The organism is Peribacillus sp. NPDC097197 (assembly GCF_050278025.1).
GTDB lineage: Bacteria > Bacillota > Bacilli > Bacillales > DSM-1321 > Peribacillus.
In genome coordinates, this window is record NZ_JBNNST010000002.1 from 57,672 (window position 1) to 115,342 (window position 57,671).

Consider the following 57,671-nt stretch of genomic DNA (forward strand, 5'->3'; position numbering starts at 1 on the left):
CCATCGTTCCGATTTTCAGGCGCATATCAACGTCAGCTTCACCTAGTGCACCTGCTGCATTTTCAAGGAATACCCGACCCACTACGTAAAACATTCCGAGTCCAATGAATACAGAAGCTATCCCTTCCGCTTGCCTAAAAGGAGTGAAATTCGCCAGTAAAATCGCGATAATTGCGAGTAGACCACCACCTGTCGCTACCATATCTTCCATAAACACCAGTTTTGTGGCTGGTTTTGCACGCCTTAAACCCGAAAAGCTTTTAACTATAACCGCAACAGCCCCCTTTGCTTCGATATTCACTTCTTTAACCACTTCTTTCATTGCTTTAAACAGGACATAGGATTCAAGGACAACCGCTGCGAATAAAACGGTTAAGTTAATGACAATCCCATTTGATTCAGTAGGATGCAAAATATGATGGAAGCCTTCCTTTATAGTTTCATAAGACATGATCCCAACAATCAATACAGCTCCTAAAAGCACCAGGTTCACCAAACGGCCAAAGCCTTCCGGGAAGCGCTCTGTCGGTGCCTTTTTACTTAAGGCAGAACCAATGAAAACGAAAAACTGATTGGCAGCATCCCCCAAAGAATGGAGTGTTTCGGCGAACATCGCGACATTTCCGGTCATAAAATAGGCAATTCCCTTTAAAATGGCGATGATACTATTAACACAGGCTGCAATAAAAGCTGATTTATTGCCCTGCTTAAGCAATAACATTAATTTTTTCATATCAGGCATACCCTCTTCACTTTTTATGATTTCATAAGTTGTATTATCTCCAAAGCCATTTAAATGAATCATAATAAAAGCAAAACGGGATTGTACTTACAAAGGGCCATCCGACGCCGTATTTCGAACCTTTTGTAACACAAAAAATGGTAGTAGACCAAGGGCCTATTACCACTTTTTTAAAAAATATGATTATAGAATCAAGCTTCCATGCTTTTAACCAGTTTGGATGGGTTGTTCACTTTATAACGAATTTCCTTATTGTATTTCTTCTCTACGACTTTTCCGTCAAATTCTAGAGCGTCGCCTTCTATAAGTTCAGCTTTTTTTAAAGTTTTGCTATAACCACACCATGCATCCCCAATGAGAAGTTCTGGATCCGAGGTAACTTTTACATTTTCTAATAAGATGACTTCATCCTCTTCACCCGTAAAATGATTCATTTTGGCTGTAAACTCTTTGACTGTTGCCGTAAAATGAACTTTTTCAGCAGGTAAGTCCAATTTCGGTTTAGCCGGTTCCTTTTTACTCTTTGACTTTTCCTTTTTTTGTGTAGCTTTCGGCGCTTCAGTGCTGCTCTTTCCAGGGTCCTCTGTTCCCTTACCTTTCGCATCCTGTACAACTTCGGTCAAAGACCCTGGAGCAGCAGGACCGCTCAATAATTCTTTCCCAAAATTCGAACTTTGCATTTCCTTTAAATAAGCGGGATGAATACAGCTAAGCCTGCCATTATCAAATTCGACAACAATAGTATCCAGACCATTTCCATATTGTTCATAACCGGCCAACTTTACTTTTGTTTGAAAGCTTCCACTTTTATATAGTAATTCTTTTTTTACTGATCGAGCAGTGAACAGTTTCCACTCTACCCCTTTTGCAATATAATCCTCTTCATCTGAAAAAGAGATATAATCTCCTTTTGGTTCAATATAGTGAACCAGTTCCTTAGTTTCTGCTGGAGTTTCAGCCACAGTCAACACTCCTATTTTTTCTGTATGCTTATATATTAGCAAAGGAATGGCAAGTTGCAAATGAATGGGCATGATTTACTAAAAACTTCTGTCATTACTCTGTATGCTTTGAGTGGTATTACATAAATTATTTCTGTCTCTCATCGTTTCCCTATTCGTATCGAAAAAAACTGTATAACTATTTTATTATCAAAATATTCTCCTGTATATATGCCCAATTCTGTGGAAAACGCAAACCAATATGCCAATAGGTGGTACCAGCCAGTTCATATGCATCAATCGCTTGATATTTTGCAGTTATTGAGCGAATATCTTCAAACCAAACGATATGTTCTGAGTTTTCTTTTGTATATGAGTAAGTAGGAGAGGCGGCTTTCCTATCAAAGCGAATTTCTGAATTTGTTGCGATTGCTAAGTTTTGGGCATTTTGTGCTGACATCGCGCTCGTCTCATTGCTAGGGACGAGCCAACCATATCCGTACATAGGAATGGCTACCTGTAATTTATTCGCAGGCATCGTAGATATAGCATACTGGATGACCTCAGTCATCCACCAAATAGGGGAAATTGGTTCTGGGGGGCCGGTCGGGTAACCATAATCGATGGTCATTACGGCGACTAAATCGGCAACCTTTCCAATGCCCTTATAATCATGTCCGCCAACAATTCGATTTTCTGGATTATCTTCCGTTTTCGCATGTACATTAACTTGTAAAATCAGTCCGTTCAATTCCGCTTTTAGCTCTTGTAAAAAAGTCACATATTCCTCCCGTTTACCTGGAGGGACGAATTCCAGGTCCATACTCACTCCGCCATACCCTTTTTCCTTCACGAAATTCATCATACTTGTGATGAGATTTCTACGATAAATGGAACTGGTGAGGACATCACCCGCCAAGTCCGCATCAAAATTACCGTTTTGAAAATTACGAATCATCAATAAAGGTGTCACTCCATTTTGTTCACATTTCTCTATAAGGGGTAAATCGTCACCTTCTATATAGGCAAAGCCTGCCTGCGTAAATGAATAGGCTACAATAGCCAGATAGGTTAGCTTATCCCCGTTCTCCTCAAGCATTTCAAACACTGTACCGCTTGAAACTGGAAAAGAAAATCCCATCGTAATCAATCTTTTCTTATAGGGGGAAGGAACGAGTATTCTTTCCCCTATCTTAAGTATGGCTGATAGACCCGGATTAGCTTTTTTAATGGCTGATACGCTCGTCATATATCTCTTTGCAATCCCTGAAAGCGTGTCATTCTGTTTGATTAGATATGTACGGTTTCTAACTCCTGTCTCGGGGATATATAGGGCTAAACCAGGAACCAGTGCTGTCGTTTCCAGACCATTCACTTCCACTATCCTTGCAGAATCAACCTTGTACTTTTGAGCTATGGCCTCTAAAGTATCTCCTCTTTTGACGACCTGGATTGTCATCTCACCCTCCACTCCTCACAAAAGTAAATGTAAAGTTATACTAGTGTCACTACACTTTTCATTTTGACCTTTATCATTAATGTATTCTATTGATATGGCCTAAATGTGTAATTTCATCTAATTAGTTTTAACATGAGGATAGCAGGGATGTAGCTTGTACCCTTAGACGCTGTTATGTAAATAGGAGCTTAGTTTCACACTAGAGGAGAGGCTTTGATTTTTCAACAATTCCATGGATAATCAGGTTCTAAGGAAGGCAAAAGGGACCTTCTATATGGAGGTCCCCTTTTACTAGAGCTTATTTGCTACCTATTCATAAAGATCAAAGTAATTGATTGAGTTCGTAAAACTTCCCATTTTCCAACTTATTGACCTCTAACAATTGCAACAGTTTTTCTGCCACGAGTTCTGGGCTCCTCAACAGCCCCTTTTCCTTATAGTCATGAAATTTAGTTCTGTCTGAAAAGTCCTTTTCATCAGCAGAACGGATGGTTTCTTGCATTCCTGTATCCATCACCCCTGGTGAAAAAGATATGAGCGTCGTCGGATAAGTTTCTTTCTCCTGTTCTAGTCCAGCTACACGGGTGAACATTTCAAGACCCGCTTTTGTACTGCAATAGGCTGCCCAGCCATGATAAGGATTCTTGGCTGCTCCTGATGAAATATTGACCATCACCTTTTTTTGTTTCCATTCCTTTGTACGTTTGATAAATGCATCCGCCAACACAACAGGTGCCATGAAGTTCACACGTAGGCTGAGTTCTATATTTTCTTGTGCTAAATTCCCAACTGTCTTGATTGGATCAATAACACCTGCGTTATTGATAAAATAAACATCACTATCTTCATCCAATTCTGTAAAAATCTTATCGATTAATGGCGCAAGTTGTGAACCGTCGAATAGATCCATATAGATGAAACTAAGCTTCGCTCCGGCCATAACTGCTTTTTCAGCCATTTCAGGATGAGGGGTACGAGAAATTAAGATACAATGATTCCCGTCGCTCAAGCACTGCTCTGCTAGAGCTGCTCCTAGACCTCTTGAAGCCCCTGTAATTATAAAAGTTTTCACCGCAATATCCCGCCTTTTTCTAAATGTATTTTTATCCGATACACCACATTATAAAATCGGTGATACCAGTCTCGCGATGGACTCCTTAAATCGAATCCACTTAGAACGTTTTTCAAATTCTTCTATGGTTAACGGTTTGGAAACCTCTATATCCCTATAAAAAATCTTCGTCAATTTTTCGGCAATTCCTTCGTCATAAATGAAAGCATTCACTTCAAAATTCAGTTTAAAACTTCGGACATCGATGTTTGCCGTCCCGACCGAAGAAACTTCTTCATCCACGACAATCATTTTTGCATGGATAAAGCCCTTATCATAGATATATACTTTAGCCCCTGCCTTTAATAACTCTCCAACATTATAGAGGGTTGCCCAATATACGAAAAGATGGTCAGGTTTATTGGGAATCATGATATTTACATCAATACCCGATAAACTTGCAATTCGGAGCGCATCCAATAAGCTTGCGTCCGGAATGAAGTAAGGAGTTTGAATAAGAATTGAATGTCTCGCTGAAGAAATTAATTTAATATAGCCATTCTTTATTTGTTCCCATTCCGAATCGGGTCCGCTGGTTACAATTTGCAAATCGGTAGTACCTTGATAAACAGGGGTCGGAAAATAATGCGGTTGATAGGTTATGTCATGATGCTTCGATGCTTGATTCCAATCCAGAATGAAACGGGTTTGGATGGCTTTAACTGCAGGGCCCTTGATTCGAAGGTGTGTATCACGCCAATATCCAAATTTGGGATTCAACCCTAAATATTCATCTCCTACATTAAAGCCGCCAACATAACCGACTTCCCCATCAATAATGACGAGTTTACGATGATTTCGAAAATTCAAGCGTAAATTTATGAATTTCAACTTAGATGGAAAGAACGCTTCCACTCGCCCACCTGCTTGTCTAAACTCCTTAAAAAAGCCTTTTGTCAATTTCCTCGATCCCAATTCATCATATAATAAGCGGACCTTCACTCCTTCATTGGCTTTTCTGGTCAAAGCCTCGATGAACCGCTTGCCCAGAACATCTCTTTGGATAATGTAATATTGAATATGTATATGATTTTCAGCCGCTTCAATATCCTTAAAAAGTTGTTCGAACTTTTCTCTTCCGTCCGTAAAAATATCAACCTGATTATCTTCCGTTAATACGGCATCATTATATCGAAGGTGCATATAGATCAAATCACGATAATGGCTCGATGAATTATTACGATATGGAAAATCGTCTGTGCTAAGGTCAATCATTTGTTTTTTTAGGATTTCCTCAATCCCGATCTTCTTTTTGTCCTCCCACTGAAACAAGTGGGCGTGTCTCAAACTCGTCCCGAAAAGGAGATATAAAATAAAACCAACAACGGGAAGGAAATACAAGACTAACAGCCAGGCCCATGTGTTGCTTGCTTCTTTTCTTTCAAAAAATATTACGACCGTGGCAAATAATATATTTAAAATAAGAATGAGACCGAATAATACGGATGTAATTTGCGTTATTTCCATGGCAATTCCCTCACATAATTTTTATCCCTTTAAGAATAACACGCAAATCCTTTTATAACAAAGCGATATCGTGCTCTAACTGGCCAAGATGTAGTTGCATTTCCCGAGATTTCAAATAAAAAATCCAGCTTCCCTATATAAGCGGTGCTGGATCCAATCCATTAATGAAAATTGATGATACCTACGTAATCCTCTACCCATATTATGATTTGCCTCTACCATGTAAAAGTAAGAAGAATCTTTAATCATCAGCGACTTTTCACCAACAAATTAACTGCTTCTTTAACAAGATCATCAGGGTTCTTGTCTCCAGACTCGTTTGCTTCGCGTACACACTCTACAAGATTGGAGCTTACAATTACACCTATCGTCCGATCTATGGCAGATCTTGTAGCAGACAATTGGGTGATTACCTCCCTACAATCCTTATTATCCTCCATCATTTTCAAGATACCCCGTAGTTGACCCTCTATCCGTTTAACACGGTTCTTCATTTGCTTTTCATATTCCATGTGAGGTTTACCTCCTATTTCACTTTACATCCTTTATCTTACCACGTGCTTATTATTATGTTCATCCCTTTTCACAGAGTTTAAACGTATTTTACATCTAATACCCCATGACAGATGTTTTAGCCAATGTACCAAATCACTTTTTTTGCAATTGAAGCCTTTGAGCAATGGTTTCAGCAAATTCAACCGTCATTTGTGGGACATGGGATTTCATTAATGCGTTGATAATAGGGGCCTTTGCTCCTTTTGCTGTAATATCTAAGCACCCAGTCATCTTTGTTCGCTTCATTTCTACACTTTCAGCCAAAAAGTAACCATATCCATCAAACTTCTCGTTTATTCCCTGAAGATTGAACGTGATCTTATTTGGTACTTGCCATTCCATTATCTCAACTGCCAACTTGATTTTCTTTTTCATTAAACCGAGATCACTCTTAAACTCCCAAATAAGGGTGCGTTCATTTAACAGTTCGTGCTTGATATAGCCTGGCACTAGCGGTGCCCATTGTTCAATATCACTGACAAATGCCCAAACTTTCTCAATAGGTATGGATAAGTCAATACTATGTAATCCTTCTGTCACTGGGGGTCCCCCTTACATATTTTACTACATCATCAAACCCTATGCCTTCCATACATTATTAGAACCCCTTTAAATCCAGAATGTCCTTGAAAAAATGAGCCATGCCACCTGAAATGGTTGCCTAATTCGCAAGAAATCTTCTCTATGAAAAAGGACGATATCTATTGATAGATATCGCCATTTGTCAAATTAAGGGTCGAGGGGGAATCAAGGACGTTGTAGTTCAAATAACTCCCCAAGTTTCGTATAAGTTTGTCCAGCCAAACGAGCTACCGGCTTAAGGCCATTCTGGTCGATTCTTCCTTCATGATAGATGCCTTGGTCGATATGATAGCAGACTACTCTACCTATTAATAAATCACAGCCTGGATCGTCCACTGAACCCGCTAAAGGAATAGCTCGTTCCAATTTACATTCAAAACGCACTTTTGCTTCTTTCAAGCCAGGCACTGCCACTTTATCACTAGCAACAGTGGTAAATTTAGTGAGAGTTAATTCACTCTCTTCAGGTCGGAGCTCTGCGGCCGTTTGGTTAACATCTTCAACAATGTCCTCATCTGTGATATGAACGATGAATTCCCCACTTTTAATCGCATTTCGGGCGGTATCCTTTTGGACTCCTTTTTTTCTTTGAACAGAAACAGAAAGCATGGGAGGATTGGAACTGACTATATTGAAAAAACTAAAAGGTGCTGCATTTATTATGCCAGTTTCTGATTGTGTCGTAATAAGAGCAATGGGTCTTGGAATTATACTCCCCGTCAGAAATTTATAATTTTCCCGCTCACTTAAGCTTTTAGGATTTACTGAAATCATTTTTTATCCCCTCTCAATTATCATTAGTGCTCAGATCAAAGAATAGCCATGATCACCTCCACAAAGAGAGTGTGAATGGACCACCTCATTGCCAAACCCTGACTGAATTCCTCTTATATTTTCATACTCTTACTCAGAAATACTTATTTATATGATTCGTCATCTCTTCTTCGCGAAAGAACATCTCCTATGTACTCGGACCATAGCAAAAGTTGCGCCGCAAACTCACCAAATGCCTAGGCGAGCGATTCCGTGTCCTCAATTGTAAACACTCCTCGCTAGGCTTAATGAATCCCAACTACGACCATGAATAACCACGCCGAACCTGCAGAATTCGTTGAAACACCGGGCGGTCTCTATGAGGATCGAGTGAAAGCTATCTATAATTCTATTATATAGAAGAAAAACAAAAAGTCAGCCTGCAATTGCAGAAGAAGACGGATTTTACTCGCTGCTTATACCCCACTTACCTACCCTCACCAATGCCAAAAGTAAACACCATTGGCCTGAATCCATTTATTTCTTAACATATTCCTACCATTACGAGGCACCATAATTATGTAGTAGATTTAATGGAGGTTAGTAATATGAAGAAAGATTTTTGGCAGGCGATTGAAGATAGACGGTCCTATTATGGAATCAGCAAAGAAACGGTTGTCCCAAATAGCAGGATTAAGGAAGTGATCGATCATGCTGTTCAATATTCCCCAACAGCTTACAATTCTCAAAGTGCAAGAGTAGTCGTTCTAACAGGTAAAAGCCATGATCAGTTTTGGGATATCACCAAAGAAACCCTCCGAAAAATCGTTGACGAAAAAGACTTTAAACAAACAGAAGACAAAATGCTTTCCTTTAAAAATGGATATGGAACTGTACTATTTTTTGAAGATCAATCAATAGTGGAACATCTTCAAGAAGCATTTAAATCATATGCGGATAAATTCCCTATATGGTCCAATCAATCCTCAGGCATGTTACAATTTGTGGTTTGGACCGCCTTGGAGGGAGAAGGATTTGGAGCCAGCCTCCAGCATTACAATCCATTAATTGATGAGGAAGTTACAAAAACATGGGATTTGCCGAGGAAGTGGAAACTAATTGCGCAGATGCCATTCGGAAAACCAACTGCTGAGCCAGGGGATAAAGAAATCGTTCCGCTTGATGAGCGAGTGAAATATTTTCCATAAAGAAAGGCTGGTTCATGAGTGAGCCAGCCTCATTTGTTCTAAATTAAAGTTCCCCTGCAAAAAACCTTGAGAATATGACCGATGCAAATCCTAAATATCCTAACACTGACATAACTTTATATTCATTATTTTCCTTTATCATGGTATATAGCCCCCTTCTCCGTACTATTTTACTTTCTTGATGGGTGAAGATCGCGCAGGAAGCCACTCTTTAAGATACTGGGGTAGCTTACCGGCATAGTTGTTGGAAGCATGTCCACTTTGAAGGAGTTTGTAGGTTTTGTCCTTACTTTTTAGAAGCTTCATTATGGGGAAAATCATTTCCTGTGGTACTAAACGGTCGTTTTCACTTGCAACCACTAGAACATTTGCATCAATATTGGTGATTTTTGCTTTTTCACCCTTCACTTTCAAGTGTCCCTTAACCAGACGGTTATTGATAATAAGGTCATCTGTTAGTTGTTTTGCAACTGCACCAGATAAAGGGACATGACCATTCGTCCAAGCGTTGAACCTACGCCAGTTTTGAACATATTGTTCATTATCCGCTTGATTTAGCAAAGATAAATATGGAGAAAAGTAAATAGGTGAAGTGATTAATCGAATGCCATTTTTCACCCCACTGGCCGGTATGACTTTCATGATGTCAAGCACTTCATCAAAATTGGCACTTCCATCCCTCATCGATGCCTGCCATTGATCGAATACTTGCGAATCACTAAAATCGATGGGTGTCACCGAAAGAATCAGGTTTCTAATTGGCTCATTTGCAATAGCAGCATACATCGTAGCTATCGTCCCACCCAAGCAAAAGCCCATTATGGAAATTTCCGATGCACCTGAGTGAAGAAGCGCACGCCGTACCCCACTCCGGATATATTTTATAATATAATCATCTATCGTCGTATCTCCGTCTTCATAGCCTGGACTACCAAAATCAATCAAATACACTTCGAAGCCTTCGTTAACAAAAGCTTCTATCAAACTATTTCCTGGTCCTAGATCAAGAATTACAGGTGTATTAATCAATGAATAGATGAGAAATACTGGTACTTTATATTTTTTTTTGATCGGCGGATAATACCATAATGTTGATTTGTTCTTGTTCCAAACCCGTACCCTCGGTGTAGTGCCCATTTCCGGCATCGGCTGATTTGGAATATCCAAAAAGTGTTTCCATTTAGGCGTCGCCATAGTTTTACGACCTGATTTATTCATTTCCTTCATGTTCATAAACCTTTTACTTGTACCTTGGCGTTGGATAATAAGGAATCAAAAAGAAAGTCACTGATCTTCTTTTTATCACGTACCTGCCCTGTACTTTCCCTTTTTTTATTTCGTGAACTTCTTCTACTGGATCGTTTTTCCCCTTCAGTGAGATGTAAAAGTAGCTCTTCAACCTTGTCTACTTTTTCCTCAAGTTGAATGACTAATTTGGCTACATTAGCAACATCCTGTTTGGTTGGGTAATTCATGATGATGGACATTCTCTCCGAAGCTTCCTGAAACTTATTTATACGCGGAACCTGTTGCTGTGAATTGTTGCTGATGGATTCAATAAAACTCCTATTATTAATGAACTCACGAATTTTATCATTTAACTCTTGTTCTTTTTGAGTGCCCAAGAGTTTTAACCCTTTATAAAAATCTGTTTTTTTTGGCATTTATGCTTCCCCTCTTCTTTGTTTAGATTGTAGCGGCGATGCCTCCATCAACGATCAGAACATGCCCCACTATATAGTCTGAAGCTTTCGACGCTAAAAGTATTGCCGCTCCTTTTAAATCCTCACCATTACCAAATCGATGTGCCGGAGTTTTTCCAAGAATGTCATAATCGGATTCTTCAAGGATTTTCTTTGTAATCTTAGTTGGAAAAAAGCCTGGTGCTATCGCATTCACCTGAATACCATGTCTAGCTAATTTGACACCAAGATCTTTTGTCAAGGTAATGATAGCTCCCTTGCTAGTGTTATAAGGAATGGTCACCATCAACTCAGGGTGAGTGCCTCCAAGCCCTGATACCGATGCGATATTAATAATTTTCCCGGATTTTTGTGACATCATGATTTTTGCTACGGCCTGTGAAAACAAGAATGTACCTGTAACATTAACGTTCATTACCTTTTCCCATTTATCCTCGGGAATATCTTCTAACGGACCAGACCATGAGGTCCCGCTATTATTGACAAGAATGTCAATGCTACCGAAATGATCCATTGTTTCTTTTACAACTGAATCAATATCGCTTTTGTTCGTAATATCACATTCAATGGCCAACGCCTTCGTACCCATTGAATGTAAGTATTTACAAGTTTCTTCACATACAGAAAGTTTCCGTGAAGCAATTACAATATTTGCACCCGCCATAGCCAGTGCCAACGCTATTTGTTTTCCGAGACCTCTCCCGCCTCCTGTTACAATAGCCGTTTTATTCGTCAAGTCGAATAGATCAAATGTAGTCAACTCCCCAGCCCCTTCATTATAAAATCATTTCTTTTACAATCTATATTATTATAGAAAAGCCTATACGATATTGTGCTTAAAATAGTCTCATGCCCCAGCCTGTTTGGAATTATCATTTTCAACAGCTTATGGACGGTGCATACTCTACACGAGCAAAATCCTCCAATAAGGTTTAAACTAAAGAAATGTAAGGGGGAGACTTATGACATTACATCATTTTCATTTACGCGCGAATTGGCCTGGTGGAAGAAATGGCACTGGTACGATACAGGCAGGTAATTTACAAACGGAAATTAGTGTGCCTCCGGAAATGGATGGACCGGGGATTGGAACCAACCCAGATGAAATGCTGCTCGGTGCAGCATCTACTTGCTATATTATTACACTTGCGGCCATGCTTGAAAGAAGCCATATTGAAAAGGCCAGTTTGACGATGGAATCCGAAGCCTTTGTGGATGTTACGAATGGGGTATTCACATACAAGAAAATCATTCATCGACCATCTCTTGTTTTAACTGATGAAGCTACGGATAAGGACTTGGAAAAAGCCCGAAAACTTGTGGATAAATCGGAGGCCTCTTGTATGATATCGCGTGCCATCAAAGGCAACGTGGAAGTAGAGGTAGAACCGGACATTTCCATCGCTCCACGTTAATGTAAAAAGAGTGCCTAACCACGATTCAAGGATAGGCACTCTTTACTTATTGGATGGAGTTCATTTTGTTTTCTACCTGACGGCATACTTCATCAGCCGTTAAACCGTCTGCATCTATAATGGAAGCTTTGATGGAAGTATCGCTGATTCCCATTACGTTCGTTTCCAAACCTGTTACAACACAACAATCCAAGTTCTTCGCATCTGCTTCTTGCTTGATTTCAACTACATCAAAACCTTTATCGCGGAGTGCTTCTTGGATATTCGTTAATGATTCTTCAACACCGATTTTTGACATCTTCACACACCTCCTCTACGTTTAATGATTTCCTTTCCTTGGGCAATTTATGTATGGTCCTTATTTTCCTTAAAGACAGGAAGAGACCTAATATCGGTCTCTCATTCTTCATAAATTTTGTTTAAGGATTTCTTCTTGTATTTGCTCATTTTTTAATGGTTCATCACCATTTGTCCCTGCCTTTGATTTTCCTCCCACAGCTCGCTTCGGTTTCATATCACTAGTCTTTAGATTATTATTGGGAGCTGCCTGTTCATTCCATTCAGTCATCGCATTCACCTCTCTTACGTTTAAAGTTCCCCTTGTTTCGCGAATTCATGAATTCTTTCTTCATAACAAAACCGGCTTCACTAGAAAGCCGGTTGTTTTAAAAATATTTCTTTTTCCAAAATATAAAGGCTGTTGTGCCTGCCAGACTGATAGCAATTAATAAAGTGAAGATAAAAGCATATGGGTTATGCTCAAATGGTAGATTCACATTCATTCCATAGAAACTTGCCACCATAGTCGGGAGCGTTAGTATAATCGTAACCGATGTAAGGAACTTCATGGCATTATTGACGTTATTGGATATAATGGATGCGAATGCATCCATCATCCCGCTCAAAATTGATAGGTACACTTCTGCCATTTCAATCGCCTGGCCATTTTCAATGATTACATCCTCTAATAATTCTTTATCTTCTTCATACATTTTCAAGTAATTAAAACGGAGGATTTTGTCGAGAACAACCTTGTTTGACTTCAAGGATGTCGTGAAGTAAACCAGACTTTTTTCCAATGCCAAGAAGGTGTACAGTTCTTTATTTTTCATGGACTGATGCAGTTCTCGTTCGGCTTCATTAGTCATCTTGTTGATTTGCTTAAGATAACGTAAATAATAGGACGAGATTTCAAATAATATCTGCAGGGCAAATCTTGTTTTCTTATTAGAGTAAAAACCTTTGATTTTATTATTTTTAAAATTGGTTAAAATGGGTGAATCTTTGAGAGATACCGTAATGAAACAATCATTCGTAAAAATCATGCCGATTGGTATCGTTTCAAAAATGGGCAAGTCCGCTTCATCCTTTGTCAAATAAGGGAAATCGACGATAATCAGTAAATGATCATCCTCTTTCTCTATACGAGGCCGTTCCTCATCATCTAATGGATCTTTCATGAAGTTAATCGGTACTTGCAAAGTGGAGCAAATATATTGTATTTCATCTTCTGTCGGTGCCACTATGTTCACCCATGAACCTTTCGTCATTTCATCGGTTACGTTCAGCATGCGGCTTTCATTCGTCTTGTATATCTCAATCATTCAAACGACCTCCTCTTTCTTAGAGAGAGCTCAATTTACCATCTTCGAGTAGATACTCATGGAGAATAACAGTCTCGACGTCTAGCATCATATCGGCTTCCTCTTGCTTACTGGGTTCAGGGTCGTCATAAGAACTGATGCCCACTCGTATCACATCCTTTCAATTCCTTTATCTTAATCCTAAATCTTCTAAAGCACAATAAATAATTCCCCAAGCTCTTTTCACAACATATGAAAATGCTGACTAGTTTCTTAAGCGCTATAATTGGTTAACTTTCTAAAAAATCATTTCATAAAAAAATCGCTTGGGATATTTCCCAAGCGATGGTGTTTCATTTAAGTGTGCTTCACAGTATTATAGTAATTTACGCTATACATAGCGCCTTCATCCACCATTTTATTGTCTTCGTGATCATATGGGTCAGGATGTCCTGCCTTTTCAATTAAGGGATCTACCGATTGTCGTTTATTCCAAAAACTCATTGCCTTCGTTTTTGCACTGGACCATACATTTTTCGCTTTCCCTCGGTTCGTTTTAGATAAAAACGAGACTCCGGCAACTCCGACTCCGAGCAGTACTACATTCTTTGCTAATGCCATCATTACCTTCCTCCTTAACGTTGGATTAATATATATGTACCCTCACCCATTAAATGTAAACATTCATTTAACGTAAGGGGCCTTTTTATAAAAGAAGTTGGGCTTAACGATTTCATTTTGATACGATTTATGAAAAACATGCGTCGTTGCTGGAGAGACAGGTGGAATTAGCCATGTCCAGTCCCCCGTTACATTCCGTTTACATGATGCCTCCCTTTCTTCGAAAAGCTTAAATTGCTTGGCGGCTGTATGATGGTCAACCATACTCACACCAGCTTTTTTAAACGAATATAGAACCGCTTCATTCAGTTCAATCAGTGCCCGATCCTTCCATAATGTGGAATCTCTTCGAATGTCCAATCCCATTCTCTCTCCGATGCTGGGAAGCATATTGTAGCGATCCTCATCCGCAAGGTTTCTAGCCCCAACTTCAGTCCCCATATACCATCCATTAAATGGGGCCGCCGAGTACGAAATACCGCCAATCTCCAGTTTCATTCCGGAAATAATGGGCACAGCATACCACTTGAGACCCAAGTCCTGGAACCAGGAAAACTCAGGATGGCCAATTGGTACTTCTTTAATGATTTCTTTCGGGATTTCATATACTCTTGGAGCTTTTCCGCCTACTTGAATCACGAGTGGTAAGATATCAAACGATCCATACTTCCCCTCCCATCCCAAGGCCTGACACTGTTTGGTGAAAGCTATCGAACTAGAATCCCCAACTATGCCCGTTTCCGTCTCATATCCGGCATATCGTATAAGCTGATGATTCCATATCTCTATCTTATTTTCAATGTCCTGCTGTTTAAAAACGGTGATGATTGGCCTGATATTTCCATCATTCGTTGCCCATTCAATATGCTCAATCAAGGCAGACACAATATCATCCTCACTTTGGAGAGCCCTTTTATCTAGCACCCGCAATGAATCCCAAAACAATCTACCAATACAGCGATTACTATTTCGCCAGGCCAATTTAGCCCCATATTCCAATTCTTCCGGCGTATGTTCATACCTACCCGTATCTTGGATTTCCTTTTTGATTTGACTAATTCTATCCATCGCTTCTTCATCTGTTTTACCCATTTCATCATGATATATCTTGATGAAGGAGATGGCTTCATGTAGTAATTCACTCATCTATCCCACTAATCCTTCCATCTATACTGACCTGAGATACTAATAACGTATCATAGATCTTATCTCTATCTCTAAAAGAATACCTTAAAGAAATAGTATTTCTTTAAAAGATGTGACAATTTCTGGTCAACACGACCCATCAATCTTACTATATGTAAGTAGCTATACTTTTTTATATAACAACCTATACAGTAACTAAATAATATTCAGTAAAGTTGTTACATACGAGGTAAATGCTTTATAATGAATACCAACGGGGTGATATGATGAATAATGTGACACTTTGTCCTCGATTTGAAAAAGGCATGCAAATCTTGAGTAAACGTTGGACAGGATTGATCGTCAATCAATTACTTAATGGACCTCAACGGTTTTGCAATATTGAATCTGCCTTCCCAATCAGTGGCCGAATTCTTTCTGAACGGTTAAAAGACTTGGAATCTGAAGGCATCGTAAAAAGAGATGTTTACCCAGAGACACCTGTCAGGATTGAATATTCTTTAACAGAAAAAGGCGAAGCGCTTGCACCGGTGATTCACGAGATACAGAACTGGGCACGAGAATGGATCAAACCCATAGAGGACCAATAGGATATCCTATAAAAGAGAGGAACCATATATAGAGGTTTCTCTCTTTTTTATGTCTTACCTTTGTTTATTCGTATATGTTCAGTGGTATATTTTTCTCATAAAGGGTAACTCCTAAAAGCAGGCGGTGAATTTATGAAAAAAGTGGACTGCATCATTATTGGAGGAGGCATCGCTGGTTTACAGGCTGCCATCCAACTCGGAAGATACAATCACAATATAGCGGTGATAGACGCTCAGAAAGGCCGTTCATTGATAGCTAAAGACTATCAAAACATTCTAGGTTGGCCTGAAGGAGTGAGCGGAAAACGGTTAAGGAGCCTAGGGAGACAGCATGCAGAAAAGTTCGGAGTCGAGTTCTTCGACGGTACCGTGACCTCACTCGAGAAAAAAGAGGATCTTTTTATAATGTGCACAGATGATGATATCCATTACGAAGCGAAAACGATTTTTCTTGGGACAGGCGTTACCGATAACATTCCAGCTATAAGGTATCTCTATCCTACTCTTGGTATCTCCACTTATATTTGTCCAGACTGTGATGGGTATGAAATTAAGCATAAACAAACAGTGGTCATTGGCGGGGGAAATACGGGGGCTAACATGGCGCTCACCCTTTTATATTGGTCAAAAGCTATCATCTATGTAAACCATTCAAAAACCAAGATCAATGAAACGTTCAGAAAAAAGCTAGAGGAAAACCAAATACCTGTATTCGAAGAAGAAGTAGAGGAAGTTAAAGTCGATGAATCTCAAAATCTTCAAGCTATCCAATTGGTAAATGGGAAAAGGATAGAAGCAGAAAAAGCTTTTGTAGCATTTAAAGGGAACAAAATAAATAATGCACTTGCCAAACAACTTGGTGTTGATGTAAATGAGACAAATCATATTCATGTGAACCCACGTACGAAAGAAACAAATATTCCGGGAGTATGGGCTGGAGGAGATCTTGCCGCCCATTCCGAGCAAGTAACCATTTCAATGGGGGACGGAACTCAGGCTGCCATTTGGATTCATAAACGCCTGATGGGTGAGCTGCCTCCTGATTAGGGGACAGAAAAAAGTATCGGTACCCTCATTCAAGGAAACCGATACTTTTTTTATAAACTGTGTATTACTATTTAGCGCTACGCTCGACGTCTACCTTCGGCGTATACCTTGAAATACTTTTACCAGGATCAATATGACTGCAATGATAAGCAGGATGTGGATAAAACCCGCCGCAATTTTAAATACCAAACCGAGAATCCATAATAAGATGATGGCACCAATTATCGTCCAAAGCATTGTACTCTCTTCCTTCCTTCATTGCAAACACTTACAGATATCCTTCTAAGCCATTGCCGTAAGCGTGTGCAAATTTAATCTTACATATAAAATACCCCAATCTTCCACTAACAAACCTACTCTTCCGCCAACAAAAATATACATAAATCTGTTAATACTGTAAAAGATAATCATGTAAAGTTCTTGATCAGGATAATTTCCAGATTATATTCATGGGTGGTACCCTTATGGTGAAAAAAATTTAAAAGGAGTGTTTTAAATGAAAAAAATAGGTGTAATGGTTGCAATCTTTTCCTTATTACTTTGCATGCCGATCCTTCCTGCTTCAGCTGAGGAAAACCAACAATCCGTTAAGCAGGATAACGTACAATTCACAGAGTCCCAAAAAACAGAATTAGCCACTATCCAAAAAAGGATACTAGCGGACAAAAAGGAGTTACTTGAAAAATATGTGGAATATGGTGCGCTTTCTAAAGAAGAGGGAGACAAAATGTACGCACATTTTGAACGACACTACAAAATGATGGAGCAACATGATTTTCAAATCCCTTCGCACCGCCCACATACAAAACACATGCCAAAGTAATGAAATGACTGATTTTTCTTCTATTCCGGCCTATACATAGGACGGAATTTTTTCATCCTAGGCACTTATTCATTCTCGTGCCTGAAAATTCGCTGTGCACTTGTTTCCAAAGTGTAAAATATTTACTAAAGGATTTGGAATTCCCTATAGCGAATACATAGAGACGAGAAATGAAAGGATGAAGAATATGCATAAAAAAGGAATATCAGCAGAAGACCTATTTCAGATGAAATCTGTAACCGATCCAAAACTTTCACCCGATGGCAGCATGGTCATTTATGTACAAACCACCATCGATGAACGAACGGAAAAATACATCTCCAACTTATATATGTATAGCCTGATCACCGCTGAAACAAAACAATGGACATTCGGGAATCACCGTGATACCTCACCAGGCTGGTCACCAGACGGAAAGTACATTAGCTTCTTATCAGACCGTTCTGGAAAAAAACAAGTTCATATCATTCATTCAATCGGTGGGGAGTGCCGACAGCTGACGCATTTCCTCGATGGAGCAACCAATCCCATCTGGTCCCCTTGTTCGAGAAAACTGCTACTATCCACTATGGTACCTGAAAATAAGGCGGTGTTATCCGAAAAAGAAGAAGAAACCTCATGCAAAGATGTACAGCGTTATGATCAGATAAAATACAAATGGGATGACAGAGGATATTTCAATCATCACTATAGTCAACTCGTCTTGGTAGATATAGTAAATGGTGAATTCATATTACTAACGGAAAATCTGACGAACAGTCACCCAAATGCCTGGTCTCCAGATGGATCTCAAATCGCTTATATTAGCGGTGAACCGGGGAAAAGTGATTTAGACCTATTCACAGATATCTACATTATGGATGTCAAGACGAAAATTTCCCGAAAAGTAACTGCCAGCTCTGGATTTTACCGTGATCCAAAATGGTCCCCTAATGGTGAATTCCTTTCCTACATTGGCCACAACAAAGAATTTGCCGGTGCAACCTCTTCAAAAATCTGGTTGTACTCTGTTTTGGATGAAACCATACAATGTTTGACGGAAGGTTGGGACGTTGAAATAGGAAGCTCCGCCATCGGTGATTTCCAAATGGGTGCAGTTGATCCTGGCATTCTGTGGACGAATGACAGCCAAGGCTTTTACTTCTTAATAAGTGATTATGGAAATACCGGTGTTTATTATGGATCGATTGAAGGGGCCATGTACCCTTCCCTCCTCGAGCCTCAACATGTATATGGGTTAACAATCAACCCGGATAGCCATCATGCCATCGTAGCCATAAGTACACCTGTTCATCCCGGTGATTTATTTGTTTATAACCTCATGACTGGCGATAAAGAACAGATCAGCTTTGTAAACGATGAATACTTACAGGATAAAACTATAGCTATTGCCGAGCCCATTTCCTTCCGTTCAACAGATGATACCCTCATCCACGGCTGGATCATGAAGCCATGTGAATTTGTGGATAATAAAAAGTATCCCCTCATTTTAGAGATTCACGGTGGGCCTCATGCAATGTATGCGAATAACTATGTTCACGAATTTCAGACTTTGGCGAATGAAGGCTATGTTGTATTGTTCATCAATCCACGCGGAAGTGTTGGATATGGACAGGAGTTCGCTAATGCCAACCGTGGTGATTATGGTGGAATGGATTATGAGGACTTAATGGCTGCTGTAGACTATGTTCTAGATTTCTACTCCTTTATTGACGCTGAAAAGTTAGGTGTAACGGGTGGCTCCTATGGAGGGTTCATGACCAATTGGATTATCGGTCATACAAACCGCTTCAAGGCGGCTGTGACCCAGCGTTGCATAAGCAATTGGATAAGTTTCTATGGAGTCAGTGACATCGGATATTATTTCACCGAATGGGAAATTTCAGGAGATGTCATTAACTCACCAGAAAAATTATGGGAACACTCCCCATTAAAGTATGTAGCAAATGTGCAAACTCCTTTGCTATTACTTCACGGGGAAAAAGACTATCGTTGTCCTATTGAACAGAGTGAACAATTTTTTGTAGCATTGAAAAGGCAAAAAAAAGAAGCGGTGCTTGTTTCCTTCCCAAATGAAAACCATGAAGTATCCCGAAGCGGGTCACCCAAAATGCGTCTTCGTCATATAGTGGAAATCAAGGAATGGTTTAATAAGTACCTTTAAAAACAAAAGAACTCTGCTAGCGTTCCCGCTAGCAGAGTTCTTTTGTTTTTAATGTTGAATCTGATCTCGGTTCTCAGAAATAGAATGTAAAGCGATACCCGCTTCGGAAATTGTCTGGTGGTGAACGGCAAGGTCGCCCAAAGCGATAATACCAACCAATTTTTCCTTTTCTACAATCGGCAGTCTTCTTACTTGTTCACTCGCCATCAAATCCTCTGCTTCTTCCACTGACATATCCGGCGAACCCGTAACAAGGTCTGTGGAGATAATATCGGTGATTTTTGTTGAATTTGGTTTTTTCTCTGCGACAGAACGGGTAACAATGTCCCTATCTGTAATAACACCAATTAAACGATTGTTTTCTAAAACGGGAATAACTCCAACATTACCATCCTTCATTTTTAAAGCTGCTTCGTATACATTATCTTCAGCCGTACAAAAATCCACATCGGATGTCATAATATCTCTTATTTTCGTCATATAATTCCTCCATCTAAATGAGATCTTAATTTATTCGAAAAAGTGTTTCTTATTTATTCTACGTATTCCCCGTAATCTGGCCTTGCAATAGAATCAAAGTTCCTTGCTAGGTTTGCTAAACCTTTCGTAAGTTCCTCTCCTTCAATCGGATAACCATGACCCGTTATCGCAAGCCTCGGCTTTAAATCAGCTAGGGTTAATACCGATTGTTTGGCTGCATCCCAATCAGTTGTCAAATAGCGTGGTGGACCAGTCAATTCTTTTTCCTGAGTGATGACTTTATAAAGGGAATCTTGTCTGACGTTAACAAAAGCATCACCCGAAATCAAGCTTCGATCGCCTTCTCTAAAAAGGGAAACATGCCCAGCTGAGTGTCCAGGAGTATGGATCCATTTCCAGTCGGGAAGTCCGGGAACACTATGGTCATCCGGCAGGGGCTGAACTTGCTCAGCCAAATCAATTCCCTCGTTTGGAAACATCCAAGATATCTTCGCGACCAAACCACCTTCCACCGTGGGATCAGGTTCTGGATAATTCTCTTTGCCGGTTAAATAAGGCATTTCATTTAGATGTGCATAGACCGGAACCTTCCACACTTTCAATAAATCTACTAGTGCTCCAATATGGTCGAAGTGTCCATGAGTGAGGATAATGGCCTCTGGAGGATGATTCTCACCATAAATCTCTTCAGCTTCTTTCTTGATCATATCTGCTGAACCGGCCATACCCGCATCAATCAGGACCCACTTCTTTTCATCTGGTGATCCTATGAACACGACATTCACAATTTGAATAGGAAAGCAATATAAATCCTTATTCACAAACTGACCTTTCCCACTGGATACTGATGTCATTGGAATGATTTTTTTGTTCAAATTATTATTATCCATAAGCCCCTCCACTTATTTATTTATTAAACGTTGCTTTCATTTAAAAGGATACCAACCTTTGAATAATAAAAACCGGCCTTGATGCAACAAGCCTGTCCTCGATTAAAAAACATCCTTCCGTGTAAATACCGAAAAAGATACAAGCAGGGCAATCGCCCACCAAGCAAGTAGGGTAATCATAGATGATGATAAGGTCATACCCTCGATAGGAGGTGCTGTCCCACTAACATATGAGGTCAACTTTAAATTCACCATAAAGAAATATTTAGCCGATTCCCAAGAAGAAACCATGTTGCTTAAAATGGCTCCGGATATTAGGGAGGCGAGCATGATACCCATCCCTGCAGGTGTACTTCTAACTAGTACTGACAACATGAATGAAAGGGTTCCTACCACTACGGCCACCAGCCAGACTAGGCCCATATCCATCAAAAGGAATTTCCATTGTTGGACCATTCTTACCTGGCTTATATCCACTTCTCCGCCATTTATGCCAAAACCGGTAATGGTCGGCGCATTCCAGCCATGATACCCAAAAACAATACCTGATAAAAAATAAGCGAGAAAAGCGGTCATCGCCACTATCAAAGAAACAGCCAATAACAAAGTAATATATTTACTCAAAAGTATTTGCCATCGTTTCACAGGCCTAGTGAGCAAGAGTTTAATCGTTCCCTGACTACTTTCCGAGGATACGAGGTCACTGGCTACAATCATGATTAAAAGGGGAATGAATAGGTCTATTGAATTCTCCAAAAACATACGTGTAAAAGTTGCAGCCCCAGGTTCTGAAGGGTTAATGTCGTGGTCTAGATAATATTGCTGCTGTTTTAGGGTGACCTGAAGCTGCTCTCTCCATTCATCCAACATCCTGCTTGAGCTCAATCTGTTCTGAGTATCGATGATTTGCTGTTGAACTGCAGTACGCCAATCATCAGTACCTAACTTCTCTCTTTGCTCCTCCACTTGTTTATATTGTGCGTATGTAAACATCAACACTAGTATACCTACGATAATTCCAATGATGAGCAGCCGTTTCTTTGCCAATAACTTCATCATTTCATTTTGAATCAGGTTACTCAATTCCAGCACCCCCACTTCCGGTTATTTGTAAAAATAACTCCTCCAAGGCTGGAAGTCTACGATTCATTTCAAGTACCTTCACACCCGCAACATTGAGGGCGGCATTCCATTCGGGAGTCCTATGTTCATCAAATTTTGTGACGATATAATCGTGTTCCATCTTTATGTCCGTAAACGCACTAAGGATTTCGCTTCCCTTTTGAAATGGCTCAACACGCCAAATCATCTTTTCCTGAGTCTTTAATAAATGTTCTACCGTATCAGTTTGGATGATTTCACCTTTTGTAATAATGGCCACCCGATCACAAAGAAGTTGTATTTCCCCCAGTAAATGGGAAGATACCAAAACACTCATGCCTTCTTCTTCTGCAAGTTTCCTAATGAACTGGCGCATTTCACGGATTCCTGCGGGATCAAGTCCATTTGTCGGTTCATCCAGGACCAATATTTTAGGTCTGTTTAGCATAGCTTGTGCTATACCAAGCCGCTGCCTCATACCTAACGAGTATGTCTTCACCTTTTCATGAATCCGAGCCTTAAGACCAACTAACTCAATGACTTCATTCATTCTTGATTCATCAACACCCGGTAGCATTCGTGCAAAATGGAGCAGATTGTCCCAACCACTTAAATATGGGTAAAGTTCTGGATTTTCTACTATACAGCCTAAATTCTTCATGGCTTCCGTAAAGTTTTTACGTACATCGTACCCACATATTTCAATGGAACCTGATGTTGGCTTAATTAGGCCAACCAACATTCTGATTGTCGTCGTTTTCCCGGCACCATTCGGACCTAAAAAGCCGAATACTTCACCCTCTCTTAGCTCAAACTCTATTCCCTTTATGATTTCCCGCTTGCCAATCGTTTTTTTTAGATTCTTCACGCTCAATGTCACATTCCTCATTTTGCTTCCCCTTCCCATTGAATTAAAGGAGAGATCCTATCCGCGATCAAACGATACCCTTCCTTATTGGGGTGAAATCTATCCGAATACAAATACTCATTCACTGATAACTGAAATAAATCAAAAGTCGGTACGAATACGGCATTTTCATAGGTCGCAATCACCTCAGCTGTTTCGTTATTCCAATCCCGAACAATTTTATTTGTATCAAAGTCTTCATCCAATTCGATGAAGGGGTTGTACAAACCGACCATGAATATGGTGGCTGAATCATTTAATTTAGTGATTTCCTTTAAAGTCTCATTCAAATTTTTCAAATAGTCCTTTTGCAATTCACTGGTAACCTCAAGATCATAATCAAATAAGGTCTGACCTTGCTGAAAAAGATCATTCCCGCCGATTGTAATCATGATGACATCCGCTGACTGTATTTGGCGACCTATCTCCGATTGTTTCACCTGTTCAGCCAATTCTTTGGATACTTGCCCCTTTACTCCAAGGTTATGAACAAGGGGTTTGCTATTAAAGCGACTTTTCAAGTCTTCGACCACAAGGCCCACATAGCCTTTCCCTGTCTCATCGCCAGTTCCCCGAGTCAGAGAATCTCCTAAGGCCACTAAGGTGAAATCATCTGGAACATTTTTTTCTATTGATTTTGAATTTGCTTCTTTCAATTCCACTTCAGAGGATTTTTCTCCATAGTAATCGTAAAGTGTCCACCCTACACAAAACAGAAAAAACAGTCCGATAAGCGCTGCTATAATAGTTGTTGCAATAACCCTGACTTGGCTCAATCACATTCATCCTTCCGATGGTTTACTTAATTCCATTAAAACACATTATTTCCAATAATAAAAAGATGTCGACCCCGGTAACTAAACTGTCCGTTCTTTTTTTCATAAACGCATGACAACCATGAGCCGATTCCAGTAGGCTTCCACGGTAAAAACAAGATAACCTACCAACTAGCACCGTATTAAACTCAATGGATTAGCAAACAAAAAAAGACTTATTCACAAATGTGAGCAAGTCCTTTAAAAATTATAAATTCTTTACTATATGGGCTGACCTCCCGTCTTTCCCTCCATTATCATAAGCCATACCGTAAGTATGATACCAAGCACCGAAAGACTTCCAAAAAAGAGATAAACCATGTAAATACCTGATGTATCCATGATCATGCCACCGAAAAATGTACTGAACCAATTACCGAACCCGTTCCCTATCGCAGAATAAAGTGTGACTGCCGTAACGGTTATATGAACTGGTACAACCTCTTTAATATATTGCAGACCTGCTGGAATAAATAATCCAAGTGAAAAACCTTGCATGATAGATGAAATATAAACAATGGCTAAACCAGGTTCCATAAAATAGAGAACCCATCGGACCAGCGAGGCACCCCCTGCCAATAACGTGATTGGCAGCAACCCCCATTTATGAATCCAACTTCCTGCGAGACGTAAGAATGGAATTTCGGACAGCACCGCGAGCAGAAATGCAATGCCGATTCCTGTATAGGTTCCACCCCTAGCCTCCACGAATAGGCCATAATAGACGTTATTCGCCAGGTTGGGACCAAAAATCAGGAATGTTACGGCAAGAAAGACGACAAAACGTTTCATAATAAAAAGTTCCTTTATTCCACTGAAAAGCTTTGCTTTTTTTTGCGGTGACTCCTCGGGTAAATGCAGAGCTAGAAAAGCAGCAAAAAGAAGGCTGATAAAAAATACGTAGAAAATAACGGATGGGCCTATGAAAGTTTCCGATAACCTCCCCATCGCAAAAACGGCCACTCCAAAACCAAGCGAACCATATAAACGGATTTTCCCATAATTCGCGTTGATACTCGTCGTATATTGCAAGGTGATGCTATCAGACACAGGGATAAGGGCACTTTGAAAAACTGCCAGTCCCACTGAGATGCATACTAAAAATAGAAAAGGTTCAAATAAAACATATCCTAACCCAAAAATTCCAGCAAATAAGGTAGTCAACGCCAGTATCCTAGTGGGTTTTCCAGTCCAGTCACAAATCAGTCCCCATATAGGTTGAAAAAAAATCATCACCAGTGGTCCAACAGACATGATGAACCCTATTTCAAATCCATTCAGTCCGACCTCATTAGCTAAATAGACACTTAAAAGTGGTGTCAAGCTACCTACCGCAAAAAAAGAAAGAAGATAAAACCCTTTTAATCGTGTTATATGAACCTTTTCAAGTTTATTCACTAAAATATCCCCCATGAAGTCATCTAAATACTATTACAAACACTAGACAGTTAGTCCTAGTTCCCTTTCTTGTCTCTTTCTTTCTTGCAACAACTCCAGAGGGAGGACAATGTTAAATACAGTCCCTTTATCAACTTCACTTTCTACAAACACTCGTCCTTGATGACTTTCAATGATTTTAAAGCTAACCATAAGACCCAGCCCATTCCCGGATTTTTTTGTAGTGAAAAACGGTTCACCCAATTTTCTTAATTGATTGGGAGGGATTCCTACTCCTGTATCTGTTATAGAAATATGAACCTTCCTTTCCCTTAATTCCATAGTGACCCTGATTTCTCCTCCTTGCGGCATCGCTTCCATTCCATTCTTAATGAAATTCAGAAAAACTTGTTTCAAACGATTTTCATCGCACTGAACATGGATTTCTTCTTGGAAACTAGTAAAGAAGAGTATAATATTTTTCTTCTTCGCATCATACTCAGTTAGCGAGATAACATTCTGTAAAATCGGGACGATATTCTTTGTTTTCAGATTCAAGGACTGTGGTTTTGCCAGATCCAAAAATTCTTCAATAATCTCATTTACCCGGTTGATTTCATCTAAAATGATATCCAAATATTCTTGTCGCTCACTATCCGTTTCATCTAATTGTAAGAATTCCGTATACCCTTTAATCGATGTAAGAGGATTTCTTACTTCATGGGCCACTCCTGCAGCCAGTTGTCCGACAGCTGCCAATTTATCCTGGCGATAAAGCATTTCTTCTGTTTGTTTTCGCTCTGTGATATCATAGCGAATCGCGAGAAATTGATAGGGTTTGCCTTCAACTGTATAAAAAGGGACAATCGTGGTATCCACCCAATAATAACTACCATCTTTCGCTCTGTTTCTAATTTCCCCTTTCCATACTTTGCCCTTATGTATGGTCTTCCACATATTCTCGAAAAACTCACTTGAATGATATCCGGAATTCACCATTTTATGCGTTTGTCCAATTAACTCGTTTCTCGTGTACCCAGAAATTTCAGAGAATTTTTCATTAACCTCGACGATGATTCCTTTATCATCAGTTACGGCCACGATAGACGATTGATTAATGGCATAGTACATATCACCCAATTCTTTAATAGAAACCTTTAAATCCTTCTCAGCCTTTTTCCGACTGGAAATATCAGATCGTATGGATATATATTGATATGGTTTTCCTTTCTTCATAAAGGGCACAATCGTGGTATCCACCCAATAGAGCTCCCCGTTCTTTGCCCGATTACATATCTCACCATGCCATGTCTGTCCATTACTGATCGTTTTCCATAGATTGAAAAAAAACTCTTTAGAATGATAACCCGAGTTAATGATTGAATGATTTCTTCCAATCAGTTCATGCTCTTCATATTGGGATATTTCAATGAATTTTTCGTTAACATAGGTTATGATGCCTTTTGCATCCGTAATGGCCACAATCGAGGATTGATCTAAAGCATAACGGATATCACTCACTTGGTTGTCACTCTTCACCAACCGTCTTGCAACAATTGTGCTCGAGCCAATTAAATTCGCTAGTATGAAAAGCGAAACAAAGCATACGAGATAAAGCATAAAGGGTGTTAATTGAGCGAGTCCTTTCATATTCACCATTTCTGGAGTAAGTGGAAGCCCTCTCAAAAAAAGAAAATGTCCTCCAATAATTGCTCCGCTCATAATGATCGTACTGACTGGTTTTAGGAAGGGTTGACTCCCTTTTCCATTATAAAATAATAGTGAAAATCCGCTTACAAACAACAAAAAAATTATAACTAGCGTACTACCTAACAACCATTGATTAAGTTCCAAGGACTTACTCAATGGATACAGGCCAATTAAATAATTTGATAAAAGAGCCATCGTAAACATAAAGCTACAGAAAACCATTTGCAACATGGAAGGGTTATGGGCAATGGCCAAAAGGCCAATCCCTACAAATATGGCTCCTAATATTAATGAAAGCATGATTAAGGAAAAGCTGTAAGCCGTAGTCCTGTCACTCTCATAAGTAAAAACATATACAAAATTCATCGTCCACATAGTCACTCCCATGGAGCAAGTACTTCCCAAATACAAAAGACGTTTATATTTTTCTGCCGAAATATATGTTGTCAGCAAATCCAAGGCGGTATAGCAAGCCATGAATGTCAGGAGTGCTGCAATTATAAATAGGATTGGATTGGATGATACAATTGATTGTTCCATTAACCTTCTCACCTCTATCGTTCTATTATCCTATATTGTAATGTAAATTTCGAATTGCTTAAAGACTTTTATTTCTATTTACCTGTCTTCCTGAGTTATTTAAAGTTATTTTCTGTATATTCAATAAATAAATCTTCGACAACTATGTAAAAAAATAATAGAATGACAAATATTTTTCCTATGTATCGAGTAAAATAAAAAGTGTTTATCAATCGTTCTCCTCCTGAGAACAATGATTACAATTCATGAGTAAGTGCAAAACAAACTACGTTCGGAGAGCTTATTTCTTTTTTTAATCCCTTTTATACGTTTATAATTAAATAGAGAATATATATAAAAAGGAGTGGGGGCATGATAATGTCGGACCTAGCAAGCGCAAATACAGCCGAAATTATACAAAAGAAGACGCAGCATAAAAAACTGACGCGTAGGCAAGTTTTACAAAGAGGTCTACTCATAACGATTGGTGCCGTATTAATGGCTGTCGGCCTTGAGATTTTTCTTGTTCCGAATAACGTTATCGATGGAGGCATTACCGGCATTTCCATTATGTTATCTTATATCACCGGCATGAAACTTGGTATCTTTCTTTTTGTTTTAAACCTTCCTTTCTTTTTTATTGGATATAAACAAATCGGAAAAACCTTCGCTTTATCTACCCTATATGGAATATTAATCCTTTCTTTAACTACCACATTGCTTCATCATGTACCAGCTTTCACTCAGGATATTCTCCTTGCTTCAGCTTTTGGAGGCATGATACTTGGAATTGGGGTTGGAATGGTAATTCGGTATGGTGGTTCATTAGATGGAACTGAAATCCTTGCCATTCTAGCTAGTAAGAAACTTCCTTTCTCTGTTGGTGAGATTGTCATGTTCTTCAATTTATTCATCCTTGGCAGTGCAGGATTTGTTTTTTCCTGGGATCGTGCCATGTATTCGATTCTGGCTTATTTTGTAGCGTATAAAACGATGGATATCGTTATAGCCGGTTTGGATGAATCTAAATTTGTTTGGATTATCAGCGATGAATTTTTGGATATAGGGGATGCAATCATGCATCGCTTAGGACGAGGCGTAACTTATCTAGCTGGAGAAGGCGCCTATTCAGGGGACGATAAAAAAGTTATATTCTGCGTAATAAACCGTCTTGAAGAAGCAAAACTTAAAGATATCGTAAAAAGTTTCGATCCTTCTGCTTTCCTTGCCGTCGGTGATATTGCCGAGGTTCGAGGTGGACGGTTCAAGAAGAAGGATATCCATTAAAAATACCCTTCTTACATTTGCAATATTCAGTTATGATTATGCAGCAAAAAAAAGCTGAAGGGAAGAATCCCTTCAGCTTTTTTGATGGTATTAATAATTTCTCGGATTGTTAATTGCTTGTAGCATTCTTGTACCTTGTTTCATTTTACTACCGCATAATGGGCAAAGGTGCTCATCATTGCTCGTAAAGTTATCCCGAATCCACCCTTTACAATCTTCTGATGTGCATTCCCAAACCTTAGTTTCTTCAGGAATGATTTCTTCCGTATTATTTCTTCTATACATGTATCTCACTCCTTAGATTTAAATTGACTTAGCACAGATTTTTTGTGCCGGTGCCATAAAGATAAAGAAGAATAGCTAGCGATTAATCTAAATAAATGTGAGTATAGCCCATTTACTTATCTAAGATTAGTTACTATACACTCAAGATAAATGAGTGGAAATAACAGGAGATCACAACCAATTTTAAATATCTCATTATACATTATAACATATTTCTTCATAAAATATTTAAGTTAAAGCTTAAGATACCTACAATTCCAAATCCAAGTATTCACAATCCAGCCTTTGACTACCTCAGAGCTTGTAAAGACGGGACTGTATTCAAGAATCATAATCATGATTCTTGCAGCTTGTTCGCTTAGTATAAAGTCGAATCAAGCATGAGAGTAATTTTAGTGCCATAACCTAAAACAATGAAAGCCCTGCCTCTCTCTCATCCATACGGCTCCTAGACCGTGCCTGTGAGAATCAGGTGAAAGCTGATAAGTACATGTTTATTAATTAAACCGTCCGTAATTCCAATTGGGAAAATTAAATCCAAAAGATAAATGGCTACATAGAAGTAAGTTAATGAAGAACAAAATGAATCGAGGAAAATACCTGGTGATTAAAACGTATTTCTTTCTAGTTGTTTTAACTTGTTTCTACTTCATCATAAAAACGATGAAAATTATTTTATTAATAAAAATGTATCTTTTAAATTACCCTCTTAGTGTTTTCTAATAACAACACTGAATTTTAATTATAGCACACGTTTCTTATGATGTAAAGAGTAGTTATTATATCTTGATGAAATCCTAATTACATTCCCAAAATAAAAAGAGGTAAGTACTTACCCCTTTTACTTATACGCATTATATTCATTTTCAATTTTCGGAAGTTCTCTAACTTCTTCAATTAATTGACTTCCACACATTGGACAATCATAGTTTACTGAGGCAAAGTCCTTCCTCATCCAGCCATTACAATCCGCTGATCCGCACGCATATACAATAGTATCTTCCATTATGATTTCTGGTTCCTCTGAATTCTTTTTGCCAAAATACATGAGCAACCTCCTTTTTCAAATTACACACCAAGTTTTAAGCCAATGAACTTTTCGGCTGTTTTACTTCTATAGTATACGTATCAAATCAATTTCTTATTTATCCAGCGCTAAAAAATAACCATTATTTGATGAATTAGTTAGCTAATGTGGCTTTTACCATGATCGCTTTTATCTGAAAGTATGAAAAATGATTGGGAAGGGCCTCTTTAAGAGGTTTTAGCTTTCCGGAATCAAGTTGTTTAGCAGTTTCCAGTACTAAATCGTACTCTTCTTGATTGAAGAAACCCTCCCATTTGATATCCATTTGTTCTTCCGCACACTTTAATAAATGATTTTCGATGGAAATTGTAGACAGGCCTCTTATCGTTGCAATTTCTTTGATTGACTTTCCTTCTTGATATAAACGATAACTTTCGATATGTGAAGGTCCTGTACTGCTTTTCGTCGTTTCTTTTTTATATATTCTATTCGACTCAATGTCAGGATGTGCTTGTAAATAATTCGAAACTACCTCTAAAAATGTCCTACCAAAACGATCGTATTTTTGTGAGCCCACGCCTTTGACCTCAAGGAAATCTTGTTCTGTCACAGGTAACCTTGTTGCCATATCCTTTAAAGTGGCATCCGAAAAAATAATGAATGGCGGCACATTTTCCGCACTTGCGATGTCTTTTCTTACACGTCGTAATTCTTCAAACAAACCATGATCCACATTAATGCTGGTGACTTGTTTCACTTCTTTGCGTAGCACTTGCTTCTGATTTAGCAATACTTCCCTACCAGCATTTGTTACTTTAAGAACAGGAAATTGCCCACCTGTCATTTCGATAAATTGCTTGGCGGTCAAAAAATCTATGAAATCGGCAACATCTTTAGCTGACTGATTATTAATGATTCCATATGTCGAGAGCTTATGGAATCCAAATTGTTCTATCTTTTTGTTTTTTGAACCTGTAAGCACTTGACTGATCATCGTCTTGCCGAACCTTTCCCCCATTCGCAACATGCACGAAAGGACCATTTGCGCCTGAGTTGTCACATCTACGGCATCACGTTTATCCGTACAGTTTTCACAATGACCGCAATCTTCCGGATTCTCTTCACCAAAGTATCGAAGGATAAATGCTTGTAAACACCCTTCTGTAAAACAATAATCCTTCATCCTATTCAGCTTCTTCAGTTCTTGGGCTTGCCATTCTTGAGAGGGATTGGATTGGTCGATTAAGAAACGCTGAATCTGCATGTCTTGAGGTGAATAAAGCAGAATACATTCACTATCCAATCCATCACGTCCTGCACGACCTGCTTCTTGATAATAACTTTCCATATTCTTCGGCGTTTGGTAATGGATGACATAACGAACGTTTGATTTGTCAATGCCCATACCGAAAGCTGAGGTTGCAATCATCAAAGATATATCGTCACGAATGAATAGCTCCTGTTGTTCAGATCGATCATGTTCATTCATTCCAGCATGATAACGTCCTGTTTTAATACCCGCTTTGTTGAGTTTGGCATGTAATGAATCGACTTCTTTTCTTGTTGCAGCATATATAATACCGGACTCATTTTTATTCTTCTCAATATAACGCATTAAATATCGACCGCGGTTCTCTTCCTTGACGACGGAAAAAAATAAATTTTCCCTAGCGAATCCTGTGGATACCGTATGGTTTGCAGTAATTCCCAATGACTGACAGATATCTTCTGTTACATTCGGGGTTGCTGTCGCTGTTAAGGCAAGAATGGTTGGAGCTGTCGGCATTTCTTTCAAAAAGGTTTTGATTTTTAAATAACTTGGTCTAAAATCATGACCCCATTGAGAGATGCAGTGAGCTTCGTCTATCGCGACCATCGATATATCCACACTAGCCAGATCCCTCTGAAAAATATGGTTTTCCAATCGTTCCGGTGCCAGGTATACCAGCTTGTACCTTCCCTGCTTAATATCTCTCATCCTATTGGAAGCTTCCGTACCAGATATGGAGCTGTTGAGAAAAGTGGCATCGATGCCGTTTTGTTCGAGGGCATCAACCTGATCTTTCATCAAGGAGATTAACGGGGATATAACGAGTGTGATGCCTGGTAAAAGTAGGGCTGGAATCTGGTAGCAAATTGACTTTCCTCCTCCAGTCGGCATAATTCCAGCTGTGTTTATTCCATCTAAGACTTGCTCGATAATCTTTTCTTGGCCTGACCTGAATGATTCATACCCAAAATACTGCTGTAAATATTCGCGTGCTTTTTCTATCAAAGTGTGACTCCCCCAATTGACTATTGTTTTAATATCTCTATTGTACTCGTTTTTTTCATACACCAAAAGAATAAAAATAGACACAGATATTATCTGTGTCCATCCCTTCTTTCATATAGAGCAATTGTCAGTTATTAATTAAGGATTTTTAGATTAACGTTTTTGACGCCCCAATTTAGAGCATCTTCTTTATTTGGAATGAAAATATCGACCTTATTTCCTTTAATCGCACTACCTGTATCAGCTGCCGTTGCATAACCGTAGCCTTCTACATATACTTTTGTTCCTAGCGGTATGACAGATGGATCAACGGAAATGACTTTTTCATTTGGATTTGCTTTCAAATCCACCCCTGTCGCTGTGACGCCGCTACATCCTTGGCAATCTGCCGTATAGGCTGTTGCCCTTACAGTCATTTCTTTTGCTACATTGTCTTGATTTGATTCATTTTGCGATACATTATTCTCTTTTTCTGTTTTTTCAGGTTGTGCAGGTGCAGTTTTTTGTACTGGTGCAGTCTCTTGTGCTGGTGCAGCTTGCTCTGCCTTATTATCTGGACCTGTACTTGCTGCCTCCACCTTATTTGCCGCTGGCTTAATAACTAGGGCCTGTTTTGGATGAATTGTATCTGTATTTAAATTATTCCATGATTTAAGGTCCTTAATCGAAACATGATATTTATTCGCTATTTGCGATAATGTGTCTCCAGCCTTTACGGTATATTGCTCTTCTTGAGAAATATGTAAGGAGTCTCCCACATATATATAATCTGACGTTAATTGATTCCATGATTTAATATCTTCTACTGAAACTTTATGTGATTGAGATAATCCCCATAGTGTGTCACCATTTTTGACTGTAACTTCCTCAGCTTGAACCGGTATTGTAAATGCTCCTGATATGGCCACCACGGCCGTTAACGATAAAATTGATTTTTTCATATATCGTACCTCCTTGTGAACTCTTTCAAAAGCTATGTTCTAAATACTATCACAGTTTGTCCCTATACAAAGAACAAACAGATAAAGAATAGATGTCAAACATCACAGAAAGATAACAAGAGGATAACAAGCCCAAAAACACAAAAATGATTCCAAGTAGAATCTGTCCTTCTTTTTGGCCGTTTTTCATTAGGCATATTTTATTTACAACAGCATAATTATTAATGGATGACCTTTTATTGAAAGGAGGAGTTTCCTTGGCAAATGAAAAGACTTTTACCCTGATCAAGTCCTATAAGCCTTTTCATAGCAAATTCGATCCATGTCCACCAATCGGAAGAAAGTATTACCGTACGCCTCCGAATTTGTATATTAATTTTCAGCCGCCTAACCTAGAACAATTTTCTCCAGAAGAAGCTTTGAAGTATGGTACGCTTTGGAAATTTTTCTACGATTATTATGATAATCCATATCGTGAAAGGGAGAAATAGTAATGAATAGGAAACTGGATGATGAATACTACCAGTTACTCGGCCAAATACAAGCTGCCGATTTCGTGTTAGTCGAGCTGACTCTGTATTTGGATACACATCCCCATGATCAGCAAGCTTTACAACAATTTAACCAATTTCAACAATACTCAACCAAATTGAAGGCTGCATTTGAACCTAAATACGGCCCATTGTTTCAATTTGGAAACAGTCCAGATGGTGAAAATAAATGGGAATGGGGCCAAGGACCATGGCCATGGCAGGTTTAAGGAGAGATATCTATGTGGATATATGAGAAAAAGCTACAATATCCAGTAAAGGTTGGTACTTGTAATCCCACACTCGCTAAATATTTAAGGGAACAATATGGAGGCGCTGATGGTGAATTGGCTGCCGCACTACGATACTTAAATCAACGCTATACAATTCCGGAAAAAGTTATCGGATTACTGACCGACATTGGAACGGAAGAATTTGCCCATTTAGAAATGATTGCAACGATGATTTATAAACTTACAAAAGACGCCACACCGGAACAAATGCTAGAGGCCGGTCTTGGTGACCACTATGTTAATCACGACAGCGCCCTCTTCTATGAAAATGCAGCAGGAAATCCATGGACGGCTACGTATATTCAAGCAAAGGGCGATCCCATAGCAGATTTATATGAAGATATTGCAGCAGAAGAAAAGGCCAGAGCAACCTATCAATGGTTGATTGACATTTCGGATGATCCGGACATCAACGATTCATTAAGGTTTTTAAGGGAAAGGGAAATTGTTCATTCCATGAGATTTCGTGAAGCGGTGGAGATTTTAAAAGAAGAAAAGGGGAAAAAGAAAATCTTTTAATAAAAACCATAAAAAAGCAGCGGAGAAGTTCATTCCGCTGCTTTTTTATCATTTACGATCAGAAGAGTATGTCCATCCTTCTTCTTGATAAATCTTTCCTTCTTTCATCAATTTACCAAGAGCACGTTTAAAGGCTCCCTTACTTAAACCGAAATGGAACTGGATATCACTAGGCGGAGTCTTATCACCATATGGCATGGCTCCACCGCGATTCATTAAATAAGTATAGATGATATCAGCATCTTCTTCCATTAGATCTTGCTTGAATGGAAATAGAGAAACGTTAAGTGTGCCATCTTCCTTACTGTCGATTACACGCCCCTCAACAAATTCTCCTAGGCGCGGCTCTTCTTTTCTCTCACTTTCATGAATAAAGCAACGATACCCTTCCTCCGAAACAAAGAAGGAACCGACCATCAGCAATCGATATACATTCCCTTTTACGGTAGTATTGCGGACTCCTTTTAATGGAGCTGGAACAGTGATTTCTTGAATGGTATCTTCCGTTGTAAGTCTGCCGAATAAACGATCATTCCGATCTGTTTTCAGGCAAATATAGAGACGATCCCCCACTTCCGGCCATAAACGATCGATGTTCGGAAGGTCGTCCAAAGATACAAGAATATCTTTAGAAAGCCCAATATTCACAAAGACGCCTAGCTTCTTTTGTACATTGACGACTTCTGCCCAGCCATATTTGTCAATCTGTATTTCCGGAATATTCATGGTAGCCGTTAACCGTGCCTGTTTATCATGATAGATAAATACTGTAACTTCATCACCAATTTCAAGTACAGTACCTTCATTCGCTTCATTATGGTGTAGCAAGACATCTTCCGAACCATCAGTCAAGAACCATCCGAAATCAGCCTTACGTTCTACTTGTAACTCTACAGCCAAACCGGCCTGAATTTTTTGCATGTATAAAAATCCTCCTGTAACTTACCTTTACCTACAATTGTACCCAAATATTTATTTTTCCATCATATTTGAATCTATCATTTTTTTATCTTTCTGTACACCTATTCTAACATTTTTATTTTTCAAAGGCTTCTTTCGGCTTCCCAGGATGGACGTGGGACCATAATCTGGCCTTTTTTTCCATTGCTTAATAACGTATGCATGATCACCTTTGATAATTGACTTGGTTTGTATGGTTTAACCAAGTATTCCTTTGCCCCAAGCGAAAAACCTTTTTCTTTTTCATCAAGCGCAGTCGATACAAAAATGGGGATGTCCTTTAACTCCGGTCTTTCTTTCAACTCTTTCATGATTGACCACCCATCCATTTCCCCCTCTTCAAGGAGAATGTCAAGGACGATGGCATCCGGAGGCGATTGCTTCAATTTCTGAAGCGCCTTCTTTCCGCTTTTGAAATAACTGACTTGAAAACCGCTGTCAACCAGTTCGTATCTTAATAACTCCGCTAAATTGAAATCGTCTTCAATGACCATGATATCATAGCTCAATTTTTTTGAATGTCCATCATTCAGGGTACGTTCTTCCTTAAGGGTTATCTTAGGGAATGAAAGGGTGAATGTACTTCCACGACCGTACTCTGATTTTACGGATATATGCCCACCATGCGATTTGACGATTTCCTCCACGATGGATAACCCTAAACCCGTTCCTCCTATCCGCCTGCGGTCCGAATTGTCCACACGGTAAAATTTCTGGAACAAATGCTTAAGGGATTCCTGTGGGATTCCCAACCCCTCATCCACGATATCGATGGATAACGTTTCTTTCTTGCTGTACACCCGAATAAGAACTTTCCCTCCATCTGGAGAGTATTTAATTGCATTACTCAATAGATTCATTATAGCTTGTTCGATTTTTGCGCGGTCACCTATAATCACGAGATCATCAGTTTCCGCAAGAAGACGAATATCATGGAGTGATGTGCTAATTTCAAGGTTCCCTATGACCTTTTGCAACAACGGTAGAATCTCAACATATTTCTTCTCATATGTTTGTTTACCCGATTCCATTCGTTGCACATCCAGAAAGTCATTGATTAAAGCGGTGAGCCTCTTCGCCTCATTATAAATAGTCTGTAAATACTTTGTTTGTCTTTCCGGTTTTAACGGTTTATTTAACATTAATTCGGTAAAGCCTAGAACACTCGCAAGCGGGGTACGCAATTCATGACTGACGGTACTGACAAACTCGGACTTCATTTGGTCCACTTCATATTCTTTCGTAATATCACGAAAAACCAAAATGGTGCCATAAGCTTCTTCACCATACTTTATAGTTTCAAAGTACACCTTGAGAACCTGGTTGTTTTCTTTCTTGTGAAAAGTGAACGTGCGCTCTTCAGAGTCCGCTTCTTCATCCGCTCTTTTTAATGCTTTTTCCAAGGTATCCAAGAAATCTTCTTGGGCAATCCGGCTATCCATTTCACTACTCCATCTTTCCCATGGAGATCCGATGACATGTACTGGTTCCGACCCCGGTTTGAATAGGTCACAAAATTGTTGATTCACTTGAACAATCTTTCTATCTTGGTCTATTAATTGAATGCCTTCCTGTATCGTGCTCAGGATATCCTGATTTAACCGGCGATTATCTTCCGTTTGCTCGTACAGCTTGATTTTATCAAGTGAAGTTGAAATCTGCTTAGCCAATGTTTCACATTCACTCATTTCTTCTTCTGTATAAGCGGATCCATAACGGCTGAAAACCATGATTGCGTCGACCTCTTGCAAAGCGGATAGAACGGGAAGAAATAAATCATAACTGTAATTCGTATTTTCATGGTATCCCTTTTCACTGACATGTTGCTCTCTTTTAACAGTGAATGGCTTTTTTCCTTCTATTAAGCGTTCATTTAACCCAGTATTGATATTCTTTCGGTATTGCTGTACTCCATATTCCGATATGCCGAAAGAAGAATATGCATCTTCATTAATTAGAGTGATCATACCACGGTCAGCTCCAATCAAACTGCTCATATTACAGACAATACTTTTAAGAACGTCATTTTTATCCAAAGAAGTGGAAATACCATTTATTAGTTCATTTCTTCTAGTCAGTTGTTTCTCATTCTTCGTTATAAGCCCCAACGTTTCTTGTAATTCATTCTGCTGGGCCTGAAGTTCATCTTGCTGAGCAAGCAATTCTTCATTATGAGCCATCAATTCCTGCTCTTTATCCTGAATGCTTGCAATCATCTTTCTAAAGGCAATGGCCAAAACCCCTAATTCATCTCCCCGGCCTTCATCTACTGAAATGATGGCGTCCCTACCAGCTGCAATCTCATTAGCTGCAAATGAAAAATCAGCCAAAGGCTTTCCGATATTCCTAATAATGCTTCTCACGACTTTCTGAAAGACCAATAAGAAAACAAGTACGAATCCGATAAAGGTCCCTTGTAAAATGGACTGTTCTTTTGCCAATGCATTCACATTCTCATCAAGCTTTTCTGAAAGCGCAGACGAATACGACCTTACACTGTCGCGAAAATCCGCAACTTGGGCAGTGATCTCATTTTCTATTTGCTTACCCTTATCCCTACTCCCGTCCATTTCCATATTCGAAAAAACAGGCTTAATGGCATTAAAATAATAATCAGTAAAATTCACGAGATCGGTGTGGACTTTTTCATCGGCTTTTGAACTTGATAGGTCCTTGAAAGTGGAAATATCATGTCGTATCTTATCTTCCCTGCTCCAAACTTTGTCTTTATATGTCTCATTTCCAAATGCAATATAACCTCTAGCATCCAAAAAGACATTATTATATTGCTCGTAAATTTCATCCAACAACAATTCTTTCTCAACAATTCCATTTCTTTTCTGGATATATTCTGCATTCACAGTCTGCAACACATAAAATAAAATCCCTGTACCAACTATGAATAAAATGATACAAGCAGTCATTAGACTCACTACTTGACGAGAAAGACTCTTATTTGAATAACGTTTCAGCTTCATCTAAAATGGCCTCTATTTTCTCTAAAAGCTTCATTGGACTAAAAGGCTTGGCCATGAAATAGTCCGCTCCCGCTTCTAAAATTCTCTCTTGTTCAAATTGCTGGCTTTTCGCTGATAGCATCAGGATTTTCCCTTTATTTTCAATTTCAGTTGATTCGATTTTTTCAATGATTTCTAAACCGGTATAGCCTGGCATCATATAATCCAAGATGATGAGATCATAGCTATTCTTTTCAAGTAATTGAACCGCTTCAATACCATCAGAAGCTTCATCGACTTCGTAATCTTCATCCTCTAATGTATCCACAACAAGCATACGCAAAATTTCTTCGTCTTCAGCTAATAAAATCCGTTTCACTTTTTCATTCTCCTTACGATCAGTACTGCAATAGAAGGATCAATTCGTTTCAAATGCATGTGACTCTTTGAAACCGCAACCCTACTTTCTCTTTTATTTTCCTATCGAATAGAAAAAATGGTCTACTGCTTACATTATTTTTTTTATCAGACGTTCCATTCTTGCCTGAAGATCAGTAATATTAAAAGGTTTTGTGACATAATCATCCGCTCCCAATTTTAATGCTGTAGCAATGTCCCCCGAACTTTTTCTACCGGTTAACATCAAAACGGTAAAAGAATCGGCATTGCTACCCTTTTTCACTTTCTTCAGTACGTCAATGCCATCCATAGTTGGCATTACTCCATCAAGTATCAAAAAATGGGAGATGTTTTCGTTTGCCCGGTTTGAATTCAAAAAAGAATCCCCATCTTCATATACGGCTATATGTAAATCATAAAGAGGAAAATCCATCGACTGCAATATTTTCGTTAAGATCGTTCTAATAATGATATCGTCATCTATCACTGATACATTAAGGTATTTCTTTTTAATGCTAGTTTTTTGAATGCTCTCCACCCGCGCTCGCCCTAAACGCTTTGCTTCATACAAGGAACTATCCGCTTCCTCAAAAGCCTCTTTAGGAGTAATGCTCTCATCATGTACCGTATAAACACCAGCAGAAAAAGAGACAGAAAAATGTCGTTGTTCATAAGTGAAACTTTTGGTAGAGAAAATCTTTATTAATTCTGTTAGTTTATTCCTGGCTTCCTCATTTGCTGTCTGAGGAAATATAATGACAAATTCTTCACCGCCATACCGGCAAATCAAATCGGAACTACGGATATTGTTTTTAATAAATTGGGCAAACTCCAACAAAACGACGTCACCCATCGCATGTCCATATGTATCATTTACTCTTTTAAAGTGATCCAGATCTATGATACTAATCGAAAACAGATTTCCGTTTCGTTTGAAATCCTGAAAATAACGCGGTAGCATATCTTCAAAGAACCTACGATTATATACTTGAGTAAGTTCATCAATTAGGACGGATTGATCGAAAATTTTCTTGCGCTGAATATGTCTTTCTATTTTCACAACAAATTCTTCAATATCTATAGGCTTACTAATGAAATCATCCGCCCCCATTTTATATGCTTTAATTCGTGATTGTTTGTCATTTTGAATGCTAATCATGATTTTAGGGATGAAATATTTTTCATTATGAAAGTGGATATCCTGCAGAACTTGATAACCATCTTTCGTAGGTAATTGAATATCTAGAATTAAGCAATCTGGCTGCATCTCAAAATATTGTTTTGTAGCTTTAACCGGATCAGAACTCGTTATGACCATCCACCCTTTTTCTTCAAGGATGTCCTTTAATAAAATCAGCATCGATATATCGTCATCAATGATTTGAATGAGTGGGGCCTGTGTATCATGGGCTGGCTTCTCTTTTATCTCCACTTCTGCAAAATGCTCATATTCATAGGTATGTTCAATTAAAGCAAATAGTAGATTTTCAAGGTCATCTTGTTTCCATACTCCATCACTGTCTTCATCGAGCTTTCCTAACAGATTTTCGGATATTAACATGAGACCACCTAACTCTATGGTGCCTGCAGTCCCTTTAATAGAATGAAGAAAACGGTGTACCTCATTTGTAGTAACCATCTTCGTTTTATCTAATTCCAACCAATCAGAAAGCTGTTTTTTAATATTTCGATAGAGAGTATTTTTGTATTTTTCCATATTGACTATGTGCAATTCTAATCACTTGACCCTTTCTAACCTACGTAAATAAACATATTGCATAGAAAAAAAGATAGTCGACTTTCACACAAAGCCTGTAAATAGTCGAGCCCCAATTCCATATTTTTATTTTAATTAGGTCTAAAGTATATTCTTTCAGGAATATTTTACATCAAAAGGTTTTTTCTATAAATAGCATAATGACGGTCTCATGAATTTTTTTGAATCTTTGTCATAAAGACTACATATTTTACTGTAACATCCGATAAAGGTTCCTTATTCCATTAATATGGTTGGGGGTGATATAATTTACTGAATAAAGATGGGATAGGGGTTATTATGACAAAGAAACTATATTATGAATCATCCAAGGTATCTGAATGGGACACGAAGGTCCTCGACATTTTTGAAGAAGAAGGCTTTTATTATATACTGCTCGATGCAACAGCTTTTTACCCTGAGGGTGGAGGTCAACCTGGGGATATTGGTAGCATAGATGGTATACCAGTTCTTGAAATTTCAAAAAATGAAAATGAAGATATCCTTCATAAGGTTGGAAACAGCCCCGCTTCCCTTTTCGTACATTGCAAGCTTGATTGGGAACGCCGTTTCGACCATATGCAGCAGCATAGCGGACAGCATTTACTTTCAGCCGTCTGTAGAGACCTTTTCAACGCGAATACCGTCAGTTTCCATCTTGGCCAAGACATTGTCTCCATTGATATTGATACACCTTCCTGGACTGATGTCCAAACAGTTGAAACGGAACGGATCGCCAATCAGTATATCTATGAGAATCGTAAGTTACATACATACTTTGTGTCTGAAGATCAATTGAAGACCATACCCGTAGTCAAAATGCCTACGGTGACAGAAAACATTCGAATTGTAGAAATCGAGGGGATTGAATTTAATCCTTGTGGTGGAACGCACGTGGAACAAACCGGAGAAATAGGAATTATTAAAATCCTCAAAACGGAAAAACAGAAAGAAAGTACACGTCTCTATTTTAAATGTGGCTTAAGGGCGTTAAACGACTATACCGACAGCTTGACCTTACTTTCTACGTTATCATACAAATTTAATACAGGTCGTATAGATATCCTTAATAGGGTGGAAAGATTGGAAAACGAGCACGACAAGCTATCAATGGCTTATGAAAAGCTTAAACTGAAAAACATGGAGTTTCTCGCTTCATCGTTGTTGGCAAATATAGAAGATGGGTCGTTGATCGCTCATGTTTTTGAAGACCATACATTGAAGGATCTACAACTGCTCTCTTCAGCTATACATCGGAAAGAAAGCTCACTTGTCCTATTTATAACGTTACAGGAACAAAAGGCTCTGCTTCCACACGATGGCACCATCTCCATTCATTGTGGACAATTCTTTAGGGAATGGCTTTCTTCACACAATGGTAAAGGTGGGGGCAATGAAAAATCGGCTCAAGCGGGGTTTTCTTCGCGGGAAGATATGATGGCATTTTATACATTTGCCGTTAATAAGCTAGGTAACACTCATGGAAATACCTGATAACAAATTATTTAAATGGAGAATTTGAGTTAATGAAAGGGAGAGGAATAAATGAGGTTCCTCTCCCTTTCATGTTTTCTTCATTTATCAATTTTCAAATGTTCCAGACCATTCTCTTCTATATAGAGATGGTATTTCTCTTCAAGTTCAAGTACTCGTAAAAACGCTTCCTCTTGGCTGAAATTTTTGAGCTTCGATTCCTTCACAAACTCGTTTCTTGCCATGTGATAGGCAAGCTTATCCAGGAAAACGCCATCTTCATACTCATTAATTACTTCTTGGATTTTTTCTTCAAGCTCACGACTCACATCGTAAATCCCATACTCTTCTATATATTCAATTCCTTTCACGCCAAAATCCTTCGCATAGGAATTCAAATACTGCTCTAGCTCACTGAATTCTTCATTTTTTTCCATATCAGATGCTATCCAATATCCATACTGCACCAATTTAATTAATGTATTATATTGGTTGTTCGTAAAATTAATTTTCATCACTGACTCCTTTAAAGTATTTCTATCTCCAAAAAAAGAATAAACCGTATCGGATCAAATGTCCAATACGGTTAAAAATCAATCAGCTATTTCTGTCACCGAGAAGTATGCAGCCTTTTCAGTGTCTACCACATAATGTGTATCGCCTTTAACTAAATTATAAAAGCGGTGCTTCTGAATATTTGAAATGATTTGTGTACTGTCATCCCCATCGACCTCATGCTCAATCTCTTTACCACCTGGAAAATAAAAACCAACTTTCAATTTCATCTTTCTCAACCTTCCCTTCATCTCGTTGAATGACTCTTTTATTTCTTTTCCTTTATAAGAAACTTTTAAACATAAATCTGAAGTTTAATCTCATCTGTCATGATATTCTATGGGAAACTACTAAATGGAAGGTGATTTCACATGCAAATCAGAAAGGCTACAGAAAACGATATAACTGGGATAGCCCACGTTCATATAAAAAGTTGGCAATCCACTTACAAAGGAATTCTCCCAGACTCATATCTGAACTCTTTAAATTTAGAAACCAGGAAAAAAAATTGGTCAAGAAATCTAAAGATGCTTCATAGTGCAACATATATAGCTGAAAATGGTGATGGAAAGATCGTCGGCTTTGCAGCAGGTGGTCCAGAACAAACGAATCATCTTCATATCCAAGGTGAGGTATACGCCATTTATCTGTTAAAAGAGTACCAACGGCAAGAGATCGGAAGAAAACTAATGAAAGCAGTGGTAGATGAACTTGTACAAAAGCAACATGCTAATTTAATTATATGGGCGTTAAAGGACAATCCATCAAGGGGTTTTTACGAAGCACTCGGCGGCCGCATAATCAGCGAAAAAACGGTTAAAATGGCCGGAATCGAGTTAGCCGAAGTTGGTTATGGCTGGGATAATATCCTAGATATCCTAGTGAAATTATAATAGGCAGGACAAAATAGGAGGCACAGACGTCTATCGGCCTCCTATCTTATCCATCAAGCTAATAGAAAATCTTCTTTTTCACTTCCAAAAAAGTAAAGGCGATGTAAAGGTCTTGTCATGGTGACATAAAGCAATTTCAAATCAAGTTCATTCTCCAGAAGAAATGTCTCTTCCAGAGATAAGGCCACGACAACATCGAATTCAAGACCTTTGGATTGATAGGATGGGATTATCATCGTTTTATGCTTCGGAATCATACCCTCTTCATTAATTAAATGAAAATCATTGGACAGCTTACTCAATTTTTCATTCGCGAGCACGCAATCTTTCATCGTTTTGGCGATGATGGCAAATGTATGATACCCTTCCTCCTTTAACTTTTCGATAAGATCAATCAATTGCCCCTCCCAATTGCTTTTGATGGATATGAATTCAGGTTCGTTTCCATGACGGACCACAGGCTCGACCTCAGGAAAATCATAAGGTAACATTTTTAGAATCCGATTGGCCTGCCCCATGATTTCAATGGTCGTCCGGTAGCTTTTTTGCAGTTCTGTATAAGTCGCTCTAGGAAAAATGGAACGATGAACATCTTCCCATGTTTGAAGTCCCCTATACGAATGAATGCCCTGGGCAAGGTCTCCAACAAGTGTGAACATATCCGTGTCAAAGGCTGTCTTCAATGCTTGCAATTGCATAAAACTATAATCCTGGGCTTCATCTATGACAACGTTTTTGGCTTTATGGTCTTTATTAACACCAAAAATTAATTCCTGTAAATATAACAAGGCACCTAAATCCTCGATTTCGTAGCTTTTTTCATGAAACAATCTTTGGTTATATTCACATAACGTACGTGCATCCTCGAAGCTTAGTTTACCGTTGCTGTAGAAGGCAAGACGTTCAGGATCCTGATATAACTCCTGATAATACTGTAGCAAGCCTTTGTTTGTGAATGGCTTAAAATAAGCTTTAACTGACGTACGAATCGCCTTTTTCATCCGTTCGGTCCGTTCTATCATTTTGTCATGGCACTTTGTGACAAATTCCTTCCGCTTTACAGGATCAATGTTCCTGGCGAAGGCTTTATCAATTTTCGTTTGATAAAAATCAGCAACTCGATCCAACATTTTTTTCTTTTTCAATTTCACTTCATTTTGTAAGATGTCCTTTAACTTATCAAGGCGTCCATAAAGTGGCAGGTACCAATAATCTTCTTCTAATAATCTAATAAACTTCTTGGCAGAATATAACCGGTAATTATCACAATAAAAATCTTCCACTGGGTGAAAGCTCCGGAAGATATCTTTTATATATCCGTCCAAAATCAATTTAAATAAAGGAGATCCTTTTAAACCCGATATCCAGATTACCACTTTCGTTTCGTCATTATTTTCCTCCAATATACGCATCAACTTATCATCATGTATTAGATTTAAAGGCCGCCCAATTGCCACCTGGACGTATTCAGCAAATGTGAACTGTTTGACTTTATCGACTCCCAGTTCCGGCAAAGCTTCGGATATGTAGTCGATGAATACTCGGCTTGGGGCAAGGATCATTAACTGACGTGGATCAAATAAATCTTTGTAATGGTAAATGAAATAAGAAATCCGGTGTAAGGCAATCGTCGTTTTACCACTACCAGCCGCCCCTTGTACGATAATGGGTTTATTTAAATCGGCACGAATGATTTTATTTTGTTCTTCCTGAATCGTCGTGATAATGTCTGTCAAGCGATTGCTTGAGCTTTTAGAAAGGGATTCCTGCAACAATTCATCCGTTGTAGTCAAGTCAATGTCCCTGACCTCTTCCAACTCGCCATCCTCAATCATCAGTTGCCGCTTTAACGTGATATCCCCGCTGAATGTTTCTCCTTCCGCTTGATATTTCACTTCTCCAATTCGGCCCTCATAATATAGATTGGCAATGGGCGAACGCCAATCGACGATAATCTGTTCTTGGCTTTCACGTTGATACAAGGATGTTTTACCAAAATAAAGAATTTCTCCCTGAGTATTGTCATGCCGGACAAAGTCTACTCTTGCAAAGTATGGTTTGTTCCTTGCTATTTTCAGACTATCCAATTCAGACTGAGACATTTCAAAGAAATTGGCGGTAGTCAGTAACTGGGAGTATAAACCTGACTCCGACCAATCCGCATCACCAAAAGCCTCTTGCATATTCTTCTGGAATTGATCCTTATTGCTCTCTGAAGTTTTGATCACTACATCAATGTACCTTTTTGTAAAATCCAACCGCTCGCGTTCTTTTTCAAAATCGGGATGTCGTATCATTCTGATCCTTCCCCTCTACATGTGAGAACATGTGAAATTAAACCATGCCCTCGGAAATGGACATACATATTATCAAAGAAAAAAAGAATTGACAATTACATTCAACCTTTTTATTTATCTCAAACGGTTTTTTTAAGAATCTTTTTTAAAGCAGTAAGTCCAGTTTACGTTATATTTCGAATGAAAAACTATATATTCCAGAAAAGAATCTATTAGAATTAAATATTTGGAAATATCATTGTTATATTTATATCGGAGATATGATAGTTACGGCTATCTAGATGGGCTGACGGGAGCAAATATTTCTTTATTAAGCCAAAATAAAAGAACTAGTACCAAGTCATCCACATCACTCACATAAAGGATTAGAGTAGTTTTCTTATAAGAACGGTGTATAGAGCAAATTGCCAAATTATCACGCATATATCACTTTTCCCTTATGTTAACCTAAAATATTTTTATTGACCCCTCTTTCATGTTATAATTTTAAAGATATTGTCATTGGAGGAATGTAAATAAATGATTACAGTAAATAACGTTGGTTTGCGCTACGGCGATCGTAAACTGTTTGAAGATGTTAATATAAAATTCACGCCTGGTAACTGTTATGGATTGATTGGGGCAAATGGTGCCGGTAAATCCACATTCTTAAAAATTCTTTCCGGAGAAATTGAAGCACAATCCGGTGATGTGCATATGGGACCTGGCGAACGCCTGGCCGTTTTGAAACAAGATCATTTTGCTTTTGAAGAAGAAGAGGTCCTTAAAGTTGTCATCATGGGCCATGAAAGACTATACGAAGTCATGCAAGAAAAAGATGCAATCTATATGAAAGAAAACTTCACTGATGAAGACGGTATGAAAGCCGCCGAACTTGAAGGTGAATTCGCAGAACTTAACGGATGGGAAGCTGAACCTGAAGCATCCATCCTTTTAAAAGGTCTTGGCATCTCTGAAGACCTTCATACAAAGAAAATGGCTGAATTAACTGGTGGCGACAAAGTGAAAGTATTGCTTGCACAAGCCCTGTTTGGCAAGCCTGACGTCCTTTTACTTGATGAGCCTACCAACCACTTGGACATAAAAGCAATTAGATGGCTGGAAGAATTCTTGATTGGTTTCGAAAATACCGTTATCGTCGTTTCCCATGACCGTTACTTCCTTAATAAGGTATGTACACATATTGCGGATTTGGATTTCGGTAAGATCAAAATTTACATCGGTAACTATGACTTCTGGTATGAATCAAGCCAACTAGCTCTTAAATTGACACAAGATGCCAATAAGAAAAAAGAAGAAAAAATTAAAGAACTTCAAAATTTCATTGCGCGATTCAGTGCCAATGCTTCTAAATCAAGTCAAGCCACTTCACGTAAAAAATTATTGGATAAAATAAGTCTAGATGATATTCAACCATCATCCCGCCGTTATCCTTATGTAGGTTTTTCACCAGAGCGTGAAATTGGGAACGACCTCCTACGTGTAGATGGAATCACAAAGACCATTGATGGTGTGACCGTGTTGAATAACGTAAGCTTCATCATGAACAAAGAAGATAAAATTGCATTTGTCGGTAGAGATGAAATTGCTAAAACGACCATGTTCAAAATCCTTGCTGGAGAAATGGAACCAGATAGCGGTACTTACAAATGGGGTGTTACCACTTCACAAGCGTATTTCCCGAAAGACAACTCTGAATTCTTCGAAGGTGTCGATTTGACACTTGTTGATTGGTTGCGTCAGTACTCTCCTAATGATCAAAGTGAAAGCTTCCTGCGCGGTTTCCTAGGCAGAATGCTATTCTCCGGTGATGAAGTGACGAAAAAAGCCAGCGTACTATCAGGTGGAGAAAAAGTCCGCTGCATGCTTTCTAAAATGATGCTAAGTGGTTCAAATGTATTAATGCTTGATGAACCGACCAACCATCTTGATTTAGAATCTATCACAGCCTTGAATAACGGATTGATCAATTTCAAAGGAGCTATGATTTTCTCTTCTCATGATCACCAGTTCATTGAAACAGTTGCAAACCGTATAATCGAACTTACACCTAAAGGAACTATTGATAAACAAATTAGCTATGATGAGTACCTTGAAGATAGCAAATTACAAAAGCAAATCGCTGACATGTATAAATAATAGAATATCAAAAAAAGCACACCTTTTTTAGGGTGTGCTTTTTTGCATTATAAAACGAATTAGGATTCAGGTAACCGATTAATTATTGATTGGAAAAGGAAAACCCAAACAGCACTACTGCTTATCCATGCTTTACACGTAACCGTTCACGAATGATTTCAATTGCTTCATCCACATTTTTAGCCTGGATTGTGATTTTTCGATCATCGGGAAAATGGTCAGCGGTATGTTGATACATAGGGTCATAGTAGTATTCAAGTAATAGTGCGACTGCCGACGAATAGTTACCGGATCTCAAATCATTTTCTATTTGAGTAGCAATGGGTGTATGAATCCGTCTTTTAATCCTTAAAAAGGCTTCTAGACACTCCTGTTCATGTTCCCAAGGTTGATAGTCCTCTAAAATATGAAGAACTCTTTCTTCTATGGGTAAATCGATGAATACCTGTATTCCTTGTTCCTTTTTTGCTAAAACGGAATCTGGAATTATGACTTTACCAATCCTTTTACTTTCTCCTTCAATAAGAACAAACGGTGATTGCTGAACTTTTTGGACACTCTCGAAAAGTAATGAATCGAATTTTTTTTGATTATTCGGTTCCAGACCAATCTGGCCAAAAACAGACCCTCTATGATTTGCCATACCTTCAAAATCTAAAATAGGGTATCCATCTTCCCTAAGTCGATGCAGAATTGTCGTTTTTCCTGTTCCGGTAAATCCGTTCAATACATAGGCTTCGGGTTTCATGTCCAGCGTTTCTAAGTGATCTACCACCCAGTTACGATAGTTACGATACCCTCCATCCAATCGAAGGGCTTTAATTCCCATTAAGGATAGGACAGTGGCAGTGGTCCTGCTTCGCATACCCCCACGCCAACAAAAAACGGCTTTTTTGCCTTCTATCTTAGCAAAATCCTTTATAAACTGTGGTAATTTTACTGAAATAATTTCTAAACCTCGTTCTTTAGCAGCCTGGGCACTCACTTGTTTATACAGCGTTCCAACCTCGGCTCTTTCTGCATCATCAAAAAACGGTATATTTAAACTGCCAGGAATGGTGGCGTCTTTATATTCAGATGGGGAACGTACATCAATTACCGTGAGTTCTTTCTTATCCTTTAAATCGAGCAATTCATCAACTGAAATATCTTGGAACACAATGTTTCCACCTTTCTGGATCTGAAAGAAAAACTTGAATATCTTCAAACGTTGAGAAATGAGAATGGAAGAAATCAGCTTTCGTCGATTTCTTCCAAGCAAATTTTTCGTTCATTATATGACAACAATGTGCCCTGGATTCTCTTCGGTTACTTCACCAATTATTGCGGCTTCCACTCCCGCATCTTGTAAATCGGATAATAATGCATCTGCTTCTACACCTGCTACGGAAATCAAAAGTCCTCCAGATGTTACGGCATCACATAATATCCATTGATCTATCTGATCCATTGTTTCTGGGAAAGTGACATCACCTTGAAGATGGGCAAAGTTATTTTTTGTTCCCCCCGGCACGGCACCAGTTTCAGCTAGCTCTTTAACCCTCGGCAATATTGGCACTTGGGCATGATGGATACGAAGACCGGTATTACTTCCTTTTGACATTTCTGAAGCATGCCCTAATAGACCAAAACCAGTAACGTCCGTACACGCATGGACATCATAGGATTCCATCGTTTCTGAAGCTATTTTATTTAACGTGGACATTACTTTTGTAACGTGGGCGATTTCTTCCTCTGTTAGAAGGTCCCTTTTAATCGATGTCGTTAAAATGCCCACACCAATAGGTTTAGTCAAAATAAGTTTATCCCCTGGTTTTGCCCCTGCATTTGTACGGACCTTGTCAGGATGAACAAGTCCCGTCACGGCAAGACCGAATTTTGGTTCATTATCATCGATTGAATGTCCCCCGACAAGAGTGGCACCTGCTTCTTTTAACTTATCTCCTGCACCTCGTAAGATATCAGTTAAGACTTGTTTGTCCAATTTGGAAATTGGGAAGGCAACAATATTTAGCGCAGTTAGCGGTTTTCCCCCCATTGCGTAAATATCACTGATGGCATTGGCTGCCGCAACTTGTCCGAATGAATATGGATCATCAACGATGGGAGTGAAGAAATCAACGGTTTGTACAATCGCCAATTCATCATTTAAACGATAAACACCAGCATCGTCACTTGTATCTAAACCAACTAATAAATTCGGGTTAGGAAGAGTAGGTGGTAAACCACGTAAAACCTGAGCCAAGTCTGCTGGACCGATTTTACAGCCACAACCTCCTTTTGAGGATAATGAAGTAAGCTTAACACTATTTGAATTTGTCATAATTAAATCAACCTTTCTTTTCGTCTTAATTATTATAAAACACATAGTCAATAAAAGCATAATTCAGGCTTAAATTTGTGAAATTTACTATTTCACCAAAATAAATTAAAGATTAGTGGTATAATATATTGTCTTTTGAAATTTTTTTATTTTATTGGGAGGTAACCATGTCACAGCTAAGACCTACACTACTTGAACAACGCACGTCAAATACTAAAGCTTTGTGGTTTATCGTTTCATTTTTAGTAATCGCTATTGTAGGATTACTTTATATAAAATGGTGGCCCTATTATCAAAAAGGGATGCTAGCAGCCGATACTCATTCCATTGGAACATCTATTTTGGGAGACCAGTCCAGCGCCACCCTATCATGGAAATCTGCCTGGGATTATGCACAGGTTTATTTCTCGTCCGTATGGAAAGCGGCCATACTAGGAATCCTGCTCGGCTCTTTGGTACAAGTCTTATTACCAACACAATTGCTTCTTAAATGGCTTGGGAAAACATCGTTCGGCAGCACATTCATCGGGGGGTTAGCTTCGGTCCCTGGTATGATGTGTACTTGTTGTTCAGCCCCAGTGGCGGTTGGACTACGTAAAAAAAATGTCTCAGTTGGTGCAGCTTTAGCATTTTGGATTGGCAATCCAACCATCAATCCTGCGACGCTTGTCTTTATGACATTTGTTTTATCATGGAAATTCACGTTAATTCGTCTATTTTTCGGACTGATTTTAACTTTCGGAATCAGCTATTTAGCTAATCGCTTTGTTAAAGACAAAAAACCGGTTGATATAGACCAGATAATAACGGACACTGAAACTACTGGAAACTTCCTTTCTAGATGGTTAAAAAGCTTAGGAAGTATGGTTCTTTACATTGTTCCTGCATATGTTTTATCTGTATTGCTTATTGGGGCTGCGCGTGTTTGGCTATTCCCTCAAGTAGACTCATCTACAAACGGTATAATCGCGATTGTCATCTTTGCAATAGCCGGTATGCTTTTCGTTATACCTACTGCTGCTGAAATTCCAATTATACAAACGTTTATGTCTTTAGGACTTGGTGGAGGACCTGCTGCAGCCTTGCTTCTAACACTACCAGCAATCAGTCTGCCATCTTTAATACTTGTCGCTAAGTCATTCCCTAAAAGAGTCCTATTGTTTGTCGTGTCCTCTGTAGTGATTCTTGGAATAATAAGTGGATTGGTAGGAATGGTCCTCTTATAAGAGTAATTTAAATCGTTAATAAATATAGGTATCAATATAAGTAAAGAACGGAATGGATTAGCTTAGGGCTAGTTCATTCCGTTCTTTACTTTTTTTGCATCTCTTCTGTATGAACATTATCCCCATCTGACAACCCTCTAAACGTAAAAAGACTTGGACGATATAAGATCTGTCATAATCTAGAGGACTACCACTTAAGTTACCTTTTCGTTTGCCCCACTTCAAAAAAACCCACAGAGAGAATGAAACTCTCTGTGGGTTCTCTTAAAAACAGGCAGACTTCTCAATTACTTTTCTTTTATTTCCTGGAGTTCAAACCTTATGGTCTTTTTATTAGAAGAATCAACAGATTCCTTTAAAATCTGACCTACACCCTTTGCATAATAGGTAAGATTGTATTCATCTGAACCATTTTCAGTCGTTCTAACCTTTACGACGTTATTAAAGGTTCCTGCTGGAGTTGTAACCGTTTCATCAACAGATTCAATGTTGAAAGTAAAAGGCTTGACATCCCACTTTTTGCCCACCTCTACCGGGTAAGCCAGTAGTTTATCGTCACCGTAAAATAAGCCATACTTGTTTTCCTTCTCTAAATAAGTATCCGCTCCATACCATGTATCATACCCTTTAGATGTTCCAATAAAGCTTAGTTCAAATTTAATATCTTTCTTTTTCTTTGCATTGTATTCCTGGACTATATATACTTTTTCCGTATCTTTCAGATAACTTGAATCTTTAGAAATTACAGTCGTATCAGCAGCTTCTTCAGAATTATTATCCGAGTTAAAAACTACCTTAGACACAAAAAACATCAATATAACAATAATAATGAGTGAAAGTGCAATTATGAGTTTTACTGGTTTTTTCAACGGTATCTTCCTTTACTCTAACTTTTTATTTTTTAAATCTTTTCAATCTTACCATATAAATATGATAGTGATAAAGTAAATACCATTTCTGTTTATTATTCCAGTATATATCATGTCATTTAATCATTTATTCCATTATCTTTGAATAGCTAAAAGGATATAAAGGTATATTGTTTTAAAGGAGTGAATACAGGTGGAATTAAATTTAGTAAAGCAAATTTTTGAAGATACAGGCTTTCATTCATTATATGATAAATTCAGCTATCAACTTTATGTAACAGGATTATTCGACCTAGTAGATCAACAATCCATTATTGAAAAATTTCTGGATTCGTATGATTTCAATGAAAATCATACACTCCTTTTTGATGATTTCTCTTATTTCTTTAGAAGTTTTCATTACTCCCTTCAAAAGGCTGAGTATTGTTCTATTCTACAACCTGAATGGGATTAACAGTCCTACTTTAATGAAAAAAGTACCAAAGATGTACTGACGAGTTATGTATTCGACCATTAATTATCTAGTGTGAATACGGTATTGGACCAAACCCATGCTAGCTAACCTTTTTTAGATCCAGCCTTTTTCCTGAAATAATCACAGAGATATTCATTAAGTTCTTCATTCTCTATTCAGTGATCAAAATAATTATTCAAAAAGTGAAATAAGCCAAGGCATCTTTGGGAAAGTGCTTGGCCTATTTTGGTATCGAATTTTCAAGTGAAAATAATTGTATTCCCTATAGAACTTATTGAACTTTAGAGGTATATCCATTCGCCCTCTTTATAAACGTTACAATGACTCGCCAAGGATCATTGCTTTCTTGGGGTGATGCATTTCCTTTGGTTTAAGCGACTGCTGATGTCATGGGTTGTTAATGGATTAGATTGCCGTTAACTATAGGTATAAAAGCCTTTTCCTGTTTTCCTTCCATATTCTCCTTTGAAGTATTTTTCTGTGATGACCCTTTGCGGCTTTTTTGATTCGTCGCCAGTTTCTTCATATAGGATTTTCCTGATATAATAATTCACATCAATTCCGGTTAAATCAAGGAGAGCAAACGGACCTATCGGATGATTAAGCGCTTTCTTACAAGCAAGATCAATTTCCTCTACAGTCGCTACATCATTTTCTAATAAATAAATTGCTTCGTCTATTAGTGCACCCAAAATTCTATTAGCAACAAATCCCGAAATTTCCTTTTTTAATAAAATTGGGGTCTTGTTGATTTGTTTTACAAACTCAACCGCAGTGTCCGCTGTTTCGTTTGAAGTATGCAGCCCTTTTACAACCTCTACTAATTCCATTACTAGCACAGGATTAAAGAAATGAAGATTACATACCTTGTGTGGACGTTTTGTCGCATCCGCTAATTTCGAACTTACAATCGTGGAGCTATTCGTGGCAATAATCACATCTTCTGAAACCAATTCGTCTACTTCTGAAAATAATTGCCGTTTTACTTCGAGATCTTCAACAATTGCTTCAATCACAAATTCTGTATCTTTTAGCGCTTCTTCTAAAGACGTTACAAAATGCAGTCTTGAAAAGGCTTCTTTCACTTCTTGAGAAGATAGCTTGCCTTTGAGTATTCTTTTTTTCATATGACCATTCAATGATTCCTCTGCTTTTCTTAGGCTTTCTTCACTTATATCTCTTAAATAAACATCTATACCAGCAAGTGCTGAAACCATCGCAATTTGTGATCCCATAGCACCTGATCCAATAACAGTTAGGCGATTGATATTTTTTTTCAAAAACTCACTCCTTTTGTTCTTAAATTTTTATGATTAACAATGCGTGAAAAGTTGTACCATGTTTAAAAAAACCTTTGACACAATTTCTATGCTTTTTGTTTAGAGAATTTTTGAGCCTCATTGAAACCAATAGATTACCTGCATGAGTTAATTATTAGTAGATTCTTTCTATAATAGTTCCATTAGCCATCCCACCACCTTCACAGATAGCTTGAAGTCCAAATCTACCACCAGTTCTTTCGAGTTCATGCATCATCGAAACCATAAGACGAGCACCTGTAGCACCAAGAGGATGACCTAAAGCAATTGCGCCACCATTTGGATTCAATTTTCTAGGGTCTGCTTCCATTTCTTCTAACCAACACATTGGAACTGACGCAAATGCTTCATTCACTTCATATACATCCATGTCTTCAATCGTTAGTCCTGCTTTATTTAATACTTGTTTAGAGGCTTCAATAGGTCCCGTCAACATTAAGATAGGATCAGAACCAATCACTGCACGGGCAGCGATTCGGAACCTAGGTTTAAGCCCTAATTCCTCCGCCTTCTCCTTGGACATAAGTAGTAATGCTGCGGCGCCGTCACTCATTTGACTTGAGTTGCCTGCATGAATTTTTCCATCCTCCGCAAATGCTGGTTTAAGGGTTCCTAGTTTTTCAATTGTTGATCCTTCCCGTGGACCCTCATCTTGTTTAACCTTGATAACTGTTCCGTCTTCAAGTGTGACCTTTAGAGGCATAATCTCCCTTTCAAACTTTCCTTCTCTTTGGGCATTCAATGCACGATTATGACTTTCTAGAGAAAACTCATCTAACTGTTTCCGGGTAAATTCCCATTTGTCTGCAATCTTTTCCGCAGACAACCCCTGGTGGATCATGTCGAAGCGAGAAGTCAGCATCTCACTCCAATCGGTATTTTTCCGCGATGATCCCATTGGGACACGAGTCATACTTTCCACACCGCCAGCGATCACAATATCCATATCCCCACTCATAATTGCTTGCGCCGCAAAATGTATCGCCTGTTGACCAGATCCACACTGGCGGTCAATTGTTGTCCCTGGTACCTGAATTGGAAAGCCTGCCATTAAGGCAGATATTCGGGCAATGTTATATGTTTGTTCTTCTATTTGGGTTACACAACCCAATATGACATCTTCTACGAGACTAGTGCTTATGCCCGCACGTACTACTACTTCGTTTAAAACATGAGCAGCTAATTCGTCCGGACGAATAGAACTGAGAACCCCTTTTCGTTTTCCAACAGGAGTCCGAACTCCCTCTATAATGACCACTTCACGCATATACATTCCTCCTAGTATGGATACTTAATAACTTTTATATGAAACTATTACTTTATTATTTTTTGTTACTCCAATACTTTAGATGAGACATTTTCAATAATTGTTTCCGATTTAAGATGGTTTACTCTTGCTATTCGAATCTCCTTATACCACCTTTCTATTGGCAAGTCACCAGCAAAACCAGCACCTCCATGAATTTGTAAGACATCATCCACAATTTTTGAAGCAGTTTCTGTAGCCTGAAGTTTCGCAGTTTGAGCAATTAGCTCCCAATCCTCTTCATTCTTATCGATCCTTTTTGCAGCATCTTGCACTATTAATCTAGCCGATTGCAACGAGATATACGCTTTCCCGAGCATATTTCGAATTGTTGGAAATTCAGCAAGCGGTTTTCCTCTCGTAATCCTCTTTTTCGCGAATTCTTTCCCATATTCAATAGCTTGAACGGAAACACCTAAGCATTTTGCGGCAAGTAAAACTTGTGATTCGGCTAACCACTGTTTTATAAATCTCGTTCCATCACCTATCGCACCAATACGTTGATTGTCACAAATTCGTGTTTGATTAAAAATAATAGAGTGTGCAGAATGTACATCAATTAAAGTCATTTCTTTCCTTTCCAATTGGTCAACAGAATCTAATAGAAAAAGAGTTGGTTTAAGCTCTCCACTTTCAAGTTGACAATTTACAAGGATAACACCAAAACCCGATGTATCTAGGTTTTGTATATAGGACTTTTCACCAGTGATGATCCAACTGTCTTGATCTCGAATAGCTGAAGTGGTTAATTTGGTTAAATCATTATCTTCAGCTTCCTCCCAAACGGCGATAAAACAGCCTTTTTCAGTTTTCATGGCAGGCTTTAGAAAATAGTCCCGCTGTTTGTTCGTACACTCAGCTAAAAAACTTGGAAATGCCCCTCCGAACACATCTGCAGCTGGATGGTAAAGACCAAATGGGTGCTTGGAAGCTTCCTCTACTAATTTCGTTCTATCAAGTAAGGATATCTCCGCGCCGCCCCATTCCTCATTTGTACCGATTCCATCTAAACCATAATCATCAACTACTTGTTTTAAACGTTTAACGATTTCATTCGACAACTCTTTTCTATCTCTTTTGAATGACTTCTCAGCATCTTCTGCATAATCGCATAAAATGGATGATAAAATTTCTTTTACATTTTCTAACTCCGGTTTCAATAACTCGTTAGCCAAGGTCATTCCACCCCCATCATAATTTGGATGATTTTCTTAACTAATGGATACAGAAGAGTCTCAGCGAAGCATTTCTTTTCTCTGCGCCTTAGAGGCTTGTTCTAATAAATTCTTGATGCCTATATCCAATTTTCCAAACCGCTTATCTTTTGCCTCCCCGATTTTCCAACGATAATAGATTTGCTGAAGAATCACGGCAATTTTGTAAAAGGCGAAAGTCAAATAATAGTCAATATGTGTGATATCACGACCGCTTTTTTCACTATAAAGTTCTAATATTTCTCTTCTGGTAAAAAATCCAGGATTCATTGTAACGGATGATAACCCTGTCACTTTATCATCGGGTTCGGTCCAATAGGCAAGTGTCGTACCTAAGTCGGTTAGTGGATCACCAATCGTACTTAACTCCCAATCAAAAACACCAATTACCTCTCCCGGGTCATAAGCTGCAAACATCATATTATTCAATTTAAAATCGTTATGAACAATGGTTGGCGAAAGAGAAGGTGGTATATTATCAAGAAGCCAATTTTCCAAAGAGCTGACAGCAGGAATATCATTTGTTTTCGCTTGGTGGAACCGCTTGATCCACCCATTCACCTGTCGACCTAAATAGCCATCTGGATAACCGATGGTATCTAACCCAGCAGTTTTATAATTAACAGCATGCAATTTGACTAGTG

58 protein-coding genes (2 of these 58 cut by a window edge) are annotated in these 57,671 nt (G+C 38.6%); 15 read left to right on the forward strand and 43 right to left on the reverse strand.

The genetic code is table 11. The features are described 5' to 3' along the window. From ACQKL6_RS02685 to ACQKL6_RS02720, 8 genes are all read right to left on the reverse strand, one after another. A protein-coding gene (locus ACQKL6_RS02685) for a cation diffusion facilitator family transporter (protein WP_427650533.1) crosses the window boundary here: on the reverse strand, positions 1–733 show its 5' portion. Its footprint begins 263 nt before the window's first position; the window shows 733 of its 996 coding nt (coding positions 1–733); it begins with the start codon at positions 731–733; its stop codon lies off the left edge, out of view. Positions 734–933: 200 nt separating this feature from the next. Further along, complete coding sequence (locus ACQKL6_RS02690) at positions 934–1,704, reverse strand: hypothetical protein (protein WP_427591228.1); 771 nt, start codon at positions 1,702–1,704, stop codon at positions 934–936. A 178-nt stretch (positions 1,705–1,882) separates the two neighbouring features. Beyond that, a complete protein-coding gene (locus ACQKL6_RS02695) occupies positions 1,883–3,142 on the reverse strand; it encodes a glycosyl hydrolase family 18 protein (RefSeq protein ID WP_427591227.1) in 1,260 nt (419 codons plus the stop codon). A 322-nt stretch (positions 3,143–3,464) separates the two neighbouring features. Further along, a complete protein-coding gene (locus tag ACQKL6_RS02700; RefSeq protein ID WP_402868690.1) occupies positions 3,465–4,214 on the reverse strand; it encodes a (S)-benzoin forming benzil reductase in 750 nt (249 codons plus the stop codon). A gap of 48 nt (positions 4,215–4,262) precedes the next feature. Beyond that, positions 4,263–5,720 (reverse strand): cardiolipin synthase, encoded by a 1,458-nt coding sequence (gene cls, locus ACQKL6_RS02705; RefSeq protein WP_402868691.1) that lies wholly within the window; start codon positions 5,718–5,720, stop codon positions 4,263–4,265. Between the two features lie 248 nt (positions 5,721–5,968). Next, positions 5,969–6,232: a metal-sensitive transcriptional regulator gene (locus ACQKL6_RS02710; RefSeq protein ID WP_402868692.1), complete on the reverse strand. Its 264-nt coding sequence runs from the start codon at positions 6,230–6,232 to the stop codon at positions 5,969–5,971. Positions 6,233–6,368: 136 nt separating this feature from the next. After that, positions 6,369–6,815: a CoxG family protein gene (locus ACQKL6_RS02715; RefSeq protein ID WP_427591226.1), complete on the reverse strand. Its 447-nt coding sequence runs from the start codon at positions 6,813–6,815 to the stop codon at positions 6,369–6,371. 207 nt (positions 6,816–7,022) lie between these two features. Further along, entirely contained in the window at positions 7,023–7,631 is a 609-nt protein-coding gene (locus tag ACQKL6_RS02720; RefSeq protein WP_427591224.1) for a flavin reductase family protein, read from the reverse strand. A 587-nt stretch (positions 7,632–8,218) separates the two neighbouring features. Between ACQKL6_RS02720 and ACQKL6_RS02725 the strand changes: the two genes are divergently transcribed. Further along, entirely contained in the window at positions 8,219–8,818 is a 600-nt protein-coding gene (locus ACQKL6_RS02725; RefSeq protein ID WP_427591223.1) for a nitroreductase family protein, read from the forward strand. Positions 8,819–8,983: 165 nt separating this feature from the next. On the opposite strand, the gene ACQKL6_RS02730 is transcribed toward ACQKL6_RS02725, so the two are convergent. Genes ACQKL6_RS02730 through ACQKL6_RS02740 form a run of 3 tightly spaced genes read right to left on the reverse strand, consistent with a single transcriptional unit; the run spans position 8,984 to position 11,281 of the window. Next, positions 8,984–10,045 carry an alpha/beta fold hydrolase gene (locus ACQKL6_RS02730; RefSeq protein WP_402988470.1) on the reverse strand — a complete coding sequence of 354 codons (1,062 nt, stop codon included), beginning with the start codon at positions 10,043–10,045 and terminating at the stop codon, positions 8,984–8,986. 2 nt (positions 10,046–10,047) lie between these two features. Beyond that, positions 10,048–10,482, reverse strand: a complete 435-nt coding sequence (locus ACQKL6_RS02735; RefSeq protein WP_402988467.1) for a hypothetical protein — start codon at positions 10,480–10,482, stop codon at positions 10,048–10,050. 22 nt (positions 10,483–10,504) lie between these two features. Beyond that, a complete protein-coding gene (locus ACQKL6_RS02740) occupies positions 10,505–11,281 on the reverse strand; it encodes an SDR family oxidoreductase (protein ID WP_402988464.1) in 777 nt (258 codons plus the stop codon). Positions 11,282–11,483: 202 nt separating this feature from the next. Between ACQKL6_RS02740 and ACQKL6_RS02745 the strand changes: the two genes are divergently transcribed. Then, the gene (locus tag ACQKL6_RS02745; RefSeq protein WP_402988461.1) at positions 11,484–11,936 is read left to right on the forward strand and encodes an OsmC family protein; all 453 of its coding nucleotides are present in this window, start codon (positions 11,484–11,486) and stop codon (positions 11,934–11,936) included. A 46-nt stretch (positions 11,937–11,982) separates the two neighbouring features. Here the strand turns inward: ACQKL6_RS02745 and ACQKL6_RS02750 are convergent, their stop codons facing one another. From ACQKL6_RS02750 to ACQKL6_RS02775, 6 genes are all read right to left on the reverse strand, one after another. Further along, positions 11,983–12,234, reverse strand: a complete 252-nt coding sequence (locus ACQKL6_RS02750) for a YkuS family protein (protein ID WP_402868709.1) — start codon at positions 12,232–12,234, stop codon at positions 11,983–11,985. Positions 12,235–12,342: 108 nt separating this feature from the next. Further along, positions 12,343–12,504, reverse strand: coding sequence for a hypothetical protein (locus ACQKL6_RS02755; protein WP_402868711.1), 162 nt, complete (start codon positions 12,502–12,504; stop codon positions 12,343–12,345). Between the two features lie 97 nt (positions 12,505–12,601). After that, positions 12,602–13,540, reverse strand: a complete 939-nt coding sequence (locus tag ACQKL6_RS02760; protein WP_402868713.1) for a magnesium transporter CorA family protein — start codon at positions 13,538–13,540, stop codon at positions 12,602–12,604. 19 nt (positions 13,541–13,559) lie between these two features. Then, complete coding sequence (locus ACQKL6_RS02765; RefSeq protein WP_402988459.1) at positions 13,560–13,685, reverse strand: hypothetical protein; 126 nt, start codon at positions 13,683–13,685, stop codon at positions 13,560–13,562. A 191-nt stretch (positions 13,686–13,876) separates the two neighbouring features. Continuing rightward, positions 13,877–14,140 (reverse strand): hypothetical protein, encoded by a 264-nt coding sequence (locus ACQKL6_RS02770; RefSeq protein WP_402868716.1) that lies wholly within the window; start codon positions 14,138–14,140, stop codon positions 13,877–13,879. Positions 14,141–14,203: 63 nt separating this feature from the next. Beyond that, on the reverse strand, positions 14,204–15,286 hold the full coding sequence (locus ACQKL6_RS02775; RefSeq protein WP_402988453.1) for a nitric oxide synthase oxygenase: 1,083 nt from the start codon (positions 15,284–15,286) through the stop codon (positions 14,204–14,206). Between the two features lie 266 nt (positions 15,287–15,552). Between ACQKL6_RS02775 and ACQKL6_RS02780 the strand changes: the two genes are divergently transcribed. Continuing rightward, on the forward strand, positions 15,553–15,876 hold the full coding sequence (locus ACQKL6_RS02780) for a winged helix-turn-helix transcriptional regulator (RefSeq protein ID WP_402988450.1): 324 nt from the start codon (positions 15,553–15,555) through the stop codon (positions 15,874–15,876). A gap of 132 nt (positions 15,877–16,008) precedes the next feature. After that, entirely contained in the window at positions 16,009–16,923 is a 915-nt protein-coding gene (locus ACQKL6_RS02785; protein ID WP_402988447.1) for an NAD(P)/FAD-dependent oxidoreductase, read from the forward strand. A 90-nt stretch (positions 16,924–17,013) separates the two neighbouring features. On the opposite strand, the gene ACQKL6_RS02790 is transcribed toward ACQKL6_RS02785, so the two are convergent. Then, positions 17,014–17,160, reverse strand: a complete 147-nt coding sequence (locus ACQKL6_RS02790; protein ID WP_402868724.1) for a lmo0937 family membrane protein — start codon at positions 17,158–17,160, stop codon at positions 17,014–17,016. Positions 17,161–17,419: 259 nt separating this feature from the next. Between ACQKL6_RS02790 and ACQKL6_RS02795 the strand changes: the two genes are divergently transcribed. Continuing rightward, positions 17,420–17,746, forward strand: coding sequence for a DUF2680 domain-containing protein (locus tag ACQKL6_RS02795; protein WP_427650537.1), 327 nt, complete (start codon positions 17,420–17,422; stop codon positions 17,744–17,746). Positions 17,747–17,933: 187 nt separating this feature from the next. Beyond that, complete coding sequence (locus ACQKL6_RS02800; RefSeq protein WP_427650539.1) at positions 17,934–19,910, forward strand: prolyl oligopeptidase family serine peptidase; 1,977 nt, start codon at positions 17,934–17,936, stop codon at positions 19,908–19,910. A gap of 48 nt (positions 19,911–19,958) precedes the next feature. Here ACQKL6_RS02800 and ACQKL6_RS02805 read toward each other — a convergent pair whose 3' ends face one another. The 7 genes from ACQKL6_RS02805 to ACQKL6_RS02835 all read right to left on the reverse strand — a co-directional run bounded on the left by ACQKL6_RS02805 (position 19,959) and on the right by ACQKL6_RS02835 (position 27,730). Beyond that, positions 19,959–20,390 carry a CBS domain-containing protein gene (locus ACQKL6_RS02805; RefSeq protein WP_402988437.1) on the reverse strand — a complete coding sequence of 144 codons (432 nt, stop codon included), beginning with the start codon at positions 20,388–20,390 and terminating at the stop codon, positions 19,959–19,961. Positions 20,391–20,443: 53 nt separating this feature from the next. Next, the gene (locus tag ACQKL6_RS02810) at positions 20,444–21,280 is read right to left on the reverse strand and encodes an MBL fold metallo-hydrolase (protein ID WP_427650540.1); all 837 of its coding nucleotides are present in this window, start codon (positions 21,278–21,280) and stop codon (positions 20,444–20,446) included. Between the two features lie 102 nt (positions 21,281–21,382). Next, positions 21,383–22,363, reverse strand: a complete 981-nt coding sequence (locus ACQKL6_RS02815; protein WP_402988426.1) for an ABC transporter permease — start codon at positions 22,361–22,363, stop codon at positions 21,383–21,385. Then, entirely contained in the window at positions 22,356–23,270 is a 915-nt protein-coding gene (locus tag ACQKL6_RS02820; protein ID WP_427650543.1) for an ABC transporter ATP-binding protein, read from the reverse strand. The genes ACQKL6_RS02815 and ACQKL6_RS02820 overlap by 8 nt, the downstream gene beginning before the upstream one ends. After that, positions 23,267–24,064 carry a GDSL-type esterase/lipase family protein gene (locus tag ACQKL6_RS02825; RefSeq protein WP_402988417.1) on the reverse strand — a complete coding sequence of 266 codons (798 nt, stop codon included), beginning with the start codon at positions 24,062–24,064 and terminating at the stop codon, positions 23,267–23,269. The genes ACQKL6_RS02820 and ACQKL6_RS02825 overlap by 4 nt, the downstream gene beginning before the upstream one ends. 261 nt (positions 24,065–24,325) lie before the next feature. Then, positions 24,326–25,501, reverse strand: coding sequence for an MFS transporter (locus ACQKL6_RS02830; protein WP_427650545.1), 1,176 nt, complete (start codon positions 25,499–25,501; stop codon positions 24,326–24,328). A 42-nt stretch (positions 25,502–25,543) separates the two neighbouring features. Beyond that, the gene (locus ACQKL6_RS02835; protein ID WP_427591214.1) at positions 25,544–27,730 is read right to left on the reverse strand and encodes a PAS domain S-box protein; all 2,187 of its coding nucleotides are present in this window, start codon (positions 27,728–27,730) and stop codon (positions 25,544–25,546) included. 357 nt (positions 27,731–28,087) lie between these two features. Here ACQKL6_RS02835 and ACQKL6_RS02840 point away from each other — a divergent pair, with 357 nt between their 5' ends. After that, positions 28,088–28,996, forward strand: a complete 909-nt coding sequence (locus ACQKL6_RS02840; protein ID WP_402868742.1) for a YitT family protein — start codon at positions 28,088–28,090, stop codon at positions 28,994–28,996. A gap of 90 nt (positions 28,997–29,086) precedes the next feature. On the opposite strand, the gene ACQKL6_RS02845 is transcribed toward ACQKL6_RS02840, so the two are convergent. From ACQKL6_RS02845 to ACQKL6_RS02860, 4 genes are all read right to left on the reverse strand, one after another. Beyond that, the gene (locus tag ACQKL6_RS02845; protein WP_402868744.1) at positions 29,087–29,281 is read right to left on the reverse strand and encodes a cold-shock protein; all 195 of its coding nucleotides are present in this window, start codon (positions 29,279–29,281) and stop codon (positions 29,087–29,089) included. 841 nt (positions 29,282–30,122) lie between these two features. Then, positions 30,123–30,329: a cold-inducible protein YdjO-related protein gene (locus tag ACQKL6_RS02850; RefSeq protein WP_402868746.1), complete on the reverse strand. Its 207-nt coding sequence runs from the start codon at positions 30,327–30,329 to the stop codon at positions 30,123–30,125. Between the two features lie 133 nt (positions 30,330–30,462). Then, entirely contained in the window at positions 30,463–32,583 is a 2,121-nt protein-coding gene (gene recQ, locus ACQKL6_RS02855) for a DNA helicase RecQ (protein ID WP_427591212.1), read from the reverse strand. 134 nt (positions 32,584–32,717) lie between these two features. Then, on the reverse strand, positions 32,718–33,524 hold the full coding sequence (locus ACQKL6_RS02860; RefSeq protein ID WP_427591211.1) for a LysM peptidoglycan-binding domain-containing protein: 807 nt from the start codon (positions 33,522–33,524) through the stop codon (positions 32,718–32,720). A gap of 257 nt (positions 33,525–33,781) precedes the next feature. Here ACQKL6_RS02860 and ACQKL6_RS02865 point away from each other — a divergent pair, with 257 nt between their 5' ends. The 3 genes from ACQKL6_RS02865 to cotJC are packed head-to-tail and all read left to right on the forward strand — an operon-like array spanning position 33,782 to position 34,866. Beyond that, positions 33,782–34,015: a spore coat associated protein CotJA gene (locus ACQKL6_RS02865; RefSeq protein ID WP_427591210.1), complete on the forward strand. Its 234-nt coding sequence runs from the start codon at positions 33,782–33,784 to the stop codon at positions 34,013–34,015. Positions 34,016–34,017: 2 nt separating this feature from the next. Beyond that, a complete protein-coding gene (locus ACQKL6_RS02870) occupies positions 34,018–34,284 on the forward strand; it encodes a spore coat protein CotJB (protein WP_402868753.1) in 267 nt (88 codons plus the stop codon). Between the two features lie 12 nt (positions 34,285–34,296). After that, positions 34,297–34,866 carry a spore coat protein CotJC gene (cotJC, locus tag ACQKL6_RS02875; protein WP_402868755.1) on the forward strand — a complete coding sequence of 190 codons (570 nt, stop codon included), beginning with the start codon at positions 34,297–34,299 and terminating at the stop codon, positions 34,864–34,866. Between the two features lie 48 nt (positions 34,867–34,914). Here cotJC and ACQKL6_RS02880 read toward each other — a convergent pair whose 3' ends face one another. From ACQKL6_RS02880 to ACQKL6_RS02895, 4 genes are all read right to left on the reverse strand, one after another. Next, a complete protein-coding gene (locus ACQKL6_RS02880) occupies positions 34,915–35,787 on the reverse strand; it encodes a CvfB family protein (protein WP_427591209.1) in 873 nt (290 codons plus the stop codon). A gap of 122 nt (positions 35,788–35,909) precedes the next feature. Continuing rightward, positions 35,910–38,804: an ATP-binding protein gene (locus ACQKL6_RS02885; RefSeq protein ID WP_427591208.1), complete on the reverse strand. Its 2,895-nt coding sequence runs from the start codon at positions 38,802–38,804 to the stop codon at positions 35,910–35,912. Beyond that, positions 38,779–39,162, reverse strand: coding sequence for a response regulator transcription factor (locus tag ACQKL6_RS02890; protein ID WP_427591207.1), 384 nt, complete (start codon positions 39,160–39,162; stop codon positions 38,779–38,781). Before ACQKL6_RS02890 ends, ACQKL6_RS02885 begins: the two co-directional genes overlap by 26 nt. A gap of 129 nt (positions 39,163–39,291) precedes the next feature. Then, on the reverse strand, positions 39,292–40,899 hold the full coding sequence (locus tag ACQKL6_RS02895) for a GGDEF domain-containing response regulator (protein WP_427650547.1): 1,608 nt from the start codon (positions 40,897–40,899) through the stop codon (positions 39,292–39,294). A 339-nt stretch (positions 40,900–41,238) separates the two neighbouring features. Here ACQKL6_RS02895 and ACQKL6_RS02900 point away from each other — a divergent pair, with 339 nt between their 5' ends. After that, positions 41,239–42,432, forward strand: coding sequence for an alanyl-tRNA editing protein (locus tag ACQKL6_RS02900; RefSeq protein WP_427650549.1), 1,194 nt, complete (start codon positions 41,239–41,241; stop codon positions 42,430–42,432). 80 nt (positions 42,433–42,512) lie between these two features. Here the strand turns inward: ACQKL6_RS02900 and ACQKL6_RS02905 are convergent, their stop codons facing one another. Beyond that, complete coding sequence (locus ACQKL6_RS02905; protein ID WP_403122700.1) at positions 42,513–42,926, reverse strand: hypothetical protein; 414 nt, start codon at positions 42,924–42,926, stop codon at positions 42,513–42,515. 78 nt (positions 42,927–43,004) lie between these two features. Continuing rightward, positions 43,005–43,196, reverse strand: a complete 192-nt coding sequence (locus ACQKL6_RS02910; RefSeq protein ID WP_402958677.1) for a hypothetical protein — start codon at positions 43,194–43,196, stop codon at positions 43,005–43,007. A gap of 141 nt (positions 43,197–43,337) precedes the next feature. On the opposite strand from ACQKL6_RS02910, the gene ACQKL6_RS02915 reads away from it, so the two are divergent. Next, entirely contained in the window at positions 43,338–43,859 is a 522-nt protein-coding gene (locus ACQKL6_RS02915) for an N-acetyltransferase family protein (protein ID WP_427591202.1), read from the forward strand. 53 nt (positions 43,860–43,912) lie between these two features. Here ACQKL6_RS02915 and ACQKL6_RS02920 read toward each other — a convergent pair whose 3' ends face one another. After that, on the reverse strand, positions 43,913–46,156 hold the full coding sequence (locus ACQKL6_RS02920) for a HelD family protein (RefSeq protein WP_427591200.1): 2,244 nt from the start codon (positions 46,154–46,156) through the stop codon (positions 43,913–43,915). A 519-nt stretch (positions 46,157–46,675) separates the two neighbouring features. On the opposite strand from ACQKL6_RS02920, the gene ACQKL6_RS02925 reads away from it, so the two are divergent. Continuing rightward, a complete protein-coding gene (locus tag ACQKL6_RS02925; RefSeq protein ID WP_402958671.1) occupies positions 46,676–48,295 on the forward strand; it encodes an ABC-F family ATP-binding cassette domain-containing protein in 1,620 nt (539 codons plus the stop codon). Positions 48,296–48,416: 121 nt separating this feature from the next. Here the strand turns inward: ACQKL6_RS02925 and mnmH are convergent, their stop codons facing one another. Beyond that, positions 48,417–49,454 carry a tRNA 2-selenouridine(34) synthase MnmH gene (mnmH, locus tag ACQKL6_RS02930; RefSeq protein WP_402958669.1) on the reverse strand — a complete coding sequence of 346 codons (1,038 nt, stop codon included), beginning with the start codon at positions 49,452–49,454 and terminating at the stop codon, positions 48,417–48,419. 114 nt (positions 49,455–49,568) lie between these two features. Then, positions 49,569–50,618 carry a selenide, water dikinase SelD gene (gene selD, locus ACQKL6_RS02935; RefSeq protein ID WP_402868777.1) on the reverse strand — a complete coding sequence of 350 codons (1,050 nt, stop codon included), beginning with the start codon at positions 50,616–50,618 and terminating at the stop codon, positions 49,569–49,571. A gap of 167 nt (positions 50,619–50,785) precedes the next feature. Between selD and ACQKL6_RS02940 the strand changes: the two genes are divergently transcribed. Further along, on the forward strand, positions 50,786–51,844 hold the full coding sequence (locus ACQKL6_RS02940) for a permease (protein WP_402958667.1): 1,059 nt from the start codon (positions 50,786–50,788) through the stop codon (positions 51,842–51,844). Positions 51,845–52,131: 287 nt separating this feature from the next. Here the strand turns inward: ACQKL6_RS02940 and ACQKL6_RS02945 are convergent, their stop codons facing one another. Next, positions 52,132–52,713 (reverse strand): hypothetical protein, encoded by a 582-nt coding sequence (locus tag ACQKL6_RS02945; RefSeq protein WP_402868781.1) that lies wholly within the window; start codon positions 52,711–52,713, stop codon positions 52,132–52,134. Positions 52,714–52,906: 193 nt separating this feature from the next. Between ACQKL6_RS02945 and ACQKL6_RS02950 the strand changes: the two genes are divergently transcribed. Continuing rightward, complete coding sequence (locus ACQKL6_RS02950; protein ID WP_402868783.1) at positions 52,907–53,167, forward strand: hypothetical protein; 261 nt, start codon at positions 52,907–52,909, stop codon at positions 53,165–53,167. Positions 53,168–53,604: 437 nt separating this feature from the next. On the opposite strand, the gene ACQKL6_RS02955 is transcribed toward ACQKL6_RS02950, so the two are convergent. The 4 genes from ACQKL6_RS02955 to ACQKL6_RS02970 form a co-directional block, all read right to left on the reverse strand. Then, entirely contained in the window at positions 53,605–54,468 is an 864-nt protein-coding gene (locus tag ACQKL6_RS02955; RefSeq protein ID WP_402988386.1) for a 3-hydroxyacyl-CoA dehydrogenase family protein, read from the reverse strand. A 154-nt stretch (positions 54,469–54,622) separates the two neighbouring features. Continuing rightward, entirely contained in the window at positions 54,623–55,774 is a 1,152-nt protein-coding gene (locus ACQKL6_RS02960; protein ID WP_402988383.1) for a thiolase family protein, read from the reverse strand. 65 nt (positions 55,775–55,839) lie between these two features. Further along, positions 55,840–56,988: an acyl-CoA dehydrogenase family protein gene (locus tag ACQKL6_RS02965; protein ID WP_402988381.1), complete on the reverse strand. Its 1,149-nt coding sequence runs from the start codon at positions 56,986–56,988 to the stop codon at positions 55,840–55,842. 60 nt (positions 56,989–57,048) lie between these two features. Further along, positions 57,049–57,671, reverse strand: the 3' portion of a protein-coding gene (locus tag ACQKL6_RS02970; RefSeq protein ID WP_402988378.1) for a phosphotransferase family protein. The gene runs 418 nt beyond the window's last position; 623 of the gene's 1,041 nt are visible here — the last part of the coding sequence; its start codon lies beyond the right edge, outside the window; the stop codon is at positions 57,049–57,051.

Excerpts from the sequence above, each read along its gene's own strand:
- ACQKL6_RS02910 (WP_402958677.1), bottom strand. The coding sequence starts at position 43,196 with ATGAAATTGAAAGTTGGTTTTTATTTTCCAGGTGGTAAAGAGATTGAG.
- ACQKL6_RS02780 (WP_402988450.1), top strand. The coding sequence starts at position 15,553 with ATGAATAATGTGACACTTTGTCCTCGATTTGAAAAAGGCATGCAAATC.
- ACQKL6_RS02810 (WP_427650540.1), bottom strand. The coding sequence starts at position 21,280 with ATGGATAATAATAATTTGAACAAAAAAATCATTCCAATGACATCAGTA.
- ACQKL6_RS02880 (WP_427591209.1), bottom strand. The coding sequence starts at position 35,787 with ATGCAAAAAATTCAGGCCGGTTTGGCTGTAGAGTTACAAGTAGAACGT.
- ACQKL6_RS02785 (WP_402988447.1), top strand. The coding sequence starts at position 16,009 with ATGAAAAAAGTGGACTGCATCATTATTGGAGGAGGCATCGCTGGTTTA.
- ACQKL6_RS02800 (WP_427650539.1), top strand. The coding sequence starts at position 17,934 with ATGCATAAAAAAGGAATATCAGCAGAAGACCTATTTCAGATGAAATCT.
- ACQKL6_RS02850 (WP_402868746.1), bottom strand. The coding sequence starts at position 30,329 with ATGTATTTTGGCAAAAAGAATTCAGAGGAACCAGAAATCATAATGGAA.
- ACQKL6_RS02695 (WP_427591227.1), bottom strand. The coding sequence starts at position 3,142 with ATGACAATCCAGGTCGTCAAAAGAGGAGATACTTTAGAGGCCATAGCT.
- ACQKL6_RS02755 (WP_402868711.1), bottom strand. The coding sequence starts at position 12,504 with ATGACTGAATGGAATGAACAGGCAGCTCCCAATAATAATCTAAAGACT.
- cls (WP_402868691.1), bottom strand. The coding sequence starts at position 5,720 with ATGGAAATAACGCAAATTACATCCGTATTATTCGGTCTCATTCTTATT.
- ACQKL6_RS02730 (WP_402988470.1), bottom strand. The coding sequence starts at position 10,045 with ATGAAGGAAATGAATAAATCAGGTCGTAAAACTATGGCGACGCCTAAA.
- ACQKL6_RS02845 (WP_402868744.1), bottom strand. The coding sequence starts at position 29,281 with ATGTATAGAAGAAATAATACGGAAGAAATCATTCCTGAAGAAACTAAG.
- ACQKL6_RS02835 (WP_427591214.1), bottom strand. The coding sequence starts at position 27,730 with ATGGAACAATCAATTGTATCATCCAATCCAATCCTATTTATAATTGCA.
- ACQKL6_RS02770 (WP_402868716.1), bottom strand. The coding sequence starts at position 14,140 with ATGGCATTAGCAAAGAATGTAGTACTGCTCGGAGTCGGAGTTGCCGGA.
- ACQKL6_RS02920 (WP_427591200.1), bottom strand. The coding sequence starts at position 46,156 with ATGATACGACATCCCGATTTTGAAAAAGAACGCGAGCGGTTGGATTTT.
- ACQKL6_RS02925 (WP_402958671.1), top strand. The coding sequence starts at position 46,676 with ATGATTACAGTAAATAACGTTGGTTTGCGCTACGGCGATCGTAAACTG.
- ACQKL6_RS02885 (WP_427591208.1), bottom strand. The coding sequence starts at position 38,804 with ATGAAGCTGAAACGTTATTCAAATAAGAGTCTTTCTCGTCAAGTAGTG.
- cotJC (WP_402868755.1), top strand. The coding sequence starts at position 34,297 with ATGTGGATATATGAGAAAAAGCTACAATATCCAGTAAAGGTTGGTACT.
- ACQKL6_RS02870 (WP_402868753.1), top strand. The coding sequence starts at position 34,018 with ATGAATAGGAAACTGGATGATGAATACTACCAGTTACTCGGCCAAATA.
- ACQKL6_RS02725 (WP_427591223.1), top strand. The coding sequence starts at position 8,219 with ATGAAGAAAGATTTTTGGCAGGCGATTGAAGATAGACGGTCCTATTAT.
- ACQKL6_RS02915 (WP_427591202.1), top strand. The coding sequence starts at position 43,338 with ATGCAAATCAGAAAGGCTACAGAAAACGATATAACTGGGATAGCCCAC.
- ACQKL6_RS02735 (WP_402988467.1), bottom strand. The coding sequence starts at position 10,482 with ATGCCAAAAAAAACAGATTTTTATAAAGGGTTAAAACTCTTGGGCACT.
- ACQKL6_RS02745 (WP_402988461.1), top strand. The coding sequence starts at position 11,484 with ATGACATTACATCATTTTCATTTACGCGCGAATTGGCCTGGTGGAAGA.
- ACQKL6_RS02820 (WP_427650543.1), bottom strand. The coding sequence starts at position 23,270 with ATGAGGAATGTGACATTGAGCGTGAAGAATCTAAAAAAAACGATTGGC.
- ACQKL6_RS02895 (WP_427650547.1), bottom strand. The coding sequence starts at position 40,899 with ATGGAAAAATACAAAAATACTCTCTATCGAAATATTAAAAAACAGCTT.
- ACQKL6_RS02750 (WP_402868709.1), bottom strand. The coding sequence starts at position 12,234 with ATGTCAAAAATCGGTGTTGAAGAATCATTAACGAATATCCAAGAAGCA.
- ACQKL6_RS02905 (WP_403122700.1), bottom strand. The coding sequence starts at position 42,926 with ATGAAAATTAATTTTACGAACAACCAATATAATACATTAATTAAATTG.
- ACQKL6_RS02900 (WP_427650549.1), top strand. The coding sequence starts at position 41,239 with ATGACAAAGAAACTATATTATGAATCATCCAAGGTATCTGAATGGGAC.
- ACQKL6_RS02940 (WP_402958667.1), top strand. The coding sequence starts at position 50,786 with ATGTCACAGCTAAGACCTACACTACTTGAACAACGCACGTCAAATACT.
- ACQKL6_RS02795 (WP_427650537.1), top strand. The coding sequence starts at position 17,420 with ATGAAAAAAATAGGTGTAATGGTTGCAATCTTTTCCTTATTACTTTGC.
- selD (WP_402868777.1), bottom strand. The coding sequence starts at position 50,618 with ATGACAAATTCAAATAGTGTTAAGCTTACTTCATTATCCTCAAAAGGA.
- ACQKL6_RS02860 (WP_427591211.1), bottom strand. The coding sequence starts at position 33,524 with ATGAAAAAATCAATTTTATCGTTAACGGCCGTGGTGGCCATATCAGGA.
- ACQKL6_RS02760 (WP_402868713.1), bottom strand. The coding sequence starts at position 13,540 with ATGATTGAGATATACAAGACGAATGAAAGCCGCATGCTGAACGTAACC.
- ACQKL6_RS02720 (WP_427591224.1), bottom strand. The coding sequence starts at position 7,631 with ATGATTTCAGTAAATCCTAAAAGCTTAAGTGAGCGGGAAAATTATAAA.
- ACQKL6_RS02790 (WP_402868724.1), bottom strand. The coding sequence starts at position 17,160 with ATGCTTTGGACGATAATTGGTGCCATCATCTTATTATGGATTCTCGGT.
- ACQKL6_RS02960 (WP_402988383.1), bottom strand. The coding sequence starts at position 55,774 with ATGCGTGAAGTGGTCATTATAGAGGGAGTTCGGACTCCTGTTGGAAAA.
- ACQKL6_RS02775 (WP_402988453.1), bottom strand. The coding sequence starts at position 15,286 with ATGAGTGAATTACTACATGAAGCCATCTCCTTCATCAAGATATATCAT.
- ACQKL6_RS02805 (WP_402988437.1), bottom strand. The coding sequence starts at position 20,390 with ATGACGAAAATAAGAGATATTATGACATCCGATGTGGATTTTTGTACG.
- ACQKL6_RS02840 (WP_402868742.1), top strand. The coding sequence starts at position 28,088 with ATGTCGGACCTAGCAAGCGCAAATACAGCCGAAATTATACAAAAGAAG.
- ACQKL6_RS02710 (WP_402868692.1), bottom strand. The coding sequence starts at position 6,232 with ATGGAATATGAAAAGCAAATGAAGAACCGTGTTAAACGGATAGAGGGT.